The organism is Gordonia westfalica, from assembly GCF_900105725.1.
GTDB classification, from domain to species: Bacteria; Actinomycetota; Actinomycetes; order Mycobacteriales; family Mycobacteriaceae; genus Gordonia; species Gordonia westfalica.
In genome coordinates this window covers 3269254-3326924 of record NZ_FNLM01000034.1, presented here as the reverse complement: position 1 = coordinate 3326924, position 57671 = coordinate 3269254, and the positions used below count along the sequence as shown (strand labels likewise).

The following is a 57671-nucleotide window of genomic DNA, read 5'->3' as shown; positions in this document are numbered from 1 at the left end:
GGGTTGATCACCTCGCCGCGTCGACGGGTTGCCGTTCGGTCGCCGTCCGGGCAGTCGTAGACGAACATGCGGGACCCGACGCCGACCTGGTTGGCCGCCAGCCCCACGCCGTGGGCGGCGTCCATGGTCTCGTACATGTTGTCGAGGAGGGTGATGACCTCTTGCGACGGACGGCCGTCCGCGTCGAGTGGGACCGGGGAGGTGGGCTGGTGCAGCACCGGCTCGCCCACGATGCAGATCGGGAGAATCGCCATGTCGATCACCCTAGCGCTGCTCAGGGCGCCGGAACGACGCCGGGTACGGCGTCGCGGACGGCGTCGCCCGCTGCGCCGGGGATGCCCGGGAACAGGGTCGACTGCCAGTCGAAGCTGTCGACGGGCTCGGTGACGACCCGTCCCGTGCAACCGCCGCGCAGTGACGTCACCACGCGGGAGATGATCGTCGGGTCGCGCATCTCGATGGCGTGGTCGAAACCGGTGTTGGCCAGAGGGACAGGGGAGTAGGCGCGGCACTGCGGCGTTCCGTCGAGCCGGCCGTCGGTCCACTCGCCGTCGCTCTGGACTACCGAGTAGCGGGTCGGCCCGGGGGCGTCGGGTCCGGCGTTGAGGCGTTTGACGGCGTCGGCGTACATGCAGGTGTCGTAGCCGCCGTCGCGGGGCTGCGAGCATCCACCGGGAGAGCCGTACTGGGCGGTGCCGATCGCCACGTACTCGCCGACCACGCCGGCGCCGCCGAGGAACTTCAGATAGTGACGCGCACCGAGGCCGCCGGCGCTGTGCGCGACGATGTCGACCGATTCGGCGTCGGCCGTGAGCGGATCGATGACGCCTTTGATCAACCGGGCGTCGGCCGCCACGTCCCGGCCACCTGCGTGGGCGAAGACGACACGGTGCCCGGCGGACCGGATCGCGTCAGCGAGCGGGCGGAACGTCTCCTCGTTCTGCCCCTCGTCGGCGTAGAGCTGCTGGCCCGGAACGATCACGACGACCCGGTCTCCCGGGTCGGCCGGGGCGGCCGACGAGGGAGCGGCGAACGTGCCGATCCCGATTGCGGCGACACCGAGGCCGCCGAGCAACGCGGTCACGCCGCGTGAGAGACCTGAGAACATCCGATTCCCCCCGGATCGACGGATTGTGGTGAGGTGAGGCTAACAGCGGGAGTTCATCCGTGGTCGCGACCGACCGTGCGTCGTGGCGAGTCACAGCACCATCGGACAGCCTGACCGTGGTTAGATTGTCTGCGAACCACACTGTTGTGATTCGTCGCCGTGTCCGAGATGTCCGATTCGCATTTCTGGATCACTTCGCCGGATCGGTGCACGTCAGCGACGGTGTGAGGGTCATCAGATGTTTTCGGTGAGGGAGTGAGATGGACGGCGCAGCTGCGCGTAGCCAGAACGAAGGCGATCAACCCACCCCCGACAACGGAGTCCAGCTCGACCCGCACGAGGTCGGTGCGGACGGTCTGTCGCGCCGGGAGCACGACATCCTGGCCTTCGAACGGCAGTGGTGGAAGTACGCCGGCGCCAAAGAAGAAGCCATCAAGGAACTGTTCGGTCTGTCGGCGACCCGGTACTACCAGGTACTCAACGCGCTGGTCGACCGGCCGGAGGCCCTGGCCGCGGATCCCATGCTCGTCAAGCGACTCCGCCGTCTCCGCGCGTCGCGCCAGAAGGCCCGCGCCGCGCGTCGTCTCGGCTTCGAGATCACCTGAGACGCTGACCCCGGTCAGCCACCCGAGGTGCGTTAAGGTCGTCGGTGATGAATGCAGACCGTGAGCCCAATCGCCTGCCGCTGCGCGCGGGGGCGATGATGCTCTTCGCAGTGGCCGTCGTCTTCATCGGGCTCGGCTGGCATTCCGCGGCGACCTCGGGAAGCGAACCCCAGGCGACCGAGACGACCGCGACCGCCACCTCGACGCCCGCGTCCACCCCGTCGTCGACCTCTGCGTCGGCGACGTCGAAGCGGGTGTGCGTGATCAACGCCGGCCAGGTGTCCGGGCTCGCCTCGGACGTGTCCGACCTGCTGAAGCAGAAGGGCTACACGATGGCCCAGCCCGGCAACTACACCGCGGGCGGCTTCAGCGAGAACACGATCTTCTACGACACGGACTCGGACAAGGCTCAGGCCGACGAGCTCGCGAAGACGCTGGGCGGGACGGTCTCCGTCGAGGAGCGTCCCAGCTCGTTCACCCGATGCAAGGGCGGGATCCCGGTGATCGTGGTGACCGCGGTCAGTGGATCGTGACACACACGGCCGGACTATCGTCGAAGTATTCACACAATTCAACAGCGCGCCGGTAGACGTCGCGCATCCTTGGGCCGACGCCCAGTGAACCGCCCCCAGCCGGGCGAAGCCCCGGTGACAGTTATCCAGAGCCGGGCGCAGCCCCGGTGACAGTTATCAAGGAGTGACATGTCCGGACGTTCGAAACTCACCGCGTCGCGCGCCCTCGCCGCGCTGGCTTCCGCGGGACTGATCGGGGTTGCCCTGGCCGGTTGTAGCCCCGACCAGAACCCCACGGATGTACCCGGCACGACGCCGCCGGTGATCTCCGACAAGCCGCTTCCCCCGGGAGCGGTGGACAACGTCGACGACGAGCCCTCCGGACAGGTCGCGACCGCCGAGATCAAGGACACCTCCGGCAAGGTCGTCGGCGAGGCCACCTTCTCGGCGCCCGGCCAGAGCGAAGGCACGGTCACGGTCAGCGTGCGCGTCACCAGCGGCGACCTGCCGGCCGGCTTCCACGGCATGCACATCCACGAGAACGGGGTCTGCGACGCCGGTTCCGGTGGGGCACAGGCGTTCACCTCGGCCGGCGGGCACCTGCAGGTCGACGGCAACACCAGCCACCCCGCAAGCGGTGACCTGGTGTCGATCAACATCCTCGAAGACCACACCGGGCGTACCGTGACGACCACCGACGCGGTGAAGCTGGATCAGGTCTTCGGCAAGACCATCATGATCCACGAGAAGCCCGACAACTTCGGCAACATCCCGGCCGACAAGTATCCGGGCGGACCGAAGGAAGACACGCTGAAGACCGGTGACGCCGGCTCGCGCATCGCGTGCGGCGTCATCGAAGAGCAGAGCTAGGCGCCGCGATCCGGCACCGGCCGCGGCCGCCCATGTCACCGATCGAGTTCGACGGGTCGCCGACCCCCACATTGGGGGTCGAATGGGAATTCGCTCTGACCGACAAGGTCACCGGCGATCTGTCGAACTCGGCGGCGGCGCTCTTCGCCGCGGTCGGTGAGCACCACCCCGACCGCGAGGGGAAGATCCACAAGGAACTGCTCCGCAACACCGTCGAACTCGTGACCGGCATCTGCCGTACCACCGGTGAGGCGATCGCGGATCTGACCGACACCCTCGGCGTCGTGCGGGTCCTCACCGAGGAGCTCGGCGTCGACCTGTACGGCGCGGGCACGCATCCGTTCGCCCAGTACTCGACGCAGCTGCTCACCGAGGGGCACCGGTACGCCGAGCTCATCGAGCGCACGCAGTGGTGGGGTCGGCAGATGCTGATCTGGGGCGTCCATGTGCACGTCGGCATCAGCCACCGCGACAAGGTGCTGCCGATCATCGACGCCCTGCTGAACTACTACCCCCATCTGCTGTCTCTCTCGTCGTCGTCGCCGATGTGGGCGGGCCAGGACACCGGCTACGCCAGCAACCGCGCGATGATGTTCCAGCAGCTCCCGACCGCGGGGCTGCCGTTCCAGTTCGAGACGTGGGATCAGTTCGAGGGCTTCGTCGCCGACCAGATGACCACCGGGATCATCGACCATCTCAACGAGATCCGCTGGGACATCCGCCCGTCACCGCATCTCGGCACCATCGAGGTGCGGGTCTGCGACGGCATGACCAATCTCGGCGAGCTCTCGGCGATCGTCGCCCTGATCCATTGCCTCGTCGTCGATCTCGACCGCAGGTTCTCCGCAGGGGAGACCCTGCCGACGATGGCTCCCTGGTTGGTCCAGGAGAACAAGTGGCGCGCAGCGCGTTACGGTCTCGAGGCGATCGTCATCCTCGACGCCGACTGCGCCGAGAGGCTCGTCACCGAGGACCTCCACGATCTGCTCGAACGGCTCCAGCCGATCGCCCGTGACCTCGGTTGCGTCGACGAACTCGCCGGGATCGCGAGCATCATCGACAAGGGCGCCAGCTATCAGCGTCAGCGTGCGGTCTACCGCGACACCCACTCGATGCGCGACGTCGTCGCGTCGGTGGTCGCCGAGCTGGACTGACCCTTCGATACGCCCCTCCGCGAGCTCCGGGGCTACTCAGGGAGCGGAGTGATACGCCCCTCCGCGAGCTCCGGGGCTACTCAGGGAGCGGAGTGATACGCCCTTCTGCGAGCTCCGGGGCTACTCAGGGAGCGGAGTGATACGCCCCTCCGCGAGCTCCGGGGCTACTCAGGGCTCCTATGTCCAGCGGCGGTCGGCCTTGCTGGTTGAGCCGGTAGCGAGCGGAGCGAGCCACCGCGTCGAAACCTCGTGCCTCTGCTGCTTTAGCCGGTCGGCGGGGTGTGGTGACGGGTGGGTTTCGACGCGACGCCTCGCTTCGCTCGGTGTCGGCTCAACCGGCGTGGGGACGCTTCGCTTCGCTCGGTGTCGGCTCAACCGGCGTGGGGACGCTTCGGTTCGCTCGGTGTCGGCTCAACCGGCGTGGGGACGCTTCGGTTCGCTCGGTGTCGGCTCAACCGGCAGTGGGGCCTACTCGGGGAGCAGGGTCTAATCCCGGTCGGGTGACTCCATGTCCCGCTCCTCCATGAGGCCGTCCCGGGCGCGCTGTTCCTGATAGGCGAGGCGTCCGATCCGGTGGGCGACGACCGGTGCCGTGATCAGTGCGAAGAGCCCGGCCAGGATGAGCATCCCGGCGTCGACGTTGTCGCCGAGGCGGACCACCGCACCGATCAGGATCAGCAGCAGGCCGAAGGTCTGCGGCTTGGTGGCGGCGTGCATCCGGCTCAGCGTGTCCGGGAACCGCACCAGACCGATGGCCGCGGTGACCGCCATGAGGCAGCCGAGGAGGATCAGCGTCCCGCTGATGATGTCGACGATCATGTCTGGTCATCCCGGACTCGGAATCGTGCGATCGCGACCGATCCCACGAAGCTCAGCAGCGACAGCGCCACGATGGCCGGCACGACCGTCGAGTCGAGGCTGTACGCCGCCCACACGCCGAGACCGCACATGCACAGCGCGATGAGGACGTCGAGCGAGACCAGACGGTCCAGCGTCGACGGTCCGCGCAGGATGGCGATCGTCGTCAGGACCGCGGCGAGCAGGAGCATCGCCGCCGCGATCGTCCACACGACGCTCATTTCTCACCTCGATCCGAGTGCGACGCCGGCGGCGTCGTGGTCGGTATGTCCGCCGACTGCGCGCCGTCGACCGGTTGGATGGGCCGCACGTGATGGAAGTCCTCGTCGATGCCGTGGTACGGGCTGGGATGCCACTCGCTGTCACGCTCGAAGGCCTTGATGAACATGCGCTCGACGTAGGCGACCTGGTCGTAGAACGCCCGCACCTTCTTCTCCGACCGGACGTCGAAGACGTGGACGTACAGCATGCGTCGGCGATGGTCGATCTCGAGCACCATCGTCCCGGGCACGAGATTGAGGTAGTCGACGGCGAGGGTGAGGACCATGTCGGACTTGATCGCGACCCGGACGCGCACGACCGCACCGAGCGGCGGCCGGCCGGGCCGGATGGCCATCCACCCGATCTGCAGGCTCGACTTGAAGAAGTCGAAGACCAGCCGGAAGAGCAATTGGGCCACCGAGAGCGGGTGGATACGGCCCTCGACCGGCACGCGGGGCAGCGGCAGCAGGGTGAGCACAGCGATCGCCAGGACCACCCCGCCGATGACATTGGCCCAGGAAACGGTGCCCCACAGCAACACCCACACGAAGGCCAGCCAGGCGATGGTCCACAGCCGGACCCCGACCTCGCGGCCGTCGCCGCCGAGCCACGCGGGCAGACGTATGTGGTTGCGCAGCCATACCAGGGCGCTGACGAAGTGCCAGAAGATGAACAGCAGCGAGACCCGCCAGGTGTTGATCACCAGCGACAGCACCGGTCCCTTGGTGGAGACCACGGGGGCGCGCCGCTTCGGCGTCCCGGCTCGTTCATGGTCGTGACCGGTCTGCTTGCCGGTGGGTTGTTCTGCGGTCATCGTGATTCACCTCCGCCCAGGACGGCCTCGACGTACACGCCGCGTTGGACGACGTCGGTCGCGGCGCTGTCGGTGAAGTCGAAGATCGGGCCGGCCCACAATGTCAGCACCAGGCCGGCGACGACCATCGCGAACGTCGGGAGGACCATCATGGCCGGCATGCGCCCGACGTCCTCGCGCTCGGAGAAGGCGCCGTCGTCACGCTCGTCGATGAGCGCGGACGGTCCCTGGTCGGCCAGTTCACCCTCGGGCGCGTCGGCGCGGGGCCGCCAGAAGCCCTTGGTCCAGATGCGGGCGACCACATACAGGGTGAGGAGGCTGGTGACCACCGAACCGGCCACCAGAATCCAGGCGAGCACCGAGCCGTTCTGGACGCCGGCCTCGAGGAGCGCGACCTTGCCGATGAACCCGGAGAAGGGCGGGATGCCGCCGAGGTTGAGCGCCGGGACCAGGAACAGGACCGCGAGAACGGGGCTGGCGATCAGGCCGCCGAGGCGTCGCAGCGAGGCCGATCCGGCCTGACGTTCGATGAGGCCGACGACGAGGAACAGCGTCGTCTGCACGAGGATGTGGTGGGCCACGTAGTAGATCGCCGCCGACATGCCCAGTTCCGATGACAGGGCGACGCCGAAGACCATGTAGCCGATGTGGCTGACCAGCGTGAACGACAGCAGACGTTTGATGTCGGACTGCGCGATCGCACCGAAGATGCCCACGATCATCGTCAGCAGACCCGCGACCATCAGCACCGTGTCCATCGACCCGCCGGGGAACAGCAGCGTGTGAGCGCGGACGATCGCGTAGACACCGACCTTGGTGAGCAGGCCGGCGAACACCGCGGTGACCGGTGCCGGTGCGGTGGGGTAGGAGTCGGGTAGCCAGGTGGACAGCGGGAACACCGCCGCCTTGATGCCGAAGGCCACGAGCAGCACGGCGTAGAGGGCATTGCGGGTGCCGCTGGAGACGTCGTCGAGGCGGACCGCCATCTCCGCCAGGTTGAGCGTGCCCGTCGTCGCGTAGGCGAAGGCGATGCCGGCGAGGAAGATCAGCGACGACACCATCGACACCATCACGTACGACGCACCGGCGCGGACGCGCTCTTCGCTGGCCCCGAGCGTCAGCAACACGAAGCTCGCGGTCAGCAGCACCTCGAACGAGACGTAGAGGTTGAACAGGTCGCCGGCGAGGAAGGCATTGCAGACACCGGCGGTGAGGATGAGATAGGTCGGCAGGAAGATCGACGTCGGCTGCTGGGCCGTGCCGTCGCGGATACCCTGACCGATCGCGTACACGACGACGCACAACAGCACGATCGTCGACACGACGAGCATCAGGGCGGCGAGCTGGTCGACGACGAGCGTGATGCCCAGCGGTCCGTTGGGATAGCCCTTGTCGCCCCATCCGCCGATCGCGACGGCGAAGGTGCCGTGGCGGTCGGTCAGGTAGAGCAGCAGGCACGACGCGATGAAGGCCACCGCGATCGCCCCGATGGCGACCACGCGCTGGAACCGGGGGCTGCGGCCGAGGAGGAGCGACAGTGCGGCGGCGACCAGGGGGACCAGCGTCGGCAGGGTGATCAGGATCGGAATCCAGGACGGCTGCGGTGTCATCGGTCACCCCCTTCGGAGTCGTCTGTCTTCTGCGGTTCGCCGGAACTCCCGATGACGTTCGGTTCGTCGGAGTCGTCCTCGGGGATCTTGTCGCCGACGACATCGGGATCGTCGTCGGTGTCATCCCCGATCTCGTCGACGACGTCGGAGTCGGTCGGCATGATGTCGGTCTCGTGGAGCTCGGTGTGCCGCTCGGCGGCCTCCTCCGGCGTGAGGGGGTTGCCCGCGTCGTCGAAGTAGTCGCCGGTCACCGTGTCGGACAGCGTCACCGGGTCGTCGCTGCGGTCGCGGTCCGGTGCGGTGTCGAGCGTGCCGGTCTTGATCTTGACGTCCTCGACGTCGTCCTCGAGGTCGTCGTCGTCGCGGTTGATCACGAACAATCGGTAGACCAGCGCGAGCACGAATGCCGCGACGCCCATGGTGATGACGATCGCGGTCAGGACCATTCCCTGGGCGAGCGGGTCCGCGTCGGCGGCACGGTTCTCCGACGACCGCCCCAGGATCGGCGGATTACCCATGCCGCCGGAGACCACGATGATCATCAGGTTGAGCGCGTTGCCGCACAGGAGCAGGCCGAACAGCATCCGGACCAGGCTGCGTTCCATCAGCAGGTACACACCGCAGGCGGCCATGATCCCGACGACCAGGAGCAAGGGGAGATTGGTGCTCATCGGGCCACCTGTCCCTTCCCGGTCGGTACGTTCTCGGCTGACGGTTCGTCGGACTCGGCCGGAACCGTCTCGGAACCGGCGCGGGTGGCACCGGTCTGGGTTCGGACCGGGGTGCGTGCCATCGTCGTCTCGACGTCGAGACGTGCTCCCAGGCTGCGCAGTACGTCGAGCACCAGACCGATCACGATGAGATAGATGCCGAGGTCGAAGAACAGTGCGGTGACCAGCTTGATCTCGCCGAGGACCGGGACGGTGATCTCGAAGACCGCCGACGACAGTGCCGGGGCCCCGAAGAACATCGAAGTGACCGCGGTGGTCGCGGAGATCGCCAGACCCGCGCCGAGGATGCGACCCGGTTCGATGGGCAGGGCCTCACCGAGCTCGTAGCGTCCGCCCGCCAGGTAGCGCAGGACCAGCGCGAGGCCCATGGTCAGGCCGCCGGCGAATCCGCCGCCCGGCGAGTTGTGCCCGGCGTAGAAGAAGTAGATCGACAGGACCACCATCGTCGGGAACAGCAGTCGGGTGGTGGCCTCGAGGACCATCGATCGGTGTCGCGGATCGCGCAGACCCGAGCCGAGCAGCCAGGTCGTGCGGTCCGGTGGGATCTGATCGTCGTCGTCATCGGAGTCGTCGCTGATGCCCGCCTGCAGCCGGATGGCGTCGGCGACGCGCGGCGCCGCACCGAAGCGGCGGTTGCGGAACACCATCGAGGCGACGCCGGTCGCGGCAGCGATGAGCACCGACACCTCGCCGAGGGTGTCCCACGCGCGGATGTCGACCAGGAGCACGTTCACCGCGTTCGCGCCGTGACCGAACTTGTAGGCGGCCTCGGCGAGGTCGACGTGCAGCGGTTCGGTCGACCGTGCGGACGCGGCGTACAGGCCGATGACCACGAGCATGGCGCCGAAGGCGAGGCCGATCAGCGCGCGCAGGGGCTTGAAGCCGGTGGCGTGCCGCTTCTCCGGTTCGGCGGGCAGCTTGCGCAGCACGAGCACGAAGATGACCAGCGTCAGCGTCTCCACCAGGAACTGGGTGAGAGCGAGGTCGGGGGCGCCGTAGAGCGCGAACAGCATGCCGCAGCCGTAGCCGGTGATGCCGACGAGCAGCGTCGCCGCGAGACGGTTGCGCAGGAAGACCGCGGCGAGCGCCGACGCGATCATGATGCCGCCGACCACGAACTGGACGGCGGTGGCGCTGTACTGGATCTGCAGCTGGTCGCGTGCACCCAGGAACAGGACGATCGTCGGCAGCAGGATGGCCGTGCACAGGATGACGCCCTGGGTGACGGGCAGAGATCCGCGCTGGGTGTTGCGGGTCAGCAGCAACGAGATGGTGTCTGCCGAACGCAGCGTCGCGTCGTAGATGCGGTCGGCGTTGAGCAGCGGCCGGAAGCCGAAGACCCGGTCGCGGATCTTGCGGATGCCGAGGAAGGCGATCACACCGCCGACGACCACGATGATCGAGAAGATCACCGGGAGTCCGAACCCGTGCCACAGGGCGAGGTGTTCGATCTTGTGGCCGTAGCTGTTCAGCGTCTCGGCGTAGGGCTCGAAGAGATCGCCGATCGGCCCGCTGACGAATCCGGCGACGACGCCGGCGATCGCGAGGACGACCGGTGAGAAGTAGAAGGGCCATGCGGGAGCGTGCATCTTCGCCACGGCCGGGCTCGGGGTGTGCCGGACCTTGCGCCCGAACGCGCCCCACAGGAAGCGGAGCGTGTACGCGCAGGTGATGATCGAGCCCACGAGCAGCACGATGTCGACGGTGTGGGCCTGCCAGGAGCTGAGCGCGCCGGTGTCCCACACCGACGCGAAGGCGGTCTCCTTGCCGATGAAGCCGAACGTGAACGGGATGCCGGCCATGCTCGCGCCGGCCAGTGCTGCGGTGATGGCGAGCACGGGTAGCCGGTGGCCGAGCCGCGCCAGCTTCCGGATGTCACGGGTACCCGTCGCGTGGTCGATGATGCCGACGACCATGAACAGCGACGCCTTGAACATGGCGTGGGCGACGAGCATGGCGAGGCCGGCCATGGCCACGTTCGCGTCGCCGATGCCGACGAGTACCGCCATGAATCCCAACTGGGAGACGGTGCCGAAGGCGAGGATGAGCTTGAGGTCGAGTTCGCGCAGCGACCGCCAGCCGCCGAGGACCATCGTCAACGCGCCCAGCCCGACGACGGCGACCTGCCAGCTGACGGTGACCGAGAAGCCCGGGGCCAGGCGCGCGATCAGGTAGATGCCGGCCTTGACCATCGCCGCGGCATGCAGGTAGGCGCTCACCGGAGTCGGGGCGGCCATGGCGCCCGGGAGCCAGAAGTGGAACGGGACGATGGCCGATTTGCTCAACGCGCCGATCAGCAGAAGGACGATCGCGATGTCGACGTAGAGGCCGGTCGGCGGTGCCGAGATGATCTCCGAGAGCAGGTAGGTCCCGGACCGTTCGCCCAGCATGATGATGCCGACGAGCATGGCCAGACCGCCGAAGGTGGTGACCAGCAGCGCCTGGGTGGCCGAGCGTCGGGCCGTCGCGCGGACGTTGTAGAAGCCGACGAGCATGAACGACAGGACGGTCGTGAGCTCCCAGAACACGTAGAGCACGAGCATGTTGTCGGAGATGACCAGACCGAACATGGCGCCGGCGAAGGCCACCATCTCGCCGCCGAACAGCGCGACGCGCGGGCGGGCGTCGTCGAAGTAGTGGGCGCAGTAGCAGAGCACGAGGGCGCCGACGCCCAGGATCAGCACCGACAGGATCGCCGCGAGGGTGTCGAAGCGGGTGACGATGTCCATCTGCAACGATGGGACCCAGCTCACCGTCTCCACGACGGCGCGGTCGGCTTCCGGCGCGGGCCAATGCGAGACGACCCAGATGAGGGCGCCGAGTGGGGCGAGCGCGAGGATGTAGAAACCCCGCGTACCGATCCAATGGATGACTGCGGGCGCGATCAGTGCGCACACTGCCAACGCAGCCAACACAGAAATCAAAAGGGCACTCCGTCTTTCTCCCGGCGGGGTGTCACGAGCGATTGCCCGCGGGAACTACTTTACCGTTGCCCGTATGTTCCGGTTCGACTGGCTCTGGCGTCTTCTTGTGGTAGCGGCTTCGATCGTGGTGGTCGGCGGGGTGCTGGCCGGTTGCGGCGACGAGGAACAGGCCGGTCCGGACGGTGTCCCGTTGCCGTCCGATTTTCCCGTTTCGCAGGTGCCGTTGATCGACGGACACGTGCTCTCGGCGGGTGGCACCCGCGCCGACGGCTGGGAGGTCACCGTCCAGGGTCCGGCGAACGGCGGCAATCAACTCGAGGCGGCGACGGAGAAACTGACCGGGGCCGGCTACACCGAATCACATCGGTCGACCGAGGGCGGACAGTCGGTGGTCGTGTTGTCCGCCGCCAAGGGCGGATCGACCTATTGGGTCCAGATCGGTGCCTCCCCGCAGGCCGCCGGTGGCGGGTCGTCGGTGTTCTACCTGGTCAACGCCGAATAACTGGTCGAATCGGCCCCCGCTCCGGCGGGGACTTTTTTCGTGCCCGGAGCTGCGATACAAATGACAGAAGATGTCAGGTGTTGACCTAACGCCATTCGGTTATTACTCTCCTTTGTGACCCGGTTCACAGCGCTGCGCTTTGGTGCCGGCTGCCATGTTCGGCACCGGGCGCACAACCAAGATCGAGGAGCTGTTCCATGACGACGACCGAACAGGTGACCGACCCCCTGGAGACCATCGCCGACCGAGACAAGGTGTTCATCGGTGGCCGCTGGGTGGAGTCGAGCGGAGACGAGTGGATCGACGTGGTCGACTCGTGGTCCGAGCGCACCGCGGCCCGTGTCCGCGCCGCCACCGCCGACGACGTGGCCCGTGCCGTGGACGTCGCGCGTGCGGCGTTCGACAAGGGCGACTGGGCGCGCAAGTCGCCCGCCGAACGCGCCGACGTGATCGACGCGATCGCGGACCGTCTCGAGGCTCGTATCCCCGAACTGACCACACTCGGCATCGTCGAGGTCGGGGTCACCACCCCGGTCAGCGCCATGACCCAGCAGATGATCCTCGGCCTGTACCGCGCCGTTGCCGCGGAGGCGCGCAAGGTGAACGTCGTCGAGGAGCGTCCGCGCGCCGACGGCGGCGTCTCCCGCATCGTCAAGGAGCCGACCGGCGTCGTCGCCGCGATCATCCCGTGGAACGGCCCCATCGGCAGCATCGCCTTCAAGGTGATCCCGGCGCTGGCCGCCGGCTGCTCGGTCGTCCTCAAGACCTCGCCGGAGGCGCCGCTGTCGCCGTCGGTGTTCGCCGACGTGGTCGCCGAACTCGTCGACGAGGGCAAGATCCCCGAAGGTGTCCTCAGCGTGCTCGTCGCCGACCGTGAGGTCTCCGAGTCGCTCGTGCTCAACCCGAAGGTCGACCACATCACCTTCACCGGCAGCACCTCGGTCGGCAAGCGGATCATGAGCCTGGCGGCCGACCGTGTCGCCAAGGTCTCGCTCGAGCTGGGCGGCAAGTCGGCGGCGATCATCCTCGACGACGCGGACCTGAACACGGTGATGGCCAACCTGCCGATGGCCGGTTGCATGCAGTCCGGTCAGGCGTGTGTCGCACTGACCCGCGTCCTCGTCTCGCGGGAGCGCCACGATGAGATCGTCGGTGCGTACAAGGCGGCGCTGGACATGATCCCGATCGGAAACCCTTGGGAGCAGACGAATTTCCTCGGTCCGCTGACCTCGGCACGTCATCGTGACCGCGTCGAGGGCTACATCGAGAAGGCCAAGGCCGAAGGCGGCGAGGTGGTCTACGGCGGCGGCCGCGTCGGGGATCAGGGCTTCTTCGTGCAGCCCACGATCATCGACAACGTCCGCAACGACATGACGATCGCCCAGGAAGAGGTGTTCGGTCCGGTCATCTCGATCATCACCTACGAGGACGAGGACGACGCGGTGGCCATCGCGAACGACTCCGTCTACGGCCTGTCCGGCGCGATCTTCACGGCCGATGTGGAGCGCGGATTCGAACTCGCGCAACGCATCCGGACCGGGACGGTGAACGTGAACACCTCGGTACTCGACTTCACGCTGCCGTTCGGTGGCTACAAGCAGTCCGGTGTGGGCCGCGAGGGCGGTGCCGAGGGTCTCGAGGAGTTCTTCGAGATCAAGACCGTGCACCTGCCGGCGCCCCAGCCGTCCTGACGCGGGGAGCCGTCCCCATCCGCACCTGCACGACGGACAACTGAAACGACGCCGCTGTGGCGATCCTCCACGGATCGCCACAGCGGCGTGCGACCGAAACAAACGACCAGGCGTGACGCTGTCACGCCTGGTCGTCGTCGTCGAGAACGGTTGTGCAGCAACATGAGAAGAAATCTCCGAGCTGCTGACAAATATCACTTGACGTCTCATGTTCAACGCTTTACGGTGGGTCGTGAAGGTGGCGGTCATCACATCGGCTCACCCGTCACGATGCGGATCACCTCGTTTCACGGCGTCAGTCAGCCTGCCCCTGATGTCCCGGGCGTCCCCGGCAACTCCGGCAGGCATTCGCCACTCACCCCAGAGCAAGGATCGAAGATGAAACTCGAAGGCAAAGTCGCACTGATCACCGGAGCGGGCTCGGGTCTCGGCCGCCAGTCGTCGCAGCTGTTCACGGCGGAGGGTGCCAAGGTCGCGGTCGTCGACATCGACGGCGACCGTGCCGAGCAGACGGTGAAGCTCGTCGAACAGCAGGGTGGCGAGGCGATCGCCATCACCGCCGACGTCGCCAAGAAGGACGAGATCACCGCCGCGGTCGACCAGACGGTCGCCGAGTTCGGCAAGCTCGACATCGCCTGGGCCAACGCAGGAGTCGTCTCGCGCGGCGGTGTGCCCACCGTTGCCGGCGGCGAGCAGGTCAACTTCGAGGACCTGACCGAGGAGGACTGGAACAATGTCCTCGGCGTCAACCTCACCGGTGTCATCTACACCGCCCAGGCCGCGGTTCCCCACCTCAAGAGCAACTGCGGCGGCACCATCATCGCCACCTCGTCGGCGGCCTCGTTCCTGGCCTACCACCAGATCGCGCTGTACTCGGCCACCAAGGCCGGCGTCAACGGCCTGGTGCGCGGCCTGAGCCTGGATCTCGGTCCCTTCGGTATCCGGGTCAACGGCATCGCGCCGACTCACGGCATGTCGCCGAACTTCCTGATGCCCGCCGGTTCGCCGGTCGTCGGTCAGTCCTACGAAGAGGTCGCCGGCCCGTGGGATCCCTTCGTCTCGCCGATCCCGCTCAAGCTGAACCGTCCGCCGTCACTGGTCGACAACGCCAAGATCGCGCTGTTCCTGGCCTCGGATGACTCGGCCTACATGTCCGGACAGGTCATCGCCTCCGGCGACGGTGGAACGCTGTCGCGCGTCGGCATGTGGTTCCCCGAGGACCTCGACCAGAAGAACCCGAACGCCTGACCATGTCCTCACCGCAGCCCACCACACTCACTGTGGATCGCGTGGCGTGCGCCGGACACGGACTCTGCTACGGGGTCGCCCCTGATCTGATCGACGCCGACGATCAGGGCGACCCCGTGGTCCCGGAGCGCACTCTCACGCCGGACGAGGCGGCTCAGGCGAGCGAGGCGGTGTCGATGTGTCCCGAGCGGGCGCTGGCACTGCTCAACACCAACTCCACGACCACAAAGGATCAGTAATGACAACAGCGGAACGATCCCGCGAGGACGTCACCGTCGACTTCGACGTGTACGACCCGTCCATCGCAGCCCCGATCGATCGATTCCAGGAGTACGCGGCAGAACTTGCCGCGAAGGGACCGGTCGTCTACTCGACCGCCCACGGCGGACACTGGATCGTCACCTCCTACAACGAGATCCACGAGGTCCTGCGCGACGCGGAGACCTTCTCCAGCTACCCCAACAACCTGGTGACGAACGAGGCCTTCGGCAAGTTCATCCCGATCGAGCTCGATCCGCCGGAGCACACCGGCTACCGCAAGGCGCTGCAGCCGCTGTTCGGTCCGGCCCGGATGAAGAAGCTCTCCGACGACATCCGCAACGTCGTCAACGACCTGCTCGACGGATTCGCGAAGAAGGGTGAGGCCGAGTACATCTCGGAGTTCGCTCATGAGCTCCCGGCCCGCATCTTCCTGGCGCTCATGGACTGGCCGGTCGAGGACGCTCCGCTGTTCACCGAGGCCACCGACGTCGTGCTGTTCGGTAAGCCCGGTGGGACCGAACAGGAATCGCTGGAGGCGCGCGCGATCGCCGGCATGCAGATGCTCGGCTACTTCCAGAAGATGGTCGACGAGCGTCGCGCCACGCCGGGGGACGACGTCACCTCGCAGCTCATCCACACCGAGGTCGAGCTCGAGGACGGTCTGCGACTGCTGACCGACGAAGAGCTGAACCGGATGTTCTTCCTGCTGCTCATCGCCGGCCTGCACACCGTGCAGGGTTCGCTGGCCTGGGCGATCGTCCACCTGGTGAACAATCCCGAGCAGCGGCAGCAGATCATCGATGACCCGGAGCTGATGATCCCGACCGCGGTCGAGGAGATCCTGCGCATCGAGGCCGCCGTGGTGCCCGGGCGTCGTGCGACCCGTGACGTCGAACTGGGCGGGATGAAGATCTCCGAGGGTGAGCAGCTGATCCTGATGCTCTGCGCGGCCAACCGCGATCACGAGGAGTTCGACGACCCGGACGCGCTCGACATCGCCCGCAAGCCGAACCGCCACCTGTCGTTCGGCGGCGGCGCGCATCGTTGCCTGGGTTCGCATCTGGCGCGTATCGAGCTCACGATCGCGCTCGAGGAGATCCTGCGCCGCATCCCCGATTTCCAGCTCGTGGAATCGGATCCGCCGGTGTTCCACTCCAGTCAGGTGCGCGGCTGCGTCCGCATGCCGATCCGGTTCACCCCGGAGTCCTGACCGGCCCCGGCGTGCCCTGATCACCGGTGTGGTGGGTTGTGTTCCCGCCCGCCACACCGGTCCAGGGGTGTCGCACCATTGCTCCGTAAAACTTACTGCTGTAGGTTTAATGCAGTGCCTGTCCCAGTCCGGACGGGTGCGTCCCAACTCGACAACCGCTCCTCCACGGAGGGAACCATGACCACTTCGCTTCCCCGGCAAGATCGAATCAGGCGTGCGCTCGAGCTCCTGCGCAACGAGACGACCGACAAGTTCGACGAGATCGTGCAGTTCGAGCCCGAGGAGTTCACCGACCCGGTGCTCGCCAAGGAGGAGCGCGATCACATCTTCGGCCGCGTGCCCTCGATCGTCGCGCACGGCAGCGAGATCTCGCGTCCCAACGACTTCGTCACGGTTCAGATGCCGCGGAACAACATCATCGTGGTGCGGCAGAAGGACGGCAGTGTCCGCTCCTTCGTCAACCTCTGCCGGCATCGGGGCGCGATGCTGGAGAAGAGCGAGAAGGGGCGCTGCCGGATCTTCTCGTGCGGCTACCACCGCTGGTCCTACGATCCGACCGGATCGCTGCGAACCATCACGCGCGACTCGACTTTCGGTGATGTGGACCGTTCCGACCACGGACTGATCGAGCTCCCGACCGAGGAGCGCCACGGGTTCATCTGGGTCGTCGACAATGCCTCGGCCGAGATCGACGTCGCGGCCTGGCTCGGTCCCGAGATCGACCCGATGCTCGCCGAGTACAACCTGGACAAGCTGGTCTGTTTCCGGGCCGGGGGTTTCGACGAACCCACGAACTGGAAGATCATGCAGGATGCGTTCCTGGACGGCTACCACATCCAGTACGCACACCCGAACACCGCGGGAAAGATCATCCACACCAACGTGATGGCCTTCGAGGACTTCGGCCGGCACTGCCGGTTCATCGCGCCGCGCAAGTCGATCGACCGCTTCCTCGAAGAGGACCCGGGCGACATCCCGCTGGACAAGTACGTCACCGAGACGCACTGGCTCGGCCCGAACAGCACTCTGCTTCGCCAGCCGGATCACTTCCAGCTCTTGACGTTCCGGCCGCACCCCACCGATCCGACCAAGTCGCGGATGGAACAGCGCCTGATGGTGCCGACCGTCGAGGAGAGCGGCATGGAGCAGGAGCGCTGGGAGCGACTGTGGAACAAGAACTGGGAGATCCTGCTCGCGGTCCTGCATCAGGAGGACTTCCCGTTGCTGCGGGATTCGCAGCAGGGTATGGGCAGTGCCGACGCGGGAGACATGTTGCTCGGTCGCAACGAGATCGCCAATCAGGTCTTCCGGCGTGAGACCAAGCGGCTCGTCGCCGAAGGGCGTGCGGGCGCCTGATGTCGAAGGGCCGGTTCGTCGGAACCGGCGCGCGACCCCAAAGTCCGATTTATCCTATAACCGTTAGGTGAGTGGGGCCGGCCGATCCGCAGGCCCCGCGCCTGCGGCGGCCGCACCTCTCGGCCGCATCGAAACCTGTTGACAGAGAAGAAAGTACGATCATGACCACAACCATCGGCAAGGCGCTCGACTGGTGGGCCCGTACCAAGGGTGATACCACCGCTGTGGTTTTCTCCGGTTCCGAGATCTCCTACCGTGAGCTGCGGGACTGGAGCAGTCGCATCGCCCGTCTCCTCGTGGAGGGCAACGGTGTCGCTCCCGGTGCCCGGGTGGGTCTGCTCGGGCCGAACTCGCTCGAGTGGCCGGTCGCGGCCCTCGGTGCGCTGAAGTCCGGCGGCGTCCTGGTTCCGCTGAACAGCCGTTACCGCCCCGCCGAGCTCCGGAAGATCGCCGACGACGCGGGTATCGGCGTCGTGATCGTGGCCCCGGGCTTCGAGCAGCTGGCCGAGGACACCGCGGCGATCGGTGCACCGTTCAGCGTCGTCACCTACGCCGAGCTCGAGGCGCTGCGCGCCGGCGGTGCGGACGACTTCCGTGTCGATCTCGAACCCGACGAGCCGACGACCGTGCTGTTCACCAGCGGGTCCACCGGGTTGTCCAAGGGCGTGATCCTCACCAACCGGACGCTCATGTCGATCGTCTTCGAGAACACCCTCACCGAGGAGGGTTTCCGGCCGGGAACCACCACGCTGCTGGTCCTGCCGCTCGCCTTCACCCCGGGCCTGGTCTACGGACTCCTGATCACGACGGTTCTGGGCGGCACGCTGGTCGTCGAACCCGAACTGAATCCGTCCAACGCGGTGAAGCTCCTCGAGAAGCATTCAGTGGAGGCCATTTTCGGTGTTCCGCTGATCTTCGAGGCCATCTCGCGTGCCCCGGAGTTCGCCGATGCCGACCTGAGCGCTCTGAAGACCGCGATCGTGGGCGGCGCCGCCGTTCCGGTGCCGCTGCTGAAGCGCTGGGCCGACAAGGGTGTCCTGCTGCGTCAGATCTACGGCATGACCGAGGCCGGCGGCGTCGCGACCGCGACGATCCGCGAGGAGGCCTTCGAGTTCCCGGACCGGTGCGGCACGGGGTCGATCTTCACCGAGGTCAAGGTCTTCAACGACAAGGGTGAGGAAGCGGCTCCCGGAGAAGCGGGTGAACTCGTGGTCCGCGGCCCGGGTGTCACCCCCGGCTACTGGAACGACCCGGAGACGAGCGCGCAGGCCCTCCGCGGCGGATGGCTGCACAGTGGCGACCTCGGGGAGGCCGACGAGGACGGCCGCGTGAAGTTCGTCGACCGCCTCAAGGACCTCATCATCTCCGGCGGCATCAACATCTCGCCGGTGGAACTCGAGATCGCGATCGGCGCCATCGAGGGCGTCCAGGAGGTCGCCGTGATCGCGGCGAACGACGACCGGTTCGGCGAGACCCCCGCGGCGATCGTGACGGCCGCCGCCGATGTCGACGAGAAGACGATCGTCGAGCACTGCCAGAAGGTCCTGGCCGACTTCAAGGTGCCCCGTTACGTCGTGATCCGGCAGGACCCGCTGCCCCGCCTCCCCAGCGGAAAGATCGCCAAGACGGTGATCCGGGACGAGTACAAGGACGTGGATACTCGCTTCGATCGCGTGCGCTGAGGGGTGCGCGTGCGTTAGACGAGGTGCGCGCCGGTTGTGAGACGGCCGAGGTTGCGGAGGAGATCCGCGCCTCGGTCGTTTTGCTTACCGGCCGGCTCGGCGAGACGGCCGACGAGGCTGTCTCGATTTTTGAGCGTCGCGGACAGATAACACAGTTTGTCCGTTGTAACATGGCTTTTGGGAGGTGCACTCACGTGGCACGCAGAAAGACGGGCAACGTCCTGAGCGAGGACGTCGAGGAGGCCCGTAAACAGATCATGGTCGCTGCGGAGAAGGTTTTCCAGCGATACGGCGTATCCAAGACGACGATGGACGACATCGGTCGTGAGGCCGGGGTGTCCCGTCCGACCGTCTACCGCTATTTCGGCGACCGCGACACTCTCATCTCGGCCATCATCGAACGACGGTCGCGCATGCTGTTCGCCAAGGCACGGAAGTTCCTGCTCGAGAAGGATTCCTTCGCCGACCAGCTCGTCGAGGGCCTGATCTTCCTGGTCGACCGGGGACGCCGCGATCCGCTGATCCGCATCCTGGTCAGTCCCGAACACATGCAGATGGCCGAACCCCTCGTCGGAGCGTCGGGGCTTGCCGCCCGGCTGACCGCGGAGATGTGGGACCCGGTCATCGAGCAGGCGATGGAGCGCGGCGAGATCCGTCGGGATCTCGACAAGGAGAAGATGGCCGAGTGGATCGCATTCGTCCAGTTCATCCTCGTCGGGCGACTGGACTTCGACCGCCCCGACGACCCACAGCATCGGGAGATGTTGCGCGACTTCGTGCTCCCGGCGTTCCTTCCGAGCGCGGTGCCGTCGGCCGAGCTGAAACGCTGACGCGGTGAGCGTGTCGCCGGACACGCGCGCGCCGAGTCCGGCGACCGCTGCCCTGACCTCGGATCAGATCCCGGTGGATGATCTCCTTCATGATCGCGTTGGTCCCGCCGTCGATCCGCCGGGTACTCCATCATGTAGCCGTACCCCCCGTGGAGCTGCACACCCGCGTCGATGACCTTGTCCTGCAGGTTCGGTGACCTACCGTTCGGCCTTGGCCGCGTCGACGTTCAAGTGACCGATCATCCACGGTGTCCCCGCGGCCGGACGCGTCGGTCACCCGGTGGCTCGCAGCGGATTCCGAACACGAACAATCGTTACGGCGTCGATGTCGAGACGGGCGCGAAGGTAGACCCCGTCGAACCACCCGTGACATTCGGCGAACGACAGCATCTCGCGGACCTCGTCGAGCCACCGCCGGTTGTCGCTCAGGGACTGTAGCCACCACGTGTTGACATAGGCGACGTTGCCGTCGATGTAGCCGATTCCGCGCTGGCGCAACCTCTCTGACGTATCGGCCGCGCTGATCCGAGTCCTCACCGAGAGACTTCGCAGATTCTCTCGGTCAAGGACTCGGACCGTCTGTGCTTCGACGCAAACTTCCATGATGCTGCCCCGGAATGTTGTCGTGCCGGTCTAACGGGCCGTGGACGAATAGATGTCCTCGATGATCTCGGCGTACTTGGTGGTGACGCCGCGTCGTTTGAGCTTCATCGTCGGCGTGAGTTCATCGGAGTCCGGGAGCCATTCGTCGGCGAGGAGTCGATGACGTTTGATCTGTTCGACGCGGGAGAGCTGCTCGTTCGCGCGGGCAACCGCCTGGTCGACTTCGGCTTGCAGCGCGGCATTGTCGATGAGTGCCGCAGGGCTGGCGTCCGAGAGACCGTGTGCGGCAGCGAAGGTGCGGGCGGCATCGGGATCGAGGACGATGAGCGCGATGTTGTAGGGCCGGCGGTCGCCGATGACGCACGCCTGACCGATCAGCGGCGAGGCGCTCTTCAGCTTCCCCTCGATGTTGACCGGGGACATGTTCTTGCCCGCGGCGTTGATGATCAGTTCCTTCTTGCGGTCGACGATCGTGACCCATCCATCGTCGTCGATCCGCGCGATGTCGCCGGTGTGCAGCCAGCCGAACTCGTCGATCGCCTCGGCCGTCTTCTCGGGGGCCTTGCGGTAGCCGCGCATGACGTGCGGGCCGCGCAGCAGGAGCTCGCCGTCGTCGGCGAGCTTGGCCTCGGTGCCCGGTTGGGCCAGGCCCACCTTGCCTACACGGATGTCGTCGGGCACGTTGGTGAATCCCAGCGCGCCGGTCTCGGACATCCCGAACCCCTCCTGGAGCGGCAAGCCGAGCGCGAGGAAGAACTCGTGCACCGCCGGCGCGATCGGCGCGGCGCCGGTCATGAGGAGCGCGACGCGGTCCAGTCCGAGTTGTGCCCGGAGGTCGGCGAAGATGCGTTCGTCGGCGACGCTGACGGCGTCCTGTAGGTCTGCCGGAACCGGTTCTCGGCGTTGCTCGATCTGTACCAGGCGGATCGCTGCCTCCAGCGCGGCCGACGTCGCATCACGCGGGCCGTCCGGCAGTGCCGAGAAGCGGGCGAGGAGACCGGCCCGGAGCTTCTCCCAGATCCGCGGCACACCCAGGAACCAGGTCGGGTGAGCCTCGGCGACCGCGCCGAACACGGCTGTCGCATCACGAACAGTGGTGATGGGCCACCCCGTCACGGTCGCGAGGTAGTGCGAGAACACGCGATCGGCGGCGTGCGCGGTCGGCAGGTAGCTGATGGCCGCACCGTCGACGTCGAACGGGAAACGCAGGTTGCAGGTGTACATGACGAACATCAGATTGGCGTGGGTGAGTTCGACGCCCTTCGGATCTCCCGTCGTGCCCGAGGTGTAGATGAGCGTGGCCAGGTCGTCGGCACGGACCGAACGCCAGGTCTTCTCGAAGTCGAAGTCCGCGGGGCGGCGGCCGCGTAGCTCATCGAGCGGGGTGATGGTCGCGGGACCGTTGCCATGGACGGTGGGTGCGCCGGCCGGGTTCGTCACCACGAGGTGCCTGACGGTGGGGGCGGCGGTGCGCTGGAGGACGTCGAGGAAGGCGGAGTCCGCGACGACAACCGAGTTCCCGGCGTTGTCGAACAGGTAGCTGATCTGATCCGGCGCCGAGGTGAGATAGATGGAGAACGGCGTCGCGCCCAGGTGCAACACGGCCATGTCGACGACGTGGAACTCCGGGCTGTTCGGCAGCATGATGGCGACCGTGTCACCGTGTCCGACGCCGAGATCGGCGAGTCCGGCAGCCACTTCCTCAACCGCCGTGCGGTATTCGGACCAGGTCAGCGATCGCTCCTCACCGAAGGCGCTCAGGGCCGTGGAATCGGGCCGACTCGCGGCCGTGGCCTGGAAGGCCCCGACCAGCGTGGTGGCGGAGATACCCGGGGCGGCAACAGGTGCGGACGGGGCCTGCGGTGCGTGTGTCATTGTGTTCTGCCTCGATTGCGATGGGACGAGATGGTGGGGGCGGGCCGGACTCAGTGGGTGAGTTGTCCGGCGCCGCCGGACGACTCCTGCGCTGTCGCGACGGTTCCGCGCGTGGTGATGAACTCGGCGAAGTCGGGTTCGTGGACACGACGCCAGTAGTCGACGTACCGCCAGGGGCTGTTGGTGACGATCCGTCCCCGTGCGTTGCGGTAGTACGTCGTGGTACCGCCGAAGTGCCACACCGTGTCCTCGAGCGCTTCGTCGAGTTCGCGGTTGTAGGTGTCGAACGCCTCGGGACGGACCTCGATCGAGTCGAGCCGCTCGTCGATCATCGCGCTGATCAATGCCGTGACGTGCTGAATCTGCATCTCGGTGCCGGCGATGACCGTGCCGCCGTGACCGGTGTTGGTGTTGGGGCCGTACAGGCAGAAGAAGTTCGGAAATCCGGGCACGGTGATACCGAGGTGGGCACGGCCGTCGTCGGCACCCCAGACCTCTCGGAGTGTGCGTCCGTCGCGACCACGGACCGTGAGCGACCCCAGAACATCTACGGACTTGAAACCCGTTGCCAGAACCAGCACGTCGGCGTCGTGGCCGACACCGTCCGAGGACCGAACCCCGTTCGTCGTGACCGTGCTGATACCGGTGGTGACGAGATGGACATTCTCGCGGCGAAGCGTGCGGAACCAGCCGGCGTCGATCAGCAGTCGCTTTCCGTACGGCGGATAGTCGGGCAGGCTCTTCGCGAGAAGGTCTGGGCGACCGTCGAGTTCGTTCTCGATGTACGCGGTGAGCATGGCGCGTAGTCGGTCGTTTCCCTTGTTGATCGCGCGCCCGAGGTGTGGATAGTCGCGATCGACCTGCAGGAGGCGCCACACCTTGTCGCCCATCCGCCAGAACAAACGGGCGCGATACCACGCGAGATAGAACGGCACGTGTCTGTTCAGCCAGTGCGCCGAGTCGTCGACCGGCTGCCCTTTGAGCGGATGGGGCATCGCCCATTGCGGTGTCCGCTGGAACACCCGGACCTCGGCTGCGTCTTCGGCAGCGGCGGGAACGAACTGCATGGCGCTCGCACCCGTGCCGATGACCGCGACGCGTTTGCCTCGGAGGTCGACCGCCGGGTCCCACTGCGCCGTGTGCAACACGGGGCCCTCGAAATCCGACAGTCCCGGCAGGTCGGGGATGCTGGGCTGGTTCAGCAGTCCGACCGCGCTGACAACGACTGTCGCGGTGAGGCTCTCGATCTCACCGGTTGATACCGATCGAAGGTCGAGGGTCCAGCCGGCGGTGGCCGGGTCGAACTCGGCCTGATCGACCATCGTCGAGAATCGTGTGTGGGCCAGGATGCCGTGGCGTTCGGCCAGTGCTCGCCAGTATGCCGCGAGCTCTTCCTGCGGAGCGAAGTAGCTGGACCACTCCGGGTTCGGGTCGAAGGACAGGGCGTAGAGGTAGCTCGGGGTGTCGACCCCGCAGCCCGGGTACACGTTCTCGTGCCACGTGCCGCCCACGTCGTCGTTCTTGTCGATGAGAACGTAGTCGATCCCGGCCTGCTGCAAGCGGATTGCCATGGCCAGTCCGGATATCCCCGCACCGATGATCGCGACCCGGAAGCCATCCGTCGGAGTGGACCGCGGTACCGAATGGCGGCGGTACAGGCCCATCTCCTCGCCCAGGAGCTGCCCGTAGTCGTCGGGGAGTCGCTCGGCGAGCATCACCGAGAGGATCCGTGACAGTCGTTCGGGGGCCGGTGCGTCCGCAACGTCGAGGTCGCCATCGCGCCACGCGCGAAGCGTTGCCGAGGCCTCACGCCGAATACGTTCGGCGAGTTCGGGTTCGAAACCTCCGGTGTCGTGGTCGCCGAGATCGGGAGGAGCGGTCGGCAGGTAGGGATCCTCGATCCAGCGGTCATCGCCGGTCAGGAGAGCCAACGAGCCGAGCAGGATCGGGAGATTGGCGTGTCTCAGTGCGAGTGCGAGCTGCTCGTCGGTGAAGTCGGCGTCGGGCCGGAACGCGCCGTCGGGAACGCCGCTCCACTCGGGCGCGAGGCGGGGGGAACTGGACTCTGGCATACACGAGACCATACAATGTGTTCAGACGTGGCGTCAATCACATTTCCCGCCGACGGCTGAGCACCGCGGCCCACCCCGTCAATCGATCGACAGACAGGACAGACAATGACAGTCACCGCGAATCGTCCACGCGCACGAAGTGTGTACGAACCCGAGCACGAGGCATTCCGGGAGAGCTTCCGCCGGTTCCTCGACACCGAGGTCGTCCCGGGCTACGAGAACTGGGAACGGGAGGGGCGGATTCCCCGCGAACTCTTCCGGAAGGCCGGCTCGCACGGATTTCTCGGGATGTCGGTCGACGAGGAGTTCGGCGGCGGCGGCACCGATGACTTCCGGTTCAACGCGGTCATCGCCGAAGAGGTTGCCGACGCGGGGGTGATGTCGTTCGGGGTCAACCTCCACAACGACATCTGCGTTCCGTACTTCGAGCGTTATGCCGACGACGAGCAGAAGCGACGCTGGCTGCCCGGCCTGGCGTCGGGTGATCTCATCGCGGCCATCGCGATGACCGAGCCGGGCACTGGCTCCGATCTCGCGGGCATCACCACGACGGCGAAAGAGGAGGGTGATCACTTTGTGCTGAACGGTTCGAAGACGTTCATCTCCAATGGGATCAACGCCGATCTGGTCATCGTCGCTGCGCGGACCGAGAGCGGCGGTGACCGCCACGGCGGCCTGTCGTTGCTGGTCGTCGAACGCGACACCCCTGGCTTCCAGCGTGGGCGCAATCTGGAGAAGATCGGCATGCATGCGCAGGACACCGCCGAGTTGTTCTTCGAGGACGCCCGGGTCCCCAGGGGGAACCTGCTGGGTGAGCGAGGTGGAGGCTTTCGTGCACTCGTCACCAACCTCCCTCAGGAGCGGCTGACGATCGCAGTGGCGAGCACGGCCGCGGCGGCCCGCGCGGTCGAGCTCGCGCGGGACCATGTGAGTACCCGAACCGCATTCGGAAAACCGTTGGCGGCCAATCAGAACATCCGGTTCACGCTCGCCGACGCCTTCGTGCAGACCGAGGTCGTCCGTGCCTTCGTCGATGACTGCCTGCTCCAGCACACGACCGGTGACCTCACCGCCGATCGGGCCGCGATGGCCAAACTCGCGGCAAGTGAGGTCCAGGGGCGCGTCGTCGACCGGTGTCTGCAGATGTTCGGCGGCTACGGCTTCATGGCCGAGTATCCGATCGCCAAGGCCTACGTCGACGCGCGCGTGCAGCGAATCTACGGCGGAGCCAACGAGATCATGAAGGAGATCATCGGCAAGTCCCTCTTCCGTTGAGGGCTGACGAGAACACGACACCATGAAGAGAACACTTTTCGACTCCGAACATGATCAGTTCCGGGACACCGTCCGGTCCTTCCTGACGAAGGAAGCCGTTCCGCACACGGCCGACTGGGAGGAAGCCGGTGAGGTCAGTCGTGACTTCTGGACCGCGGCGGCCGATCAGGGTCTGGTCGGCTTCGCGGCTCCGGAACAGTACGGCGGCGGGGGGCTACGCGACTTCCGGTTCAATGCGGTGCTGAACGAGGAAGTGGTCCGCACCGGGACCGTCGGCGACGGCTTCTCGCTGACCAACGACATCGTGCTCCCGTACTTCCTGGACATCGCGACGCCGGAACAGCAGGGACGTTGGCTGCCCGGCATCGTCAGTGGTGAGACCGCGATCGCCATCGCCATGTCCGAACCAGGTACCGGTTCGGACCTGCGCGCGATCAAGTCCACCGCGACCCGTGTCGATGGTGGGTGGCGTCTCAATGGTTCCAAGACTTTCATCACTCGCGGTATCCAGGCCGACCTGATCATCGTCGCCGCTCGGATTCCGGAGAACGACGGCGGTGGATTCGGATTGTTCGTCGTGTCCGGGGACCACGAGGGATTCCAGCGCGGTCGAAAGCTGCAGAAGATCGGCCGCAAGGCGCAGGACACCGCGGAGTTGTTCTTCGAAGACGTCCTCGTCGCGGAATCGGACGTGCTCGGTGAGCCGGGCAAGGGGCTGCGATACATGATGGGAAACCTTGCCCAGGAACGGTTGTCGATGGCGGTCGTCGCGGTCGCCCAGGCCGAATACGCGGTCGAGACCGCCATCGCCTACGGCAAGGAGCGCAAGGCCTTCGGTCAACCCATCGGGAGCTTCCAGGCGAACCGCTTCACCCTGGCCGAGTTGTCCACGCAGGTCGGAATCGCCCGGGTGTTCGTGGACCGGTGCATCGAGGCGCAGAACGCCGGAGAACTCACCGCAGCCGAGGCGGCCGGCGCGAAGTTCTGGACCACCGAGCTGGAGTTCAACGCACTGGACACCTGCCTCCAGATGCACGGCGGGTACGGCTACATGGAGGAGTACGACGTCGCGCGGAGGTGGCGGGACGCGCGGGTGCAGCGGATCTACGGCGGCACCAACGAGATCATGCGCGAGATCGTGGGCCGCTCGCTCGGTCTGTGAACCAGGGTTGAATCGGTGGTTGCCCGGGAAGAGCTTTCAACCGGGCAACCACCGAGGTCACGGAGTCGAGTCGACCACGCCGTCGGCGAGGAGGGATTCGATCTCGGTCGGGGAGAAGCCGGTCTCACCGAGCACCTCGACAGTGTCGGCGCCCGGCGCGCGCCGCGGACGAGGACTCGTCGGCGGGCGACCGTCGAAGCGAGGGGCCGGAGCCGGTTGAACGACGCCGTCGACCGTCACGAAGGTGTTCCGGGCTCGATTGTGCGGGTGCTCCACTGCCTCTGAAATCGTCAGAACCGGTGCGTAGCAGGTGTTTCGGCCGTCGAACAGCGCGTCGAGTTCGGCCCGATCGTATTCGGCGACCCGGTTCTCGAGAATGATGCGGTACTCGTCCCATCGCTTCGAATCGAGATGGTCGTGCCGCATCGCATCGGGCAGTTCCAAGACATCACAGAGCTCCGTCCAGAACTGATTCTCGATGGCGCCGATGCTCACCCACTGTCCGTCGCGGGTCTCGTAGACGCATAGAAGAACGCGCCGGTGTCGAGCAGGTTGGCGCCGCGTTCCTCGACGAAGTCGCCCTCCGCCCGGTACGAATGGAACATCGCCATCAGGGCCGAGGCTCCGTCGATCATCGCCGCATCGACGACACGGCCTCCGTGCCCGGCGCGGGCGGACAGGATGCCCGCGAGCATCCCGAAGGCGAGAAAGGTTCCGCCGCCTCCGAAGTCGCCGACGAGGTTGAGGGGCGGAACCGGTGGCCCGCCCTTCCGTCCGATCTGATGCAGGGCGCCGGTAAGTGCGATGTAGTTGATGTCATGTCCGGGCCGCGACGCCATCGGACCGCTCTGGCCCCAGCCGGTCATCCGTCCGTAGACGAGGTTCGGGTTGTGGTGCAGACAGTCTCGTGGCCCGACGCCGAGGCGCTCGGCGACGCCGGGGCGGAAGGTCTCGATGATCCCGTCGGCGTCGGCGCAGAGCCGGCGGACGACGTCGGCACCCGCCTCCGACTTGAGGTCCACGGCGATGTGCCGCCGACTCCGGAAGAGGATGCCGTGACCGCCGACCGCCCAGGGGTTGCCCCCGGGTCGGTCGACGGTGATGACCTCGGCGCCCATGTCCGCCAGCATCATCGCCGCGAACGGGCCGGGGCCGATGCCGGCGAGCTCGATGATCCGGGTGCCGGCCAGCGGAGGGGGTGTCGACTCGACGCTCACTTCTTCGCGACCACCGGCATGCCGCCCTTGTTCGCGGCGATGTCCGCGTGGACCTCGTCGGGGTTGGCCACGGCCATCTCCTTGTTCGCGCCGTCGGGGAGTTTGATCGCGTCGTTGAATTGGCGAAGCATGGTGAACGCGGCCTTCTCGTCGTCGTGCGGCAGCACTCGCCCGACTCGATCGGCAAGGGTGACGAGCGGGCTGATCGTCGGCAGGATGTGCCGCCATCCGGTCTTCTCGACGCCCAGAGCATCCATGACGTGCGGCGGGATCCACGAGTGCAGCAACCCATATGCGAGCTTGAGTCGACGTTCGTTCGTCATGAACTTGGCAACCGGTCCCGGCAGCACCTCGACGTCGCCGGGCGGGTTCTCGACGCTGTATTCGATGATCGAGTGGACGACGTCGTGGCAGAGCTCGTCCGGCGGAAGTTCGACCAGCGTGTGCAGATCGGTCTTGCGACGAGCGTCCTCGTAATCCGTGTGCAGGATGTCCTCGGGAACGCCGATCACATATCCCACGTAACGGCTCAGGGCGAAGATGTCCTCGAGTTCACGGTCGCTGAAACGGATTCCCGCGGACTGGACCGCATCGGTGAACTTCACCCCGAACTGGCCGGCCTGGGTGACCATGCTGTCGAAGTTGTTGATGGGGATGCCCCAGCCGGCCCAGTCCCAGTGGTCGGATCGCCCGAGACTGTGACGAACCGCGGCGTGGATCATGCGGACCTTCGCGGTGAGACGAAAGCCCTCCTCGAAACGCGCCATCCCGCCGGGGGTGTAGGCGGCGACCACGTACCGGAAGCTCTCGATGAGCCGGGTCCCCACCTTGTCCTGCTCGCGGAGCCGGCCGCTGAACAGCACCGGACGGGTGGCGCTGTACATGGAGAACCCGCCGGCGATCGCACCCCAGGCGAGGACGGGAGGGACGATCGGGCCGGCGCGCCAGAACGCGACCGCACCGCGGTAGAGCTGATCGAAATCGACCCAGTCGGGGATGTGGTCGAGCTGGTCGAAGAGCGCGATCAGTCCGGGGCTGGGGTCGTCGATCGCGTCGATTCCGTGATCCAGGGCCTGGTCGAAGGTCCGCCACGTCGAATTGTTGGATTTGTCCTTGAAGTCGAGCATCGCCGCGTAGGCATAGTCGTCGGCGAGCAGGGCGTGGTCGGTCAGCTTCTCGACCAAGTCGCGACCGTACATGGCGATCGCTTTGTCCTTGTTCGCAATTCGACCCAGGTCGATACCGCGTGGCAGTCCCGGCGGAACGTCGAGATCGCCGCGGAAACTCGTCGGCTGCGTATGTGGCTCGGTGATGGTCATCGCGCCTCCTAGGGGGGTGGACGGTACGCCGGCCTCGTGTGATCGGCGTTACAACGCAGGGTAGACCCAACTGAACACTATGTCTACACTGAATGTCTGGCCGCATGTCGGCCGGTCCGTGACGCGATGTGCCCGCGGTCAGCCGTGTCGCACGCGTCGACCCGCCCCCCTACAACGAGGAGTATCGATGTCGCCGCTGCCCCAGGACTCGACGAACGTAACGGCGGCGTCGCCTCCGGAACCGCTGCCGCCCCGGACCTTGCGTGAGCTGTTGGAATCCCGGTGGAGTTGCCGCGAGTTCCTCCGTCGTCAGGTATCGCAGTCCGAGATCGAGAGAGTGGTCGACGTGGCCCGTCTGACCCCCTCGTGGTGCAACACGCAGCCGTGGCACGTCGACGTGCTGAGTGGGGGCGCCGCCGAGGGTCTGCGCGACGCCCTGCGGGCCGCGATCGCGGATGGACCGGCGCAGAATCCCGACATCGAGTTCCCGGCTGCGTATGACGGCGTCTACCGGGAGCGTCGTCGCGAGAGTGGTCTACAGCTCTACGCAAGCGTCGGTATCGAGAAGTCGGACCGGGCCGGTTCGGCCCGACAGATGTTGCGCAACTTCGACTTCTTCGGTGCGCCGCATGTGGCGATCGTCACGACCGAGGCTGCGCTGGGCCCCTATGGAGCGGTCGACTGCGGACTGTTCGTGAGCAACTTCCTCCTGGCGGCCCACGAGCTCGGGATCGCGACCGTCCCGCAAGCGGCGCTGGCGACGCAGTCGCCGGTGATCCGGGAGTACCTCGGGATGAAGCCCGAACGGCAAGTGGTCGTGGGTATCTCGTTCGGTTATCCCGACGAGGACGCACCGGTCAATGCGTATCGCACCAGCAGGCAGTCGATCGCGGAGGTCGCGTCCTTCCATCGCTGACGGACGCAGCCTCGACGGCGGAGGGTATACACAGTGTATGAACGTGATGTATGTTGCTTTCGACAATGGCGCCCGAGCGCCCGCTGAACGACTAGGAGACTGCGAATGTCGGAAACCCAGGCACTGATCTTCGATGCGATCCGCACGCCGCGCGGTAAGGGCAAGAGCTCGGGATCGTTGCACACGATCAAGCCGATCGACCTCGCCACCGGCTTGCTGTCGGCAGTCCTCGACCGGAATCCCGCACTCGATCCGACCCGCGTCGACGACCTGGTCCTCGGGGTCGTGACTCCGGTCGGCGAGCAGGGCGGCGACATCGCGCGCACGGCGGCACTTGCGGCGGGGCTCCCCCGCACGGTGGCGGGAGTGCAGGTCAATCGGTTCTGCGCATCCGGGCTCGAAGCGGTGAATCTCGCGGCGCAGAAGGTACGTTCGGGATTCGAGGAACTGGTCTTCGCGGGCGGCGTCGAGTCGATGTCCCGTGTTCCGATGAGCTCTGACGGTGCCGCGTGGATGGACGACCCCGCAACGAATCTGGCCACGAGCTTCGTGCCGCAGGGCATCGGCGCCGATCTGATCGCGACACTCGACGGGCACACCCGCGAGGACGTGGACGCATACGCGGTGCGTTCGCACGAACTGGCCGCCAAGGCCGAGGCGGACGGGCGATTCGATGCCTCGGTCGTACCGGTACGCGACATCAACGGGGCCGTGGTACTCGACCGGCACGAGACCATCCGCGAGGGGACCACCACCGCCACCCTCGCGCCACTCCGGCCGTCGTTCGCCAAGGTCGGCGCGGCGGGCTTCGATGCCGTTGCACTGCAGGAGTTCCCGACCGTCGAGAAGATCGACCACGTCCATCACGCCGGCAACAGCTCAGGAATCGTCGACGGTGCCTCGCTGGTCGTGATCGGTAGCGAAGAGGTCGGGAAAGAACTGGGCCTGACTCCGCGCGGGCGGGTCGTCTCCACCGCGGTGTCCGGAGACAATCCGACCATCATGCTGACCGCGCCGGCTCCCGCGTCGCGGAAGGCGCTGGCGAAGGCCGGTCTCACCGTCGACGACATCGACCTCGTGGAGATCAACGAGGCGTTCGCCTCGGTGGTGCTGCATTTCGTCGACGACCTCGGCCTCGACATGGCGAAGGTGAACGTGAACGGCGGAGCGATCGCGATGGGTCACCCGCTCGGCGCCACCGGGGCGATGCTCGTGTCCACGGTCTTGGACGAACTGCACCGGACCGGCGGTCGATACGGACTCGTGACGCTGTGCGTCGGCGGCGGTATGGGGATCGCGACCGTGGTCGAGGCGCTCTGACCGCCGCTCGCAACGCCAGACAATCAGCAGACAACCCCAGAGAGAGTTCAACGGCAATGACGCAGACCATTATCCGGCGCACCATCGACGACGACGCCGTCGTCACCCTGACCATCGACGACCCCGACCAGCGGGTGAACACGATGAACGAGCGATTCGTCGCCTCGCTCTCGGACGCCCTCGACGAGATCGGTGACGCCCAGGACATCGCCGGTGTCATCATCGCTTCCGGGAAATCGACGTTCTTCGCCGGCGGCGACCTCAACGACCTCCTGCACACCGACCGGTCCCACATCGACGACTTCACCGCGTTCGTCGAACGGAATCGGGACCTGCTCCGACGCCTGGAGCGTCTCGGGGTGCCGGTCGTGGCGACGATCAACGGTGCGGCGCTGGGTGGTGGTCTCGAGCTCGCGCTCGCGACCCACCATCGCGTCGCGGTGAAGTCCGGCGGAGTTCGTCTGGGACTTCCGGAAGTGACCCTGGGTCTGCTGCCAGGTGCCGGGGGCGTCGTCCGCGGCGTGCGACTGCTGGGCGTCCAGAAGGCGCTGTCGTCGCTGCTGCTGTCCGGTCGCCAGGTCGATGCGACGGCCGCACTCGAACTGGGCATCGTGGATGAACTCGTCGATTCGCCTGCGGATCTGGCGTCGGCGGCGAAGGCCTGGATCCTGGCCAATCCGGATGCACGGCAGCCGTGGGACGTGTCGGGGTTCGCGATACCGGGCGGGGCCCCGGGTGACCCGGCGCAGCCGCTGCATGCCTCCCTGCCCCTCCTGACCGCGACACTGCGAGCCGACCTCAAAGGCGCGAATTACCCGGCGCCGAAGAACATCCTGAAGGCCGCTGTCGAGGGCGCCCAGGTCGACTTCGACAATGCCTTGCGGATCGAGACCCGGTACTTCGTCGACCTGGCAGTCGGGCAGATCGCGAAGAACATGATCCAGGCCCGATTCTTCGACACCCAGACGGTGAACGGACTCCGCGGTCGCGACGCATCACGGACCCCGTGGAAGGCGACGAAGGCGGTGGTTCTGGGTGCCGGGATGATGGGTGCGGGTATCGCCTATCAGTGCGCCGCAGCCGGAATCGACGTCGTACTCAAAGATGTCAGTGCGGAAGCCGCCGAGCGCGGCAAGGGGTACTCGCGGAGAGTGCTCGACAAAAAGGTGAGTGCGGGCGCCCTCTCCGAAGCGCAGCGAGAGGTCATCCTCGACCGGATCACCGCCACCGTCGACGTCGCCGACGCCGCAGGCGCGGACCTGGTGATCGAGGCCGTCTTCGAGGATCCCGATCTGAAGGCCCGAGTTCTGAAGGAGGTCGAACCCGTTCTCGCACCGGGTGCGCTCATCGGGTCGAACACGTCGACCCTGCCGATCACCGGTTTGGCCGGCGCCGTGCAGAATCCCGCAGACTTCATCGGCCTGCACTTCTTCAGCCCGGTGGACAAGATGCCGCTGCTGGAGATCATCAAGGGCGGTGCGACGTCTGCCGAATCAGTCTCCAGGGCACTGGATGTCGCCCGTCAGATCGCCAAGACCCCCATCGTGGTCAACGACAGTCGCGGCTTCTTCACCAGCCGGGTGATCGGCACCTTCGTCAACGAAGCGCTCGCCATGCTCGGCGAGGGGGTGCCAGCACCGATGATCGAGCAGGCCACGACCCAGGCGGGCTATCCCGCACCCGCGTTGCAGCTCGCCGATGAACTCAATCTCGAACTCCTGCGGCGAGTTCGGGACGCATCGCGCGATGCGGCCGAGGCGGAGGGGCGCGACTGGGCGGCCCATCCCGCCGAGGCGGTGCTCGACCGGATGCTGGCCGAGTTCGACCGGGCAGGCCGGTTGGCCGGCGCCGGCTTCTACGAGTACCGTGACGGACGCCGAAGCGGGTTGTGGCGTGGCCTCGGAACGGCTTTCCCGGTTGCCGAACAGGTGCCGACCCTGACCGATCTCAAGGAACGCCTGCTGTTCGTCGAAGCCGTGGAATCCGCGAAGTGCTTGGATGAGGGCGTTCTGGAGTCGGTGGCCGACGCGAACATCGGATCGCTCCTGGGGATCGGTTATCCGGGATGGACGGGCGGAGTGCTGCAGTTCATCGACGGCTACGAGGGCGGGGTCGCGGGCTTCGTGACGCGTGCGACTGAGCTGGCCGCGCGCTACGGAACGCGTTTCCTCCCACCGGCGTCACTGACCCGGCTCGCCGCCGACGGCCGGTCACTCGCCGACTCGCGTCGAGATGCGGAAGTGGTTTCATGACTCAGCATTTCGTGCATACGCGGGACGGTGTCCGGCTCTCGGTCCGCGACGTCGGAGACGGTCCGGGAGTCCTGCTGATCCATGGCTGGAGTCTCAGCGGAGAGGTGTGGGATCGGCAGATACGGGTACTCGCCGAGAGCGGTCATCGCGTCGTCGCCATGGATCTCCGTGGGCACGGACGGTCGGATGCACCACTGGACGGTTACGACATCGACTCCCTGCAGCACGACGCGCTCGAGGTCATCGAGCAGCGTGGCCTGGGCGCGGCCGCCATCGTGGGCTGGTCGCTGGGCGGCATGGTCGCCCTGCGCTTGGCACATGGACGTCCCGATCTCGCAGGGTCTCTCGTGTTGGTTGCCACCAATGGCGTTGCGGCGGCACGGTTCGAGGACTTTCCGTTCGGGGTGCCCCCCGAGGGGCCTCTGAACAGTCTCCTCGCCGCCGAGCACGCCGACCGGATCTCCCTGCGCCGGCGTGCCGTCGGTGATCCGTTCAAGGGCGGCGCGCCCGACCCGCACACTCTGGACTGGCTACACCGCATTTCGCTGCAGACGCCGAGTTGGGCCGGGCGTGCGGCACTGCGCACGCTGATGTGCACCGAACAGACGCACCTGCTCGAGGGCCTCTCCGTACCGGTGACCCAGATCGTCGGCACCGCGGACCCGGCGCTGTCGGTTCGGGGTGCACGGTGGGTGCGCGAGCGTCTGGACAGCACGCTCGTCGAGTTCGACGTCGGGCATTACCCGATGCTGGAGTGCCCGGACGAGTTCGACGCGGCGCTGCTTCGCGGGGTGGGTGCGGTGCGTTCGCGCGTGGCGTGACCTGAACCGGTCAGACGTCGTGTCCGGACATCAAGTATGATGCCGCTATGGCTTCGAGTTCTTTCGTGCGGCGGCGCCCCCGTGACTACGACGGGAGTTCTTCTGCCGAACTCGCGGTGTTCCGGGCGACCGAGGAACTGCTCACATCGACCTCTCTCCAGGATCTGACCGTTGCCCAGATCCTGGAGACGGCCGGCCTGTCCCGGGCCAACTTCTACCACTACTTTGCCAACAAGTACGACGTCCTGGTGGCGCTTCTGGGACGAGTGTTCGACGAGTCCTACGGCGCTGATGCGCCGTGGTCCTCCGACCCGGGACGTGACCGGGCGCGGCGCATGGGCTCGAGTCTCGAGCACACCCTCGACATGTGGTCACGACATGGGGCGGTCATCTGCGCGGTCATCGAGCACATGCACAGCAAGCCCGCGGTCGCCGCGGCCTGGCAGCGGATGTTCGAGCAGTTCGTCGCGGCCGTCGCCGAGCAGATCAAGTTCGAGCGTGCCGAGGGCCGTGCTCCGGACGGCGCTCCCGCGGAGATGCTGGCCGCGATGCTGGTCGGTGGTTCCGAGCGGGCCTTCTATGTCAGCACGCGGGGGCTCGACGATCGGCTTCCCGCGGCGGCGAGTGTCACCACGTCGCTGAGTGCCATCAACGAAGCGGCCATCTACGGCGGCCGAACGGTGCCGAAGGGTCGACGCAAGAAGTCGGGCGATGCCGCCGAGGCGAGCCGGGAGTTGCTCCCCGCGATCGACAACCCCGCGGTGGAGACCGAGACGGCGCAGAACATCCTCGAGGCAATGCGCGAACTACTGCTCACCGAGACGCTGGCCGAGTTGTCCGTCGCGAAGATCCTGAAGCAGTCGAACACGTCCCGCGCGTCCTTCTACTTCTACTTCCGGAGCAAAGAGGACGCCTTCGTCGTTCTGTTCCGACAGGCGGCGGCCGACATCGTCGCCGCGCTCACCGCGGTCGCCGACGTCGACCGGCAGGACCCGTCGGCCTTGCTCGAGCAGGTCGGACAGTGGCTGCATCTCGACGGACATGCCGGCGCCGTGATCAAGAACGCCGTTCACGAGTGGCCACGCCTGCCGGAACTGCGCGCCGAATACCTCGCCGCGATGAACGCCATGGAGACGACTCTGGAGTCGATCATCGTCGCCGATCGGGCACGCGGATTGGCACCGGCCGGCCCGCCGGCCAGCGAGTACACGGCCACGCTGCTGTGGACCATCGAGCGCACCATCGCTGGATCGCTCGCCGGCGAGACGCACCTGGACGACATCGACGCGGTCACCGACATGGTGGCGAGATTCATGTACGCCGCGATCTACGGAAGTCGCTGAGAGGTGGCGGGTTTCAGCCCTTCGAGCCGGTGAAGCGAGTGATCGCGGTTCGGAAGCCGGGGCCGTCGACGAGGGCGGTCTGACCCGCGACCTCGACCTCGAAGGCATCCTCGAGGCGGTGGAGCAGTGCGGCGTTCAGACTGCGCTTGGTCGCGGCATAGGCCTCGGTGGGGCCGGCGGCGAGCTTGCGGGCGAGGGACTCCACATGGTCGGTGAGATCCGCATCGTCGACCACCGCGTCGATCAGGCCCCAGGAGAACGCGGTGTCGGCATCGACCCGTTCGGCCAGCAGAGCCATCCGCGACGCACGACCGAATCCCACACGCGCCCCGACGAGAAGTGAGGCGCCGCCGTCGAGTGTGAGCCCCACTCGTGAGAACGCGAGGGTGAACGACGCCGACCTCGCCCCGACGACGTGGTCGCACGCGAGGGCGACGGCGCAACCGACGCCCACCGCAGCCCCGTTCACCGCGGCCACGACCGGCTTCCGGGTCTCGCGCAGAGCGCGCACGATCGGGTTGTAGAACTGCGTGAGTTCTCGCTCGGTCCGCGGCGCCAACCGCACGTCCGGGCCGAGCCCGTCGAGCGCGAGATCCGCTCCGGCACAGAATGCTCGACCTCGACCGGTGAGGACAACGCATCGGACGGTGTCATCGGTCGCGGCGGCGGCGACAGCCTCGAGCAGATCGCTCTGAAGCGTTTCGTCGAAGGCGTTGAGCGCTTCCGGGCGCGACAGTGTCAGGCGGCGGACTCCGTCGCCATTCGCGGTCTCGAGCGTCTCGGAGTGTGCAGTGACGGTCCAGTCGATCATGGGGCACACGATAGGGCAGACGAACACTCCATACAAACTGTATGGTCGGCGGGACGAGCGCCCCACAGCCAGCGCCAAAGTGATTGACATCACGTCTGAACACTGTGTACGCTCGCCGCATACTTCAGCCCGAGGGCAGGTCCCCGAAGCACCAGAAAGCGAAGACCACGATGAGTGTTACCGAGATGTCGACGAGTATGGCGACCACCGAATCCGGGTCGGCACTGGCCGGCGCGCGAGCCGCGTTCGACAGCGGCCGTACGAGACCGCTGTCGTGGCGGGTCGCCCAGCTCGAGGGGCTGCTGCGGTTCATCGACGAGTGCGAGCCGGCGATCGCAGCGGCGATCGAAGCCGATCTGGGGCGTGATCCGATGGCCTCGTTCATGGCCGACATCGCGCCGGTCCGGCACGAGATCCGGCACACGCTCGCGAACCTGGCGCGCTGGATGAAGCCGGAGAGGGTGCGGTCAGGCGCGGCGGCCGCCCCGGGCAGGGCGTGGATCGTCCCGGAGCCCAAGGGTGTGGCACTCATCCTCGGCGCGTGGAACTTCCCGATCCTGCTGACCCTGCATCCGCTGGTCAGTTGTCTGGCGGCGGGGAACGCCGCAGTCGTGAAGCCGTCGGAGATCTCCGCCGCGACCGCGAGGTTCCTCTCGGAACAGCTGCCGCGGTACGTCGATGCGGAGGCGATTCGCATCGTGCTGGGTGGTGCGGAGGTCAGCGCATCGCTCGCCGGCCAACCGTTCGATCACACGTTCTTCACCGGCTCGACGTCGGTGGGGCGGGCGGTCATGGCTGCCGGCGCTCGCAATCTGACTCCGGTGACGCTGGAGCTCGGCGGCAAGAGCCCGGTGATCGTCGCCGCCGACGCCGATGTGGACGTCGCCGCTCGGCGAATCGCCTGGGCCAAGGCGGTGAACGCCGGACAGACGTGTACTGCTCCCGACTACGTGCTCGTGGAGGAGTCGGTGCGACCGGCGCTCGTCGAGCGACTGCTGGCCGAACTGCCGCTGCGCGGGGCCCAGGACACCACCAGGATCGTGAACGACCGTCATGTCGCCCGCCTGCGACGCATCTTGTCGACGCATGGCGGCGAACAATACGGTGGCGCGATCGACGAGTCGAGGCGGAGCGTCACGCCGGCGCTCGTCACCGACCCGGACCCGGACTCCGAGCTGATGCAGGAGGAGATCTTCGGTCCGGTGCTCCCGCTGATCTCGGTACCCGATCTCGGTTCCGCGATCGAGTTCGTCAATGCCCGACCCAAGCCGCTCGCCCTCTATCTCTTCACCGAGTCGCGCGCGGTGGAGGATCTCGTGGTGAGCCGGACGTCGTCCGGGTCGGTCGCCGTCAATCACCTTCTGTATCAGCTCCTGGTCCCGGAACTCCCGTTCGGCGGCGTCGGCGCCTCCGGGATGGGGAACTACCACGGCAAGAATGGTTTCGACACCTTCAGCCACCGGAAGGCGGTGTTGAGCAAGCCGTCGCGGCCGGATCTGCCGATGGCCTACCCGCCGTACGGTCGTGCGATGCAGAAGGTGCTCAGGAAGCTGATGGGATAGCCGGCTGCCCGGACGGCGGCCGGCGGGCCGGAGTATGGCGCCCTGGGCCGCGTGTGGAACACACGCGGCCTGCTCGTCGTATCTGCTCTGATCGTCATTAACCTAACAGATGTAGGTAGCGATTTGGAGCTAAGTCGGCCGACTAGCTGGGGTTTTCGCCGGTCCAGACAATTTCGAGCTGCTGACACTTGACAGCTAACGTCTCATGTCTGCTAGCCTGATCAAGGTTTCAAGTGGTGGGCATCACAGTGTTCCGCCTTACGGTGCCAGGCCACATGGGTGATGTCCGAAGTCGGGGAGACATCCCCCGGGACCTCACCGTCGACGCCGGCGCGGGGGCAGCCCAAACCCCGCCACGGGGTCGTGGACCGTTCGGAGTTCTCCCCGACGTGTCACCGCTCTTAATGAATTCGAGAGGACCGTGATGACTGTCAGTGCTCTGGGAGGGCGCAGTCCGGGAATCAGATCGGCCGAGGCGCTCCGCAGGTTCGTCGCCGGCGTGATCGACCGGATCAGTCGTAGTCTGGCGACCATCGGTCGTTCGGCGCGACTGGCCGGGGAGATGATCCGGTTCGCGATCACCGACACCTTCACCCTCCGCCTGGCCGGCGGTGAAGTGATCGACCAGATGTGGAAGCTCTTCAAGGTCACCGCGCTTCCCGCGCTGCTGATGGCGGTTCCGATCGGTGCCGAGGTCTCGGTTCAGGTCGGTGGCGTCATGGATCAGGTCGGCGCCAACTCCCTTGCGGGCGCGGCGTCGGGTCTCGGCGTGGTGAACCAGGGCGCGCCGATGGCCGCCGGCCTCCTGATGAGTGGTGCGGCAGCGTCGGCGATCGCCTCCGACCTCGGTGCGCGGTCGATCCGCGAGGAGATCGAGGCGATGAGGGTGATCGGCGTCAACCCGGTGCAGCGGCTCATCGTGCCGCGGTTCCTGGCGATGCTCGCCATCGCCCCGGCGCTCTGCGTGATGATCATCGCGTCCGGTGTGGGCGCGGGCCTGGCAATCGCGGCGAACGTCAACGACGTTGTCCCGGCGAGCTTCTGGCAGTCCTTCGGAACCTTCGCAACCCCGACCGACCTGATGTTCTCGGTGCTGAAGGCCGTGTTGTTCGCCTTCATCGTCGTGGTCATCGCAAGCTTGCGCGGACTCGAGGCCAAGGGTGGTCCCAAAGGTGTGGCCAACGCGGTCAACGCCTCGGTGGTCCTCAGTGTCCTGTGCATTTTCATGACGAACATGGCGGTCAGTCAGCTGCAGGCCATGTTCTTCCCGGCCCAACTGGCGTGAGGCTCAGATGACGACAGAGAGTGCTACGGCAAGCGCGGGGATCGTCCGCCTGGGCCGAGCGTTGAACGAACGCGTGACCGCGGCCATCGCGACCTTCGGTCAGATCGTGGTGTTCGTCGGCAAGACCTTCGCGTTGTTGCCGACGACGATTCGCCACTATCGCAAGCAAACACTCAAGACCATGAACGACATGGCCTGGGGGAGTGGCTCGATCATCGTCGACGGCGGTGTGGTCAGCCTGATGTTCTTCCTGGGCATCGCGGTGGGTTCGGTGGTCGCGATCATGGCCTTCATGGCCTTCGACCTCCTCGGGTTCGGCGCGCTGACCGGAATCATCAACTCGTTCGGCAACATCCGCGTGGTGGCGCCGATCATCACCGGCATCGGCTTCGCCGCGCAGGCAGGCTGCCGGATGACCGCGGAGATCGGCGCCATGCGAATCTCCGAGGAGATCGACGCGACCGAGACCATGGGTCTGCGGGCCATCCCGTTCGTGGTGGGAACCCGACTCATCGGCGGCATGCTCGTGGTGCTGCCGAGCTACCTGATGGCGCTGGTCGTCAGCTTCATCACCGGCGGACTGATCGTGAAACTCTTCCACGACCAACCCGAGGGAACCTACGACCACTACTTCGCGCAGTTCATCTCGATACCGGATCTTCTCGCTTCGGTCGCCAAGGCGCTCATCTTCTGCGCGGTGATCACCATCATCCATTGCTATTACGGCTATTTCGCATCCGGTGGGCCGGCAGGTGTCGGCGCCGCATCCGGGCGCGCCATCCGCGCAAGCCTGGTCGCCATCGTCGTTCTCAATTTCCTCATGACCGTGGCCATCTGGGGCCTCAATCCGGTCCTTCCGTTCAGGGGTTGACGTGTCAGTGAACAGCAGTCAGGACTTCATCAGAGGAGATGTCCGGGGGCAGTCCCGGACGCTCGTCACGGCCGGCCTCTCGGCGCTGGTGGTGTTGGTGGTCGTCGTCGCGGTGTTCGCGGTGGTCTATCCCCGCGCGACCGCGCCCCGGGGAACCGATCTGCACCTGGTTCTCCCGGCACTGGGACCCGGCGTCGAGAACGGGAGCCGGGTCCTGCTCCGCGGGGCCGAGGTCGGCGAGGTGACCGGTATCGACGCGACCGAACCCGGTGTCGTCCACGTCGACGTGGTGCTCGACGACCAGGCGGCGGGCAGCCTCACCGATTCGTTCCAGCTCGACTACCGGCCGCAGAACTACTTCGGCGTCACCGCGGTCAACCTCGTGGCGATGCCGGGTGGGGAGTCCCTGCGCAGCGGGCAGACCGTACGCCGTGAGGCCGCACCGGATTTCACCATGTCGACGATGATCGAACGCAGCTCGATCGTGGTGGACGGGACGCTGACCCGCGACATGATCGACAGCCTCGACGAGGTGATGCGCTACGCCAACGGCCTGTCGCCGCTGATCGAGACCGCGGTCATCTTCACCGACAAGGTGGCGCGTACGCAGCGCCAGATGCCGAGCACACTCCTCGGCAAGATGAACGACCTCGCCGAGGCCTTCCCCGGTTTCAACCGGGAGGCGATGAAGAGCCTGGATGCGATCAGCAACAACGTCCTCAACAAGCTGCCTGATGGTTCACGCGGCGTGGACGAGGCCTACCACGACCTGATGGACCGGTCCCTCACCGTCGCCGCCGACGGGCTGTTCGGCGCCATCGGCACCCTGCTGGGCTCGCACGCCACGGATCTGACCCCGGTGGTCACCTCGATCAAGTACCTGGTCGACCCGGTGCCGCAGATGATCGGCGGCGGTGCGTCGATGGCAAAGACACGAAAGGCGATCGAACAGTTGCGCAACACGTTCAAGGGCAACGAGGAGGCCAAGACCTTGCAGATCCGTCTGCTCCTCGACACCGTGCCCGCGGTCGCGGGTCCGCTGGCCCGCATGGGTGTCGTCGACGGCCCGCGCGTCGGAGGTAACTGATGCTGACGTCTCGCAACACGCTCTTCGCCGGCATCAAGGTCGCGATCGTCGCGGTGATCACCGTCCTGTTGTTCATCCTGGTGATCAACGCGATGCGCAACCCGGTCGACGCCCAGGTGGTCAAGTACCGCGCCGACTTCACCGATGCATCCGGACTGCACGAGAACGGTGACGTCCGCTTCCGCGGCAAGCGCATCGGCAAGATCACCGCGGTGGATCTGCAACACGATGCCGACGGGAAGCCCTTCGCCCGAGTCGAATTCACGATGGAAGACCAGCAGAAGCTGACGTCGACCACCAAGCTCGCGATCAAGTACCAGAACCTCACCGGCGTGCGTTACCTCGACGTGCGACCCGGGGACGAGCCCGGTCAGATGGTCAGCCATGCGTCGACCTCCCAGACAGTGCCGTCCTTCGACATCACCGGTCTGTTCAACGGACTCCAACCGGTGCTGACGACCATGGACGCCGACGAGGTCAACCAGTTCAGCGAGAACGCGATCGCGTTGTTGCAGGGAGACGGTTCCGGTCTCGGACCGATGCTCGACAGCACGCAGAAACTGGCGGACTACGCGAAGAACCGGCAGCAGCTGATCTCCACCCTCACCGCAAATCTCGCGCGCATCGCCGACACCATGGGCGGGCGTTCACCTCAGGTCATGGGGTTCCTGGAGGCCGTGGACCTGCCGATCAGCAATGCGATGACGGTGCTCGACGAGTTCGCGGTGACGGCGAGTGCAGGCCCGGCCCTGTTCGAACCCGTCGAGCGACTCCTGGTGGCGTTGGGCATCAACGAGCAGTTCAATGTCGACGAGTTCCTCCAGACCTCGTTCAAGTCGATGCAGGAAGCGCTGAACTCGTTCCAGCTCATGCCGAATGCGCTGGCCGGCCTGCGGGGGATCGACACCCGCGCGTCGTTCTCGAAGCAGTGCACGAACGGACGTGCGCAGCTCCCCGCCGATGTCCGTGTGCTCATGAGTGGTAGCGAGGTGGTCCTGTGCCAGCGATGAAGAAGAGCCGGCTGCACCGGTTCTCGACACACGACGGTGTGATCGGCGCGGTGGTCCTACTGGTCGTCGTGGCACTGCTGGGCACCCTCGCGGTCATCTACCTGCGGCCGCCGGGCCAGAAGTCGATCACCTTCGAGGTCACCGACGCCTCCGCGATCGAACCGGGCGAAGACGTCCGCGTCGCCGGGATCAGCGTCGGGAAGGTCAGCGAGGTGACCCTCGCGCCGGACCGGGTCCAGGTGACCGCACGGATCGACGAGGAGACCTTCGTCGGCGACCAGACCCGCCTCGAGGTCCGGATGCTCACCCCGGTCGGCGGCTACGCGATCACGATGATCCCGATGGGGCGGGAAGAACTGACCACACCCATTCCGGCAGAACGGGTCACCGTGCCCTACTCGATCGGCGACATCATCCAGGCGGTGCCCAGCACCACCGACGAGGTCGACGCCGGCGAGGTCAACTCGAACCTGGACCAGGTCGCGAAGGCGCTCGGCTCCAACGACACCTCCCTCCGGGGCATCGTGGACGGCCTGGAGTCGGTCACCGAGGTCTTCGACAAGCAGCGCGGTCAGGTCCATCAGATCGCCGGACTGGCTGCGGAGTACCTCCAGACCTTCAACGGCAACCGTGAATTCGTCTTCGAACTGATCCGCAAGATCGACATGGTCGTCAGCGCCTATCACGTGAACTCGGCGGGCTTCAACTACGCCTACAAGCTGTTCGCGAACGTGCTGTACAAGCTGTCCCCGTTCATGCGCTTCTACCTCGGCCACAGTGATCTGGTCGCCCAGCACGTGAACCAGATGAAGGACACCATCATCCGGCTGCAGCAGCAGCTGGGACCAGCCATCGACGGCTTGGTCTCCACGCGGAAACAGCTGGCGCAGTGGATCACTCCGCAGGGCATGCGTGAGATCGGCGGCGACGCGCTGTGGACCGAGAACGTGTGCATTCCGATTCCGGGAAGGAACTGCTGATGAGGGGCATCATCTCCAGGCTCGGGACAGACCGTGCCGGCAAGCGTCGGCGGGCCGCCATCGCGGTCGGAACGGTCGCGGCGATGGCCGCGGTGGTCACGACCGTCGGGCTGAGCGTGGCCTCCGCACGCGATGTCGGTCCGGACATGGCGGGTGGTGACGGCTTCTGTGCCGACATCTCGGACACGATCGGTCTGTATGTGGGCAACCGGGTCACCCAGATGGGCATCCCGGTCGGCAAGGTCGAGAAGATCGAGAGCCGCGGCACCCACGCGCGCGTCACCTTCTCGCTCGAGCCGGGACGGAAGTACCCGGCCGACGTCAAAGCGGTCACGAGGTCCAAATCCCTCCTCGCAGACCGCAATCTGGAACTCGTCGGCAATTATGCGGGCGGACCCACGCTCGTCGAGGGCGGATGCATCGGCGTCGACAACGCCTTCACGCCCAAGAGTATCTCCGAGGTCGCCGGCTCGGCGTCGGACTTCCTGAAGGCCTTGTCGGACAACGGCGGTGACGACCTCGAGAAGGTCCTCGAGGGTGCCGACCGTGCGTTCGCCGGGACGGGGACGCAGGCGTCGAAGATGTTCGAGAATGCGGCGCGAGCCGCCCAGAACCCGGACTCGTTCATCGCCGACATCGGGACGTCGATCCGCGACATGGCCCCGCTCACCGACTCCGCGGTGCGGAACTGGGATCAGATCATGTCGATCATGAACCAGGCGCCGAACGTCTCGGCGCTGGGCACCACCCTGTTCTACGACGTCGCCCGGTTCTGTCAGGGTGTCGGCTGGACCATCGCCCTGCTGTACGACATCCAGCGCAACTACGGCGACGACATTCTGTGGCCGCTGCTACACGGGCCGGTGGAGGACATCGTCGCCTACGGTGCGCAGCGCGCTCCGGAGCTCTCCGAGCTCCTCGGTGTCACGCCGTCGATCGCCGCGGCGATGCGCGAGCAGGAGTCGGCCGCCGGTGCACTGTCCGTGCCGTATCAGGCACCCAAGGTCGCGGTCAGCAAGGCCGAGTGCAAGGCCCTCGGCGGAGCCTGCGATCAGGAGAGGGGCACCACCTCGGTCAATCCGTTGTCGATCCTGCTGCAGAAGGCTGGTTTCTAGATGAGCGCGAAACGAATCCTCGTCGCGGCGATCGCCGTCTGCGCGATCGTCGTCGGCCTGACCGGCTGCTCGTCACTGAGCCCGAATCGCCTTCCGTCGGTGAAGAGCGGCGTGCCGCTGGACTACCGGGTGACCCTGCAGTTCACCAGTGTGCTGAACCTGCCCGACGGCGCCGACGTCATGATGAACGGCATCCAGGTCGGGCGCGTCGAGTCGACGAACCCGACCCCGGACGGCGTCGACGTCATCGTCGGACTGACCGATGACCGCGCGGTGCCGGCCGATTCCTCCGCGATCATCCGCCAGAACACGCCTCTCGGCGACACCTACCTCGCCATCGAACCGCCGGCCCGTGACGGCTCCGGCGAGTATCTCCGAGAGGGCAGCGTCATCCCGGTCGACCGGACGACGTCGCCGCCGCCGCTCGAGGACACCATCGCCGTCCTGGCGTACTTCGTGAACGGTGGCAGCATCCAGAAGGTCCAGGACACGATGGCGACCCTCAACCGCACGATGCCGCCGGTCGGCGATGTCCGGAAGATCGCGGCGACCGTGTCGAAGGACCTCGACGATCTCGCGCGGAACACCGGCGAGATCGAACGGACCATCAACGCGCTCAACGCCGTGTCCCAGTCCTTCGACGACAGCCGGGTCCAGATCGACCACGTCTTCTCCGATCAGGGCCTGCACTACTGGAAGACCGTGGCCAAATCACTGGTCGCCCACATCAGTACGCTCCTGCCGTCGGTGGGATCGGTGTTCACCGGTGGTCTGTTCCTCGTGCCGCTGCTGAACTCCCTCGCCGCCACGGGCGAGGCCGGCCGCGGGATGTGGGATCAGGCGCCGTCCACCGGCGCCGCGATGGCGAAGTTCCTCGAGAACACGCTGATCCCGTTCGCCAAGAACCCCTCGGTCAACGTGTCGTCGGTTCGCGTCACCGCCACGGACAGCGGTTCGATCCGCACGGCGGGTAAGAAGCAGCTTCTCGGGGACACCAAGCTGCTGCTGAGCATGCTGGGAGCAATTCGATGATCACCAAGACCCGCGTGTCGGTGGTGGCCATGCTGGCGCTGGCCGCCCTGTCGATCGCCTACATCCTCAACGTCGGACTGCACGTCAAATCGCCGTCGGCGAAGCACGCGACGATCACCGTGCCCGACACCAACGGCATCCTCGTCGGTTCGCGTGTCCTGCTCCGCGGTATCGAGATCGGGCACGTCACCTCGATCCGGCAGGCCGCGGACGGAGCCCAGATCACCTGGGACTACGACGAGTCGGAGAATGTCCCGGTGGAGTCCGAGTTCCGGGTCGACAACCTCTCGGCGCTCGGCGAGGCCTACGTGGCCGTCATGCCGAGTACGGCCGGCGGACCGTACCTGCAGGACAACGCTCTGGTCGACGGCGAGAGCGTCTCCAGTTCGGCGACGTTCAAGGAACTCTCCGAGCGGGTGACCGAAGTGCTGGGCCAGACCGACCCGGAGAAGGTCCAGCGCGTCTTCGCCGAACTCGACCTGGGCCTGCCCGACGGAATGGAGGTCATCGAGGACCTCAACCGTGCCGGCCGGCTGCTCACGTCCGAGTTCACCCAGCAGGCCGATCAGCTCACCACGCTGCTGGCCACCATGCAGCCGCTGCTGATGCGATCCACTCCGCTGCCTGCTTTGCTGCGCGCGACCTCGCCGAACCTCGAAGAATTCGGTGTGGCTTTCTCGGCGATGGAATCCGGGACCAAGGACGCGATCGACTGGAGTGGCCCGATGTACACCGGGATCACCACCGGAGCTTCGCCTCTGGTGGCCGCCCTGCAGAAGTTCCTCGACGACAGCGGAGCGGATCTGAAGGTCATCGGCGACAACCTGCTGCCCGCCGCGCAATCAGGCGCGGCTTCGCTGCGGACCGTCGACATGGGACGATTCCTCGACAACCTGCTGAACGCAACGGATTCCGGGGCGCTCGACATCGAGATCCCCGTGGGAGGTCGATGATGTCGCGTCGAAGACAGACGGGACGGGCGTAGCCCCGTCGCCTGGATGTCACAGCCCTGCTGACTTCACCCCCGACCTGAAGAGAGACTCCCATGAAGACCGATACCCACCCGGAGAACGACCAGACCGACACCACCGCAGACGATGTCGCGGTTGAGGAGAACGTCACCGAGACGACCGCTGACGAGAAGGCCGCCGAGAAGAAGACCGCCGAGAAGAAGACCGCCGAGAAGAAGACCGCCGATACCAAGGCCGAGTCGAAGTCCCGCCTGGCCGGCCGCTCGGTGTCGCTGCGCTCCGTCCTCGTCGGCGCGGTCGCCGTGCTGGTGGTCGCCGCACTGGGCCTGATGGGCTGGCAGCTGATGAGCACCTCCAACGAGGTCGACGACCTGAAGGCGGCCTCGGCCGATCAGGCCAAGGCCGAGCAGGTCGCCCTCGACTATGCACAGGGCGCCGCGAACATGAGCTTCGAGAATCCGGAGGACTGGCGGAGTCGCCTCACCGCGGGTACCTCACCGGAACTGTCCGAGCGCCTGCGCCAGGCGTCGACCCAGATGGAACAGCTGCTGCGTCCGCTGCAGTGGTCGTCGACCGCGGAACCCATTGCGGCGAAGGTCGAATCGGTCGACGGTGACTCCTACCAGGTGGTGGCCTTCGTGAACGTGCGCACCAAGAACGTGCAGGCACCGTCGGGTATCGAGTCGACGGCGACCTACCGGATGACCCTGGACAAGAGTCAGGACTGGCTCATCACCGCCATCAGCAGCACCGGCTCGAACCTCGACGCCAACGAGGGTGGAGCACCGGCGCCGGCGCAGCAGGCGCCTGCCGAGCAGGCGCCCGCACAGCCCGCACCCGCGGTTCCGGGTAACTGAACGCGACGACGAGGACGGGGTAAACGCCATGGGTGTTGAGGTCAGTGTCGAGAATCTGACGAAATCTTTTGGTTCGCAGAACATTTGGCGAGATGTGTCGTTGACGTTGCCGGAGGGTGAGGTGTCTGCGCTGCTGGGTCCGTCGGGTACCGGTAAGTCGGTGTTCCTGAAGACCTTGATCGGTCTGCTGCATCCCGAGCAGGGTTCGGTGATCATCGACGGCACCGACATCACGCAGTGTTCGGCCAAGGAGCTGTACGAGATCCGCAAGCTGTTCGGTGTGCTGTTCCAGGACGGCGCCCTGTTCGGTTCGATGAGTTTGTTCGACAACATCGCGTTCCCGCTTCGTGAGCACACGAAGAAGAAGGAGAACGAGGTCCGCGACATCGTGATGGAGAAGATCGACCTGGTCGGTCTGACCGGTGCCGAGGACAAGCTGCCCGGTGAGATCTCCGGCGGTATGCGCAAGCGTGCCGGGCTGGCGCGTGCGCTGGTTCTGGACCCGCAGATCATCCTGTGCGACGAGCCGGACTCGGGTCTGGATCCGGTGCGTACCGCTTACATCTCGCAGTTGTTGATCGACATCAATGCGCAGATCGACGCGACGATCCTGATCGTGACGCACAACATCAACATCGCGCGGACGATCCCGGACAACATCGGCATGTTGTTCCGCAAGGAGTTGGTGATGTTCGGTCCGCGTGAGCAGTTGCTCACCTCGGAGCAGCCGGTAGTCAAGCAGTTCCTCTCCGGTGACCGGTTCGGTCCGATCGGTATGTCGGAGGAGAAGGACGAGGCCCTCGTCGCGGCGGAGGCGGCGATGGCGGCGGCGGGTATCTCCGGTGGTGGTACCAAGGAGGACTTCACCGAGATCATCCCGCAGGTGCAGCCGAATCCCGGTATGCCCGAGCGCAAGGCGGTGGCCCGTCATCGCGAGCGTGTGCACGCGATGCTGCCCACCTTGCCCCCGAATGCGCAGGACGCGATCCTGCGCAGTATGGCCGAGGAGGACCGCATTCGTGCCGAGGGCGACGCCCACGCGGCCGATGTGGCCGACGGCGTCGCCGGGTCCGGCGCGCGGGACTGGCAGGAAGCACCCACCCAGGTCCTGCCCCGCATCTGAGGGCGCGTCCGGTGCGGCATCGCCGCGCCGGCCGACGCACGCCCTCTATCTATTGATGTTAGTTTTAGACTCCCGTGCCGGGTCGTGAACCCTCCCGAATGCCCATCTCTGAAGTGGAAGCGAACAGTCCATGAGAATTGATCCCCGTACACCTGTCGTCGTCGGGGCGGACAGGTGAACGAACGCGACGGCGGGGTCGAGCCCGTCGACCTCATCGTGCGGGCCGCCCGCGATGCTGCCGAGCAGGCCGGTGCGCCGAAGTTGCTCGAGAGCATCGATTCGGTGCGCGTGGTGGGATTGCTCTCCTGGCGGTATCGCGATCCCTGGGCACTCGTTGCGGAGCGACTCGGCGCGGGGCCTGCGCACACCGGTTACACCGGCAACGGAGGCAGTACCCCTCAGGTGCTCGTCAATGCCGCTGCCGAGGACATCGCAGCGGGACGGGCCGACGTCGTCCTGATCGCCGGCGCGGAGTCCTGGCGTACTCGGATGAAGTTGCGCGCCAAGGGGGAGCGTCCCGCGTGGACGAAACAGGACGAGTCGGTGCCGCCGGCCGAGATCATTGTGCCGGATGTGCCGATGGAGGCCGAGAGCGAGCGTCGGATCGGGCTGGACCGCCCGTCGTACGTCTACCCACTGTTCGAGCAGGCGCTGCGGATCTCGGCCGGCCGGACCATCGCCGAGCACGCCGAGTACATCGGCGCGCTCTGGTCGTCGTTCAGTGAGATGGCCGCGACCAACCCGCACGCCTGGACGCAGCGGTCCTACGCCGCCGCCGAACTGGCGACGGCGTCGGAGAACAACCGCTGGATCTCGACTCCCTACCCGAAGTTGTTGAACTCCAACAACATGGTGGACCAGGGGGCCGCGCTGATCCTGTGCTCCGCGGAGGCGGCGGAACGTTTCGGCGTGCCCCGTTCGGAGTGGGTGTTCCCGCACAGCGGTACCGAGTCGAAGGACACCGACGCGATCGCGGCGCGCGGGGCGCTCGATCGGTCGGCCGCGATCCGGATCGGGGCACGCCGCGCGCTGGAACTCGCCCGCGTGGGGATCGACGACGTCTCGTTCCTGGACATCTATTCCTGTTTCCCGTCCGCGGTGCAGGTGGCCGCCATCGAGCTGGGGCTCGATCCGGGCGGGATGCAGCGACCCCTGACCTGCACCGGCGGTCTCACCTTCGCCGGTGGGCCGTGGAACAACTACAGCACGCACGCCATCGCGACGGTGGCGTCGCGGCTGCGCGAATCGCCGGGCACCTACGGTCTGGTGACCGCGAACAGCGGGTACCTGACCAAGCATGCCTTCGGCGTGTACAGCACCGAGCCTCCGGCAGGGGGCTTCCGGCGTGAGAACGTCCAGGCCGAGGTGGACACCGAACCCACGACGGCGGTGGCCGAAACCCACGACGGCGTCGCCGAGATCGAGTCCTGGACTGTCGCTTTCGGTCGAGACGGGAATCCCGACAAGGCGTTCGTCGCGGCGCGGGTTCCGGGCGGTGCACGGACCCTGGCGGTGGTCACCGACGCCGGCGACCTCGACGAGTTCGCCGACGCCGAGATGGCCGGCCGCCCGCTACGGGTCGAGGGGTCCGGGACCGCTCGGCTCGATTGACCCGCATTATCTAAAGACGTAAGGTTTATTGCACAGGCGCCGGGTAGCCGGCGGTGAAGGAGTGACGCGATGAGCGAGATCGACGACTTTCGTGCGCGCTATGCGCAGCACGTCGGCCACGTCGCCGCCGGGGACATGGGGTCCGCATTGGCGGAGATGGTCCAGGAGAACCTGCCGACCGTGTTCGAGGGCGTCGACGTGCCCCGTGGCGCGATCGACGACCATCGGATCGTCGGTGTCCGAGCCGATGGCGACCGGATGATCGGTGAGGCCGTCTACACATTCGACGGCCGCCAGGTCGGACTCCGCTCGGTCTGGGAACGCCGCGACGGCACGTGGCTGGCCGCCGCCCTGGAGAACTTCCCGCCCGGTGATCGGGCATGACCGCCGCGACGACCGACGTCCCCTGGGGTCCGGCCGCGGACGGCATCGACGCACCGTACTGGGAGGGCCTCCTCGCCGGTGAGCTGCGGCTGCAGCGCTGCGGGACATGCCAGACCTGGATCTGGAGCCCGCAGTCGGTGTGCGGCAACTGCCACGGCTTCGACCTCGAATGGCGCAGCGTCGAGCCGGCCGGCACCGTCTACAGCTGGAGCCGGAGCTGGTATCCGTACATCGAGGAACTGTCCGACCGGATGCCCTACATCAGCGTCCTCGTCGAACTCGCCGGCGCCGGTGGCCGCCGCGTCCTCGGGCTGCTCGTCGACGACGTGGAGCGGACGCCGCAGATCGGCGAGTCCGTAACCGGGTTCTTCGAGCACAAAGAGGGTGAACCCTGGCCGCTGCTGCGGTGGCGCCGGAGCGATTCGGCCCCGGCCGATTCGATAGGGGGAGGACGCTGATGTCCGGATCGATTCGTGGCGCGACCGCCGTCGTCGGCGTGTCCGAAATGCATTACAAGCGCGGGCAATCGCCGATGACCGAGCAGCAGATGACCATCAAGGCCATCCTCGACGCCTGCGCCGACGCCGGGGTCTCGGCCCGTGAGATCGACGGATTCGTCTCGTATGCAGGCGGTTCCAACGACGGCCCCATCCTCGGTGCGGCACTGATGATCGACGAACTGCGGTGGTCGAACATGATGTGGGGAGGTGGCGGGGGCAGTGTCGCCGCGGCCATCACCAACGCGGCCGTCGCGATCGCGTCGGGACAGGCGGACTGTGTCGTCGTGTATCGCGCCATGTCGCAGGCCGACACCGGACGACTCGGCTACGCCAAGTACCACTACGGCCCGCACTTCCTGGCGCACGGCGTCGGCTCGCCCGCGCAGATCTGCGCGATGCGGACGCAGCGGATGCTCGAACACGACGGGGTCCCGCGATCGGCGATGCGCTCGCTCGTGCTGGCGGCGTATCAGCATGCGCAGCAGAACCCCACGGCCCAGGGACACGGTCGACCGCTCGACGAGGACACCTACGAATCGTCGAGGCTCATCGCCGAACCGTTCCATCTGTACGACTGCTCGAGGGAGAGCGACGGCGCGGTGGCACTCGTCCTCGTGTCCGCCGACCGCGCGCGCGACCTGCGCCCCGACCCGGCCTATGTCATCGCCGGCGCTCAGGGTGCGCCCGGCGGATACTGCGAGCGCGTCGACAACGACGAGCAGTACTCGACCGCCGGTTTCGGTCCGGCGAACAACGGCAAACCCGGTGTCGCCGAACGTCTCTGGGCGTCGGCGGGGCTCGGTCCGGACGACGTCGACGTGGTGCAGGTCTACGAGAACTTCAGCGGTCCCGCGGTCGCGGCACTCATCGACCACCGGTTGTGCCCGCCCGGAGAAGCCGCGGGCACGGTCATGACGGTGGAGAACCTGACCGCGCCGCACGGCAAGCTCCCGGTGAACACCAGCGGCGGCAACCTGGCGGACTCGTTCATCAACGGACTCAACCTCGCGGCGGAGGCCGTGCGTCAGATCCGCGGCACCTCGACCAACCAGGTGTCCGACGCCAAGACCTCGTTGTTCATCGGGGGGCCGATGGCGCCGCTGGTCAGTTCGGTGTTGTTCGGCCACGCAGACACGCTCTAGCCAGGCACTCAGACTTCGAAGGGTCATCATGTTGGATCGCAACGAGCTGTTCATCGACGGGAACTGGGCTCCGCCGGCGTCGGGGGAGTACGGCGACGTCGTCGAGGCCGCCACCGAGAAGGTGCTCGGTCGTAGTGCGCTGGCGGGGACCGCGGACATCGATGCCGCGGACGCGGCCGCACGGGCCGCACTCGACGGGCCGTGGGGATCGATGAGCAGAGCCGAGCGAGCCGATGTCCTCGACCGGTTCGCCGCGGCGATGACCAGGCGTGCCCGCGACACCGCCGAGCTGGTCAGCCGCGAGAACGGAATGCCCATCAGCCTGGCGAAGCCGACGAACGGCTACGGCCCCGCGGCGATGCTGACGTACTACGCGGGCCTGATCCGGGCCGCGGAGGACGAGGAGGTTCGACCCGGCGCGCTGGGCGGTCGTACCGTCGTCCGCAGTGAGCCCGTCGGGGTGGTCGCGGCGATCACGCCGTGGAACTACCCGCAGCCGCTCGCCGCGATGAAGATCGCCCCCGCCCTCGCCGCGGGTTGCACGGTCGTCCTCAAGCCTGCACCCGAAACCGCTCTGGATGCTTTCGTTTTCGCCGACGCGGCGCAGGAGGCCGGGCTGCCGGCCGGTGTCCTCAACGTCGTGCCGGGCGGTCGCGAGGCCGGAGCGCACCTCGTCGAACACCCGGGCGTCGACAAGGTGGCATTCACCGGGTCGACCGGCGCCGGACGTGCGATCGGGGAGGTGTGCGGCCGCCTGTTGCGTCCGGTGACCCTGGAGCTCGGCGGCAAGTCGGCCGCCATCGTCGCCGAGGACGCCGACCTGGAGGTGTTCGCCGGTCACCTGCTGGAGGTGTCGCTGGTGAACAACGGGCAGACCTGTCACGCCAGCACACGGATTCTGGCCCCGCGTTCCCGCTACGGCGAGGTCGTCGACGCGGTCACCGAGACCGTTCGTGCACTGCGCGTCGGTGACCCGCTCGACAAGGCGACGGCCATCGGTCCGCTCGTCAGCGCCGCCCAGCGCGATCGGGTCCTCGGGCACATCGCGGCGGGCCGAGCCGATGGTTACCAGATCACCACGGGCGGAGGCGTTCCCGGCGACCAGCCGCAGGGCTGGTTCGTCGAACCGACCGTATTCGCCGGCGTCGACAACTCCGCGTCCATCGCGCAGGAGGAGATCTTCGGTCCGGTGCTCACCATCACCGAGTACGCCGACACCGACGACGCGGTGCGCATCGCCAACGACTCCGTGTACGGACTCGGCGGCACCGTGTGGACGACGGACGAGGAGCGCGGGCTCGAACTGGCCCGGCGGATCAGGACGGGGACGGTCGGCGTCAACCACTACGCCCTCGACCTCACCGCACCGTTCGGCGGTGTGAAGGCATCCGGTCTCGGACGGGAACTCGGGCCGGAGGGCCTCGCGCCCTACCTCGCCCCCAAATCGGTGTATTTCGCCACCCGCTGATCATCTGAGTTTCGACAGGAGTGACATGACGGATCTGCCTCTGACAGGTGTCCGGGTCGTCGACGTGACCGACGGTCTCGGCGAGTCGTGTGGACGCTTCCTCGCCGACCTGGGCGTCGACGTTGTGCGTGTCGAACGTCCGGGCGGTTCGGCGTCGCGCCGGACCGAGCCGATCGAGTCCGGAATCAGCATCCCGTTCGCACTCGACAACGCGAACAAGCGGGTCGTCGTCCTCGACCTCGACTCCGATGCGGACAGGTCCCGATTCCTGGATCTGGTTGCCGGCGCGGACATCCTCGTCGAGACCACGCTTGCCGGAACGCCGGCCGGACGTGGGTTGTCGCCGGCCGAGCACCTGGAACGCCACCCCGAACTGGTCGTCGTCTCGATCAGCGGCTTCGGTCAGACCGGCCCCTATGCCGATTGGGCCGCAACCGAATCGGTGATCTACGCGATGAGCGGAGTGCTGTCGCGTTCCGGTGAGCCGGGTCGGGAGCCGCTGCTGCCTCCGGCCGGGCTGGTCGAACAGTCGGTGGGAGTGCACGCGGCCTGGTCGGCGCTGCTGGGATACTACGACCGGTTGCGCACCGGCAGCGGACAACTCGTCGACATCTCGGCCTTCGAGACGGTGGTCCACGGTTTCGATCCCGGCTTCGGTGTGCAGGGCTCGGCCGCCGCGGGCCGTCGCGACGACTTCCCGCGGGGCCGCCCCGACGCCGCGAACTTCTACCCGGTCCTGCGCTGTGCGGACGGACAGGTGCGGATCTGCCTGCTGGCGAAGCGTCAGTGGCGTGCCATGTTCTCCTGGCTCGGCGAACCGGCCGAGTTCGCCGATCCCGCCTTCGACACCATCCCGGCACGTTTCGCGGCCGCGGACCGCCTGCATCCGCTGATCGAGGAACTGTTCGCCGGACGCACGCGCGACGAGCTGGTCGCCGAAGGAGCCGCGCGGGGCATTCCGATCGGCGGCGTGCTGCGCCCGGCCGAAGTGCTCGCCAACGAACACTTCGCCGCCGCCGGGACACTCGTCGACGCAGAGCTCGCACCCGGTGTCACGGCCCGCATTCCGTCGGGCTACGTCAAGATCGATGGCCGGCGAGCGGGATTCCGGCACCGTGCGCAGTCGGCCGACGCCGCCGCGGACCTCTGGTCCGAGACGCCCGCGGCCCGCGAGCTCACATCGGACGCAGCCGAACCCGGCACCCACCCGTTCACCGGGCTGCGCGTGCTCGACCTCGGGGTCGTGGTGTTCGGGGCCGAACTCGGCCGCCAGTTCGCGGACCACGGCGCCGACGTGATCAAGGTCGAGAACCGTGACTTCCCGGACGGTCTGCGCCAGTCGAAGAGGAAGGACACGCTGTCTCCGTCGGTGGCCTGGGGTCACCGCAACCGCCGCTCACTGGGCGTCAACCTCCGCACCGACGAGGGACGGAAGCTGTTCCGGCAGCTGGCCGCCGATGCCGATGTCGTCCTCGCCAACTTCAAGCCCGGGACCCTCGACTCGATGGGGATCGGCTACGACGAACTGCGAAAGATCAACCCGCGCATCATCGTCTCCGACGGCAGCGCCTTCGGCAGCACCGGACCGTGGAACACCAGACTCGGCTACGGGCCTCTCGTACGTGCGGCCTGCGGCGTGTCGGCACTGTGGCGGTACTCCGACTCCGACACGGGTCTGAGCGACGGCTCGACGGTGTACCCCGACCACATCGGCGGACAGGTGGCCGCGGTGGCAGTCCTCGCCGCCCTCATCGCCCGGCTGTCACACGGGCGCGGTGCCGAGATCGAGGTGGCACAGGCCGATACGGCTCTCGTCGCGCTCGGCGGCCAACTCGTCCGCGAATCACTGGCCCAGGGATCGGTGTCGGCCGTGGGCAACACCGACCCGTTCGCCGCACCGGCCGGCGTGTACCCGTGTGCCGGCGACGACGAGTGGTGCGTCGTCACGGTCCGCGACGATCGTGACTGGCGCAGCCTCACCCGTGTCATCGGGCGTGACGACCTCGCCGACGACGCCCGATTCGGGCTCGCGGACAGGCGGACCGAGAACCGGGAGGAGGCGGACAAGGCGCTGACCGACTGGCTGTCGGAGCGGACGCCCACCGACGCGATGACCGCACTCCAGGAGGCAGGTGTTCCCGCCGGTGCGATGGTCCGGCTGCCCGAGTTGCTGACCGACCCCCATCTGAGCGCGCGGGATGCCTACACCCAGCTCGAACATCCGCTGCTCCCGGGGCCGCTTCCCACCGCGGTGCGTGTCGCACGGTTCACGTCGATCCCGGATGCGCCGCTGCGCCCGGCGCCCCTGCCCGGTGCCGACACGCATGAGATCGCGGTCGGGTTGCTCGGCCTCGACGATGCCGAGTACCGGCGATTCGTCGCCGACGGAATCCTCCAGCCACTCGAGGAGAGTGCACGATGATCACCTATGAATGGCGGCCTCGCCTCGAGGGCGCCGAGCTCGACGAAGTGATCGAACTCGTGACCGAGGCAGCCGAATACGACGACGAGGCCGGGTTCTCGCACATCGATCCCACCACCGTCCGCGAGGTCGGTGACGGCAACCGCACCGTCGCGCATCTGCCCATCAAGGCACGGCGCGACCTCAGCCCGCTCGAGGACGTCCCGATGGTGATCGTGGCGTACCTGCACCTTGCGGTCGACGCCGACGGGCTGGGCACCGTCTCCTACGTGGTCCACCCCGAATATCGTTCCCGGGGCATCACCACTCTGCTCGTCGAGGAGATCGGTCTCGAGACCGACGGAGCCGACGGCTGGGACCACACCGGCGCCAAAGCGCTTCGGTGCTGGGCGTATTCGACACACCCGGCGTCGGGACGTCTCACGCGCCGCTTCGGGATACCGGCCGTCAGCCGCCAGTGGACGCTGGTCCGGCACCTGACCGGCCCCTTCTCCTTGCCGCTCGACAAGCCCGAGATCCCGGCCGGCGTCACCGTCACCGAGCCACGGGAGCTCGCCGCCGACGATCCGGTGATCGCCGACGTCCTCGCATCCTCTGAACTCGCACCGCGGCATCGTGATCGCGTCGCCGACGACCTGCGGCTCGGTGGTGGGATGGTCGTCGACGCGCGGAACGCCGACGGGGAGGTTCTCGGCTTCGTGTGGTTCTCGACCGAGCATCGCCGTCACCTCGAACTCCGTGCCGCACCGGTCAACGCGCTGGTGCTCACCGCGGCCGCACGAGGCGGAGGCGTCGGGACCGCACTGTTGCTCAGTGCGCTCTGGCATCAACTCGACGCCGACGTCCAGGTGTCCACGCTGCGAATCGATCCCGACGATGCGGGCGCGGTCCGGATGTGCAGGTTGCTCGGCTACGAACAGGAAGACGTGCACTCCTGCTACCAGCTCGGCGAGAGCTCGAGCCCGCCACCGGCGTTTCGCTGACACGACTTCCGACATGTGAGAAGGCCCTGATGAACGACAACCGGACCGAGACAGC

Annotated in this window: 50 protein-coding genes and 3 pseudogenes (2 of these 53 only partly in view); 38 read left to right on the top strand and 15 right to left on the bottom strand. The window is 66.8% G+C overall.

All coding sequences use genetic code 11. From position 1 onward, the window contains the following. Nucleotides 1-254, bottom strand: the 5' portion of a protein-coding gene (locus tag BLU62_RS20715) for a peptide deformylase (RefSeq protein ID WP_074853054.1). 361 nt of this gene lie to the left of the window's left edge; 254 of the gene's 615 nt are visible here — the first part of the coding sequence; the start codon lies at nucleotides 252-254; its stop codon lies beyond the left edge, outside the window. 20 nt (nucleotides 255-274) lie between these two features. Further along, nucleotides 275-1108: a lipase family alpha/beta hydrolase gene (locus BLU62_RS20710; RefSeq protein WP_099047872.1), complete on the bottom strand. Its 834-nt coding sequence runs from the start codon at nucleotides 1106-1108 to the stop codon at nucleotides 275-277. A 260-nt stretch (nucleotides 1109-1368) separates the two neighbouring features. Between BLU62_RS20710 and BLU62_RS20705 the strand changes: the two genes are divergently transcribed. The 4 genes from BLU62_RS20705 to BLU62_RS20690 all read left to right on the top strand — a co-directional run bounded on the left by BLU62_RS20705 (nucleotide 1369) and on the right by BLU62_RS20690 (nucleotide 4249). Beyond that, complete coding sequence (locus BLU62_RS20705) at nucleotides 1369-1713, top strand: nucleoid-associated protein NapA (protein WP_074851870.1); 345 nt, start codon at nucleotides 1369-1371, stop codon at nucleotides 1711-1713. Between the two features lie 47 nt (nucleotides 1714-1760). Continuing rightward, nucleotides 1761-2246, top strand: a complete 486-nt coding sequence (locus BLU62_RS20700) for a LytR C-terminal domain-containing protein (protein WP_074851869.1) — start codon at nucleotides 1761-1763, stop codon at nucleotides 2244-2246. Nucleotides 2247-2414: 168 nt separating this feature from the next. Next, nucleotides 2415-3095, top strand: a complete 681-nt coding sequence (locus tag BLU62_RS20695) for a superoxide dismutase family protein (protein ID WP_074851868.1) — start codon at nucleotides 2415-2417, stop codon at nucleotides 3093-3095. 32 nt (nucleotides 3096-3127) lie between these two features. Then, entirely contained in the window at nucleotides 3128-4249 is a 1122-nt protein-coding gene (locus BLU62_RS20690) for a glutamate--cysteine ligase (RefSeq protein WP_074851867.1), read from the top strand. Nucleotides 4250-4735: 486 nt separating this feature from the next. Here BLU62_RS20690 and mnhG read toward each other — a convergent pair whose 3' ends face one another. The 6 genes from mnhG to BLU62_RS20660 are packed head-to-tail and all read right to left on the bottom strand — an operon-like array spanning nucleotide 4736 to nucleotide 11447. After that, a complete protein-coding gene (mnhG, locus tag BLU62_RS20685) occupies nucleotides 4736-5068 on the bottom strand; it encodes a monovalent cation/H(+) antiporter subunit G (RefSeq protein ID WP_074851866.1) in 333 nt (110 codons plus the stop codon). Further along, on the bottom strand, nucleotides 5065-5328 hold the full coding sequence (locus BLU62_RS20680) for a monovalent cation/H+ antiporter complex subunit F (protein WP_074851865.1): 264 nt from the start codon (nucleotides 5326-5328) through the stop codon (nucleotides 5065-5067). The genes mnhG and BLU62_RS20680 overlap by 4 nt, the downstream gene beginning before the upstream one ends. Beyond that, a complete protein-coding gene (locus BLU62_RS20675; RefSeq protein ID WP_074851864.1) occupies nucleotides 5325-6182 on the bottom strand; it encodes a Na+/H+ antiporter subunit E in 858 nt (285 codons plus the stop codon). Before BLU62_RS20675 ends, BLU62_RS20680 begins: the two co-directional genes overlap by 4 nt. Continuing rightward, on the bottom strand, nucleotides 6179-7792 hold the full coding sequence (locus BLU62_RS20670) for a Na+/H+ antiporter subunit D (protein ID WP_074851863.1): 1614 nt from the start codon (nucleotides 7790-7792) through the stop codon (nucleotides 6179-6181). Before BLU62_RS20670 ends, BLU62_RS20675 begins: the two co-directional genes overlap by 4 nt. Then, a complete protein-coding gene (locus BLU62_RS20665; RefSeq protein ID WP_074851862.1) occupies nucleotides 7789-8463 on the bottom strand; it encodes a Na(+)/H(+) antiporter subunit C in 675 nt (224 codons plus the stop codon). Before BLU62_RS20665 ends, BLU62_RS20670 begins: the two co-directional genes overlap by 4 nt. Beyond that, complete coding sequence (locus BLU62_RS20660) at nucleotides 8460-11447, bottom strand: Na+/H+ antiporter subunit A (RefSeq protein ID WP_074851861.1); 2988 nt, start codon at nucleotides 11445-11447, stop codon at nucleotides 8460-8462. Before BLU62_RS20660 ends, BLU62_RS20665 begins: the two co-directional genes overlap by 4 nt. 73 nt (nucleotides 11448-11520) lie before the next feature. On the opposite strand from BLU62_RS20660, the gene BLU62_RS20655 reads away from it, so the two are divergent. From BLU62_RS20655 to BLU62_RS20620, 8 genes are all read left to right on the top strand, one after another. After that, nucleotides 11521-11949 (top strand): hypothetical protein, encoded by a 429-nt coding sequence (locus tag BLU62_RS20655; RefSeq protein ID WP_074851860.1) that lies wholly within the window; start codon nucleotides 11521-11523, stop codon nucleotides 11947-11949. 197 nt (nucleotides 11950-12146) lie between these two features. Continuing rightward, complete coding sequence (locus tag BLU62_RS20650; protein ID WP_074851859.1) at nucleotides 12147-13640, top strand: aldehyde dehydrogenase; 1494 nt, start codon at nucleotides 12147-12149, stop codon at nucleotides 13638-13640. A 378-nt stretch (nucleotides 13641-14018) separates the two neighbouring features. Next, nucleotides 14019-14888 carry an SDR family NAD(P)-dependent oxidoreductase gene (locus tag BLU62_RS20645; protein WP_074851858.1) on the top strand — a complete coding sequence of 290 codons (870 nt, stop codon included), beginning with the start codon at nucleotides 14019-14021 and terminating at the stop codon, nucleotides 14886-14888. A gap of 2 nt (nucleotides 14889-14890) precedes the next feature. Further along, a complete protein-coding gene (locus BLU62_RS20640) occupies nucleotides 14891-15127 on the top strand; it encodes a ferredoxin (protein ID WP_099047871.1) in 237 nt (78 codons plus the stop codon). Further along, the gene (locus BLU62_RS20635) at nucleotides 15127-16359 is read left to right on the top strand and encodes a cytochrome P450 (protein ID WP_074851857.1); all 1233 of its coding nucleotides are present in this window, start codon (nucleotides 15127-15129) and stop codon (nucleotides 16357-16359) included. The genes BLU62_RS20640 and BLU62_RS20635 overlap by 1 nt, the downstream gene beginning before the upstream one ends. 177 nt (nucleotides 16360-16536) lie before the next feature. Next, entirely contained in the window at nucleotides 16537-17715 is a 1179-nt protein-coding gene (locus tag BLU62_RS20630; protein WP_074851856.1) for an aromatic ring-hydroxylating oxygenase subunit alpha, read from the top strand. A 161-nt stretch (nucleotides 17716-17876) separates the two neighbouring features. Next, entirely contained in the window at nucleotides 17877-19397 is a 1521-nt protein-coding gene (locus BLU62_RS20625; protein WP_074851855.1) for a class I adenylate-forming enzyme family protein, read from the top strand. A gap of 194 nt (nucleotides 19398-19591) precedes the next feature. Next, nucleotides 19592-20227: a TetR/AcrR family transcriptional regulator gene (locus BLU62_RS20620; protein WP_074851854.1), complete on the top strand. Its 636-nt coding sequence runs from the start codon at nucleotides 19592-19594 to the stop codon at nucleotides 20225-20227. Between the two features lie 58 nt (nucleotides 20228-20285). On the opposite strand, the pseudogene BLU62_RS33950 reads toward BLU62_RS20620, so the two are convergent. From BLU62_RS33950 to BLU62_RS20605, 4 genes and pseudogenes are all read right to left on the bottom strand, one after another. Beyond that, a pseudogene (locus tag BLU62_RS33950) lies at nucleotides 20286-20415 on the bottom strand (acyl-CoA dehydrogenase); the annotation flags it as partial. Between the two features lie 85 nt (nucleotides 20416-20500). Then, complete coding sequence (locus BLU62_RS20615) at nucleotides 20501-20764, bottom strand: hypothetical protein (RefSeq protein ID WP_244278274.1); 264 nt, start codon at nucleotides 20762-20764, stop codon at nucleotides 20501-20503. A gap of 96 nt (nucleotides 20765-20860) precedes the next feature. Then, on the bottom strand, nucleotides 20861-22705 hold the full coding sequence (locus BLU62_RS20610; RefSeq protein ID WP_074851852.1) for an AMP-dependent synthetase/ligase: 1845 nt from the start codon (nucleotides 22703-22705) through the stop codon (nucleotides 20861-20863). A 50-nt stretch (nucleotides 22706-22755) separates the two neighbouring features. Next, on the bottom strand, nucleotides 22756-24777 hold the full coding sequence (locus BLU62_RS20605) for a flavin-containing monooxygenase (protein ID WP_074851851.1): 2022 nt from the start codon (nucleotides 24775-24777) through the stop codon (nucleotides 22756-22758). A gap of 105 nt (nucleotides 24778-24882) precedes the next feature. Between BLU62_RS20605 and BLU62_RS20600 the strand changes: the two genes are divergently transcribed. After that, nucleotides 24883-26052: an acyl-CoA dehydrogenase family protein gene (locus BLU62_RS20600; RefSeq protein ID WP_074851850.1), complete on the top strand. Its 1170-nt coding sequence runs from the start codon at nucleotides 24883-24885 to the stop codon at nucleotides 26050-26052. Nucleotides 26053-26074: 22 nt separating this feature from the next. Then, nucleotides 26075-27214: an acyl-CoA dehydrogenase family protein gene (locus BLU62_RS20595; protein ID WP_074851849.1), complete on the top strand. Its 1140-nt coding sequence runs from the start codon at nucleotides 26075-26077 to the stop codon at nucleotides 27212-27214. Nucleotides 27215-27271: 57 nt separating this feature from the next. Here BLU62_RS20595 and BLU62_RS20590 read toward each other — a convergent pair. Next, nucleotides 27272-28431, bottom strand: a pseudogene (locus BLU62_RS20590) (CaiB/BaiF CoA transferase family protein). Next, nucleotides 28428-29750 carry an oxygenase MpaB family protein gene (locus BLU62_RS20585; RefSeq protein WP_074851848.1) on the bottom strand — a complete coding sequence of 441 codons (1323 nt, stop codon included), beginning with the start codon at nucleotides 29748-29750 and terminating at the stop codon, nucleotides 28428-28430. Before BLU62_RS20585 ends, BLU62_RS20590 begins: the two are co-directional and overlap by 4 nt. Nucleotides 29751-29937: 187 nt before the next feature. Here BLU62_RS20585 and BLU62_RS20580 point away from each other — a divergent pair, with 187 nt between their 5' ends. From BLU62_RS20580 to BLU62_RS20560, 5 genes are all read left to right on the top strand, one after another. Then, on the top strand, nucleotides 29938-30666 hold the full coding sequence (locus BLU62_RS20580) for a nitroreductase (RefSeq protein WP_074851847.1): 729 nt from the start codon (nucleotides 29938-29940) through the stop codon (nucleotides 30664-30666). A gap of 105 nt (nucleotides 30667-30771) precedes the next feature. Then, a complete protein-coding gene (locus BLU62_RS20575; protein WP_074851846.1) occupies nucleotides 30772-31986 on the top strand; it encodes an acetyl-CoA C-acetyltransferase in 1215 nt (404 codons plus the stop codon). Nucleotides 31987-32042: 56 nt separating this feature from the next. Continuing rightward, nucleotides 32043-34238: a 3-hydroxyacyl-CoA dehydrogenase NAD-binding domain-containing protein gene (locus tag BLU62_RS20570; RefSeq protein WP_074851845.1), complete on the top strand. Its 2196-nt coding sequence runs from the start codon at nucleotides 32043-32045 to the stop codon at nucleotides 34236-34238. Further along, entirely contained in the window at nucleotides 34235-35059 is an 825-nt protein-coding gene (locus BLU62_RS20565; protein ID WP_074851844.1) for an alpha/beta fold hydrolase, read from the top strand. The genes BLU62_RS20570 and BLU62_RS20565 overlap by 4 nt, the downstream gene beginning before the upstream one ends. A 47-nt stretch (nucleotides 35060-35106) precedes the next feature. Further along, a complete protein-coding gene (locus tag BLU62_RS20560) occupies nucleotides 35107-36402 on the top strand; it encodes a TetR/AcrR family transcriptional regulator (protein ID WP_074851843.1) in 1296 nt (431 codons plus the stop codon). Nucleotides 36403-36415: 13 nt separating this feature from the next. On the opposite strand, the gene BLU62_RS20555 is transcribed toward BLU62_RS20560, so the two are convergent. Then, nucleotides 36416-37213, bottom strand: a complete 798-nt coding sequence (locus BLU62_RS20555; protein WP_074851842.1) for an enoyl-CoA hydratase/isomerase family protein — start codon at nucleotides 37211-37213, stop codon at nucleotides 36416-36418. 170 nt (nucleotides 37214-37383) lie between these two features. Here BLU62_RS20555 and BLU62_RS20550 point away from each other — a divergent pair, with 170 nt between their 5' ends. From BLU62_RS20550 to BLU62_RS20460, 19 genes and pseudogenes are all read left to right on the top strand, one after another. Further along, nucleotides 37384-38775: an aldehyde dehydrogenase family protein gene (locus tag BLU62_RS20550; protein ID WP_074851841.1), complete on the top strand. Its 1392-nt coding sequence runs from the start codon at nucleotides 37384-37386 to the stop codon at nucleotides 38773-38775. 424 nt (nucleotides 38776-39199) lie between these two features. Beyond that, nucleotides 39200-40060 (top strand): ABC transporter permease, encoded by an 861-nt coding sequence (locus BLU62_RS20545; RefSeq protein ID WP_074851840.1) that lies wholly within the window; start codon nucleotides 39200-39202, stop codon nucleotides 40058-40060. A gap of 7 nt (nucleotides 40061-40067) precedes the next feature. After that, a complete protein-coding gene (locus BLU62_RS20540) occupies nucleotides 40068-40931 on the top strand; it encodes an MlaE family ABC transporter permease (RefSeq protein WP_074851839.1) in 864 nt (287 codons plus the stop codon). Nucleotide 40932: 1 nt separating this feature from the next. Continuing rightward, nucleotides 40933-42018 carry an MlaD family protein gene (locus BLU62_RS20535; RefSeq protein WP_074851838.1) on the top strand — a complete coding sequence of 362 codons (1086 nt, stop codon included), beginning with the start codon at nucleotides 40933-40935 and terminating at the stop codon, nucleotides 42016-42018. Further along, on the top strand, nucleotides 42018-43028 hold the full coding sequence (locus tag BLU62_RS20530; RefSeq protein ID WP_425284576.1) for an MlaD family protein: 1011 nt from the start codon (nucleotides 42018-42020) through the stop codon (nucleotides 43026-43028). The genes BLU62_RS20535 and BLU62_RS20530 overlap by 1 nt, the downstream gene beginning before the upstream one ends. Beyond that, nucleotides 43025-44008: an MlaD family protein gene (locus BLU62_RS20525; RefSeq protein ID WP_074851837.1), complete on the top strand. Its 984-nt coding sequence runs from the start codon at nucleotides 43025-43027 to the stop codon at nucleotides 44006-44008. Before BLU62_RS20530 ends, BLU62_RS20525 begins: the two co-directional genes overlap by 4 nt. After that, nucleotides 44008-45123 (top strand): MlaD family protein, encoded by a 1116-nt coding sequence (locus tag BLU62_RS20520; protein ID WP_074851836.1) that lies wholly within the window; start codon nucleotides 44008-44010, stop codon nucleotides 45121-45123. The genes BLU62_RS20525 and BLU62_RS20520 overlap by 1 nt, the downstream gene beginning before the upstream one ends. Beyond that, a complete protein-coding gene (locus BLU62_RS20515; protein WP_074851835.1) occupies nucleotides 45124-46155 on the top strand; it encodes an MlaD family protein in 1032 nt (343 codons plus the stop codon). It abuts the gene before it with no gap. Next, complete coding sequence (locus tag BLU62_RS20510; protein WP_074851834.1) at nucleotides 46152-47108, top strand: MlaD family protein; 957 nt, start codon at nucleotides 46152-46154, stop codon at nucleotides 47106-47108. Before BLU62_RS20515 ends, BLU62_RS20510 begins: the two co-directional genes overlap by 4 nt. 92 nt (nucleotides 47109-47200) lie before the next feature. Further along, entirely contained in the window at nucleotides 47201-47983 is a 783-nt protein-coding gene (locus BLU62_RS20505) for a hypothetical protein (protein ID WP_074851833.1), read from the top strand. A 28-nt stretch (nucleotides 47984-48011) separates the two neighbouring features. Continuing rightward, complete coding sequence (locus BLU62_RS20500) at nucleotides 48012-49106, top strand: ABC transporter ATP-binding protein (RefSeq protein WP_074851832.1); 1095 nt, start codon at nucleotides 48012-48014, stop codon at nucleotides 49104-49106. Between the two features lie 130 nt (nucleotides 49107-49236). Then, nucleotides 49237-50717 (top strand): annotated as a pseudogene (locus BLU62_RS20495) (acetyl-CoA acetyltransferase). Between the two features lie 69 nt (nucleotides 50718-50786). Beyond that, complete coding sequence (locus tag BLU62_RS20490; protein WP_074851831.1) at nucleotides 50787-51101, top strand: hypothetical protein; 315 nt, start codon at nucleotides 50787-50789, stop codon at nucleotides 51099-51101. Beyond that, a complete protein-coding gene (locus BLU62_RS20485) occupies nucleotides 51098-51559 on the top strand; it encodes a Zn-ribbon domain-containing OB-fold protein (protein WP_074851830.1) in 462 nt (153 codons plus the stop codon). Before BLU62_RS20490 ends, BLU62_RS20485 begins: the two co-directional genes overlap by 4 nt. Further along, nucleotides 51559-52743 carry a thiolase C-terminal domain-containing protein gene (locus tag BLU62_RS20480; protein WP_074851829.1) on the top strand — a complete coding sequence of 395 codons (1185 nt, stop codon included), beginning with the start codon at nucleotides 51559-51561 and terminating at the stop codon, nucleotides 52741-52743. Before BLU62_RS20485 ends, BLU62_RS20480 begins: the two co-directional genes overlap by 1 nt. 28 nt (nucleotides 52744-52771) lie before the next feature. Further along, nucleotides 52772-54211, top strand: a complete 1440-nt coding sequence (locus BLU62_RS20475) for an aldehyde dehydrogenase (protein WP_074851828.1) — start codon at nucleotides 52772-52774, stop codon at nucleotides 54209-54211. A gap of 25 nt (nucleotides 54212-54236) precedes the next feature. Further along, complete coding sequence (locus tag BLU62_RS20470; protein WP_074851827.1) at nucleotides 54237-56633, top strand: CaiB/BaiF CoA transferase family protein; 2397 nt, start codon at nucleotides 54237-54239, stop codon at nucleotides 56631-56633. Beyond that, on the top strand, nucleotides 56630-57616 hold the full coding sequence (locus BLU62_RS20465; protein ID WP_074851826.1) for a GNAT family N-acetyltransferase: 987 nt from the start codon (nucleotides 56630-56632) through the stop codon (nucleotides 57614-57616). The genes BLU62_RS20470 and BLU62_RS20465 overlap by 4 nt, the downstream gene beginning before the upstream one ends. Nucleotides 57617-57645: 29 nt before the next feature. Then, nucleotides 57646-57671 carry the beginning of a PDR/VanB family oxidoreductase gene (locus tag BLU62_RS20460; RefSeq protein WP_074851825.1) on the top strand. The gene runs 955 nt beyond the window's last position, so only the first 26 of its 981 coding nucleotides appear in the window; the start codon lies at nucleotides 57646-57648; its stop codon lies off the right edge, out of view.

Bases quoted from the DNA above. Each gene is read 5' to 3' on its own strand.
- BLU62_RS20710 (WP_099047872.1), bottom strand. From the start codon at position 1,108: ATGTTCTCAGGTCTCTCACGCGGCGTGACCGCGTTGCTCGGCGGCCTC.
- BLU62_RS20705 (WP_074851870.1), top strand. From the start codon at position 1,369: ATGGACGGCGCAGCTGCGCGTAGCCAGAACGAAGGCGATCAACCCACC.
- BLU62_RS20700 (WP_074851869.1), top strand. From the start codon at position 1,761: ATGAATGCAGACCGTGAGCCCAATCGCCTGCCGCTGCGCGCGGGGGCG.
- BLU62_RS20695 (WP_074851868.1), top strand. From the start codon at position 2,415: ATGTCCGGACGTTCGAAACTCACCGCGTCGCGCGCCCTCGCCGCGCTG.
- BLU62_RS20690 (WP_074851867.1), top strand. From the start codon at position 3,128: ATGTCACCGATCGAGTTCGACGGGTCGCCGACCCCCACATTGGGGGTC.
- mnhG (WP_074851866.1), bottom strand. From the start codon at position 5,068: ATGATCGTCGACATCATCAGCGGGACGCTGATCCTCCTCGGCTGCCTC.
- BLU62_RS20680 (WP_074851865.1), bottom strand. From the start codon at position 5,328: ATGAGCGTCGTGTGGACGATCGCGGCGGCGATGCTCCTGCTCGCCGCG.
- BLU62_RS20675 (WP_074851864.1), bottom strand. From the start codon at position 6,182: ATGACCGCAGAACAACCCACCGGCAAGCAGACCGGTCACGACCATGAA.
- BLU62_RS20670 (WP_074851863.1), bottom strand. From the start codon at position 7,792: ATGACACCGCAGCCGTCCTGGATTCCGATCCTGATCACCCTGCCGACG.
- BLU62_RS20665 (WP_074851862.1), bottom strand. From the start codon at position 8,463: ATGAGCACCAATCTCCCCTTGCTCCTGGTCGTCGGGATCATGGCCGCC.
- BLU62_RS20655 (WP_074851860.1), top strand. From the start codon at position 11,521: ATGTTCCGGTTCGACTGGCTCTGGCGTCTTCTTGTGGTAGCGGCTTCG.
- BLU62_RS20650 (WP_074851859.1), top strand. From the start codon at position 12,147: ATGACGACGACCGAACAGGTGACCGACCCCCTGGAGACCATCGCCGAC.
- BLU62_RS20645 (WP_074851858.1), top strand. From the start codon at position 14,019: ATGAAACTCGAAGGCAAAGTCGCACTGATCACCGGAGCGGGCTCGGGT.
- BLU62_RS20640 (WP_099047871.1), top strand. From the start codon at position 14,891: ATGTCCTCACCGCAGCCCACCACACTCACTGTGGATCGCGTGGCGTGC.
- BLU62_RS20635 (WP_074851857.1), top strand. From the start codon at position 15,127: ATGACAACAGCGGAACGATCCCGCGAGGACGTCACCGTCGACTTCGAC.
- BLU62_RS20630 (WP_074851856.1), top strand. From the start codon at position 16,537: ATGACCACTTCGCTTCCCCGGCAAGATCGAATCAGGCGTGCGCTCGAG.
- BLU62_RS20625 (WP_074851855.1), top strand. From the start codon at position 17,877: ATGACCACAACCATCGGCAAGGCGCTCGACTGGTGGGCCCGTACCAAG.
- BLU62_RS20610 (WP_074851852.1), bottom strand. From the start codon at position 22,705: ATGACACACGCACCGCAGGCCCCGTCCGCACCTGTTGCCGCCCCGGGT.
- BLU62_RS20605 (WP_074851851.1), bottom strand. From the start codon at position 24,777: ATGCCAGAGTCCAGTTCCCCCCGCCTCGCGCCCGAGTGGAGCGGCGTT.
- BLU62_RS20600 (WP_074851850.1), top strand. From the start codon at position 24,883: ATGACAGTCACCGCGAATCGTCCACGCGCACGAAGTGTGTACGAACCC.
- BLU62_RS20595 (WP_074851849.1), top strand. From the start codon at position 26,075: ATGAAGAGAACACTTTTCGACTCCGAACATGATCAGTTCCGGGACACC.
- BLU62_RS20585 (WP_074851848.1), bottom strand. From the start codon at position 29,750: ATGACCATCACCGAGCCACATACGCAGCCGACGAGTTTCCGCGGCGAT.
- BLU62_RS20580 (WP_074851847.1), top strand. From the start codon at position 29,938: ATGTCGCCGCTGCCCCAGGACTCGACGAACGTAACGGCGGCGTCGCCT.
- BLU62_RS20575 (WP_074851846.1), top strand. From the start codon at position 30,772: ATGTCGGAAACCCAGGCACTGATCTTCGATGCGATCCGCACGCCGCGC.
- BLU62_RS20570 (WP_074851845.1), top strand. From the start codon at position 32,043: ATGACGCAGACCATTATCCGGCGCACCATCGACGACGACGCCGTCGTC.
- BLU62_RS20565 (WP_074851844.1), top strand. From the start codon at position 34,235: ATGACTCAGCATTTCGTGCATACGCGGGACGGTGTCCGGCTCTCGGTC.
- BLU62_RS20560 (WP_074851843.1), top strand. From the start codon at position 35,107: ATGGCTTCGAGTTCTTTCGTGCGGCGGCGCCCCCGTGACTACGACGGG.
- BLU62_RS20555 (WP_074851842.1), bottom strand. From the start codon at position 37,213: ATGATCGACTGGACCGTCACTGCACACTCCGAGACGCTCGAGACCGCG.
- BLU62_RS20550 (WP_074851841.1), top strand. From the start codon at position 37,384: ATGAGTGTTACCGAGATGTCGACGAGTATGGCGACCACCGAATCCGGG.
- BLU62_RS20545 (WP_074851840.1), top strand. From the start codon at position 39,200: ATGACTGTCAGTGCTCTGGGAGGGCGCAGTCCGGGAATCAGATCGGCC.
- BLU62_RS20540 (WP_074851839.1), top strand. From the start codon at position 40,068: ATGACGACAGAGAGTGCTACGGCAAGCGCGGGGATCGTCCGCCTGGGC.
- BLU62_RS20530 (WP_425284576.1), top strand. From the start codon at position 42,018: ATGCTGACGTCTCGCAACACGCTCTTCGCCGGCATCAAGGTCGCGATC.
- BLU62_RS20525 (WP_074851837.1), top strand. From the start codon at position 43,025: ATGAAGAAGAGCCGGCTGCACCGGTTCTCGACACACGACGGTGTGATC.
- BLU62_RS20520 (WP_074851836.1), top strand. From the start codon at position 44,008: ATGAGGGGCATCATCTCCAGGCTCGGGACAGACCGTGCCGGCAAGCGT.
- BLU62_RS20515 (WP_074851835.1), top strand. From the start codon at position 45,124: ATGAGCGCGAAACGAATCCTCGTCGCGGCGATCGCCGTCTGCGCGATC.
- BLU62_RS20510 (WP_074851834.1), top strand. From the start codon at position 46,152: ATGATCACCAAGACCCGCGTGTCGGTGGTGGCCATGCTGGCGCTGGCC.
- BLU62_RS20505 (WP_074851833.1), top strand. From the start codon at position 47,201: ATGAAGACCGATACCCACCCGGAGAACGACCAGACCGACACCACCGCA.
- BLU62_RS20500 (WP_074851832.1), top strand. From the start codon at position 48,012: ATGGGTGTTGAGGTCAGTGTCGAGAATCTGACGAAATCTTTTGGTTCG.
- BLU62_RS20490 (WP_074851831.1), top strand. From the start codon at position 50,787: ATGAGCGAGATCGACGACTTTCGTGCGCGCTATGCGCAGCACGTCGGC.
- BLU62_RS20485 (WP_074851830.1), top strand. From the start codon at position 51,098: ATGACCGCCGCGACGACCGACGTCCCCTGGGGTCCGGCCGCGGACGGC.
- BLU62_RS20480 (WP_074851829.1), top strand. From the start codon at position 51,559: ATGTCCGGATCGATTCGTGGCGCGACCGCCGTCGTCGGCGTGTCCGAA.
- BLU62_RS20475 (WP_074851828.1), top strand. From the start codon at position 52,772: ATGTTGGATCGCAACGAGCTGTTCATCGACGGGAACTGGGCTCCGCCG.
- BLU62_RS20470 (WP_074851827.1), top strand. From the start codon at position 54,237: ATGACGGATCTGCCTCTGACAGGTGTCCGGGTCGTCGACGTGACCGAC.
- BLU62_RS20465 (WP_074851826.1), top strand. From the start codon at position 56,630: ATGATCACCTATGAATGGCGGCCTCGCCTCGAGGGCGCCGAGCTCGAC.